This window comes from Flavobacterium sharifuzzamanii, assembly GCF_003254585.1.
GTDB lineage: Bacteria > Bacteroidota > Bacteroidia > Flavobacteriales > Flavobacteriaceae > Flavobacterium > Flavobacterium sharifuzzamanii.
The window spans coordinates 403,699-461,369 of the sequence record NZ_QJGZ01000041.1; the positions used below are offsets into that span (position 1 = coordinate 403,699).

General features: G+C 34.1%; 46 protein-coding genes (2 of these 46 only partly in view). 20 read left to right on the forward strand and 26 right to left on the reverse strand.

What is annotated here, in order from left to right; genetic code table 11:
- From DMA14_RS19010 to DMA14_RS19020, 3 genes are all read left to right on the forward strand, one after another.
- Positions 1 to 403 carry the 3' portion of a class I SAM-dependent methyltransferase gene (locus tag DMA14_RS19010; RefSeq protein ID WP_111426116.1) on the forward strand. Its footprint begins 251 nt before the window's first position, so 403 of the gene's 654 nt are visible here — the last part of the coding sequence; its start codon lies off the left edge, out of view; its stop codon occupies positions 401 to 403.
- A 193-nt stretch (positions 404 to 596) separates the two neighbouring features.
- Positions 597 to 1,820, forward strand: a complete 1,224-nt coding sequence (locus tag DMA14_RS19015; RefSeq protein WP_111426117.1) for a dicarboxylate/amino acid:cation symporter — start codon at positions 597 to 599, stop codon at positions 1,818 to 1,820.
- Between the two features lie 86 nt (positions 1,821 to 1,906).
- Positions 1,907 to 3,307, forward strand: a complete 1,401-nt coding sequence (locus DMA14_RS19020) for a pyridoxal phosphate-dependent decarboxylase family protein (RefSeq protein ID WP_111426118.1) — start codon at positions 1,907 to 1,909, stop codon at positions 3,305 to 3,307.
- A 91-nt stretch (positions 3,308 to 3,398) separates the two neighbouring features.
- Here DMA14_RS19020 and DMA14_RS19025 read toward each other — a convergent pair whose 3' ends face one another.
- Together DMA14_RS19025 and gldA are read right to left on the reverse strand one after the other, a co-directional pair.
- Entirely contained in the window at positions 3,399 to 5,519 is a 2,121-nt protein-coding gene (locus tag DMA14_RS19025; RefSeq protein ID WP_111426119.1) for an outer membrane beta-barrel family protein, read from the reverse strand.
- A 376-nt stretch (positions 5,520 to 5,895) separates the two neighbouring features.
- A complete protein-coding gene (gene gldA, locus DMA14_RS19030; protein ID WP_111426120.1) occupies positions 5,896 to 6,792 on the reverse strand; it encodes a gliding motility-associated ABC transporter ATP-binding subunit GldA in 897 nt (298 codons plus the stop codon).
- 148 nt (positions 6,793 to 6,940) lie between these two features.
- Between gldA and DMA14_RS19035 the strand changes: the two genes are divergently transcribed.
- Complete coding sequence (locus DMA14_RS19035) at positions 6,941 to 7,519, forward strand: outer membrane beta-barrel protein (RefSeq protein ID WP_111367829.1); 579 nt, start codon at positions 6,941 to 6,943, stop codon at positions 7,517 to 7,519.
- A 100-nt stretch (positions 7,520 to 7,619) separates the two neighbouring features.
- On the opposite strand, the gene DMA14_RS19040 is transcribed toward DMA14_RS19035, so the two are convergent.
- Together DMA14_RS19040 and metE are read right to left on the reverse strand one after the other, a co-directional pair.
- The gene (locus DMA14_RS19040) at positions 7,620 to 8,594 is read right to left on the reverse strand and encodes a polyprenyl synthetase family protein (protein ID WP_111426121.1); all 975 of its coding nucleotides are present in this window, start codon (positions 8,592 to 8,594) and stop codon (positions 7,620 to 7,622) included.
- Between the two features lie 233 nt (positions 8,595 to 8,827).
- A complete protein-coding gene (gene metE, locus DMA14_RS19045) occupies positions 8,828 to 11,149 on the reverse strand; it encodes a 5-methyltetrahydropteroyltriglutamate--homocysteine S-methyltransferase (RefSeq protein WP_111426122.1) in 2,322 nt (773 codons plus the stop codon).
- A 157-nt stretch (positions 11,150 to 11,306) separates the two neighbouring features.
- On the opposite strand from metE, the gene DMA14_RS19050 reads away from it, so the two are divergent.
- Both DMA14_RS19050 and DMA14_RS19055 read left to right on the forward strand, forming a co-directional pair.
- Positions 11,307 to 11,768 (forward strand): Lrp/AsnC family transcriptional regulator, encoded by a 462-nt coding sequence (locus DMA14_RS19050; protein WP_012023598.1) that lies wholly within the window; start codon positions 11,307 to 11,309, stop codon positions 11,766 to 11,768.
- A 98-nt stretch (positions 11,769 to 11,866) separates the two neighbouring features.
- Positions 11,867 to 13,213: a deoxyguanosinetriphosphate triphosphohydrolase gene (locus tag DMA14_RS19055; RefSeq protein WP_111426248.1), complete on the forward strand. Its 1,347-nt coding sequence runs from the start codon at positions 11,867 to 11,869 to the stop codon at positions 13,211 to 13,213.
- 69 nt (positions 13,214 to 13,282) lie between these two features.
- Here the strand turns inward: DMA14_RS19055 and DMA14_RS19060 are convergent, their stop codons facing one another.
- Genes DMA14_RS19060 through DMA14_RS19075 form a run of 4 tightly spaced genes read right to left on the reverse strand, consistent with a single transcriptional unit; the run spans position 13,283 to position 17,597 of the window.
- The gene (locus DMA14_RS19060; RefSeq protein ID WP_111426123.1) at positions 13,283 to 14,284 is read right to left on the reverse strand and encodes a DUF3078 domain-containing protein; all 1,002 of its coding nucleotides are present in this window, start codon (positions 14,282 to 14,284) and stop codon (positions 13,283 to 13,285) included.
- A 32-nt stretch (positions 14,285 to 14,316) separates the two neighbouring features.
- Positions 14,317 to 16,104, reverse strand: a complete 1,788-nt coding sequence (locus DMA14_RS19065; RefSeq protein WP_111426124.1) for a 1-deoxy-D-xylulose-5-phosphate synthase — start codon at positions 16,102 to 16,104, stop codon at positions 14,317 to 14,319.
- 51 nt (positions 16,105 to 16,155) lie between these two features.
- Entirely contained in the window at positions 16,156 to 16,785 is a 630-nt protein-coding gene (locus DMA14_RS19070) for a hypothetical protein (RefSeq protein WP_111426125.1), read from the reverse strand.
- A complete protein-coding gene (locus DMA14_RS19075) occupies positions 16,785 to 17,597 on the reverse strand; it encodes an energy transducer TonB (protein WP_111426126.1) in 813 nt (270 codons plus the stop codon). The genes DMA14_RS19070 and DMA14_RS19075 overlap by 1 nt, the downstream gene beginning before the upstream one ends.
- 60 nt (positions 17,598 to 17,657) lie before the next feature.
- Here DMA14_RS19075 and DMA14_RS19080 point away from each other — a divergent pair, with 60 nt between their 5' ends.
- Genes DMA14_RS19080 through DMA14_RS23025 form a run of 3 tightly spaced genes read left to right on the forward strand, consistent with a single transcriptional unit; the run spans position 17,658 to position 18,744 of the window.
- Positions 17,658 to 18,101, forward strand: coding sequence for a nucleoside deaminase (locus tag DMA14_RS19080; RefSeq protein ID WP_111426127.1), 444 nt, complete (start codon positions 17,658 to 17,660; stop codon positions 18,099 to 18,101).
- A gap of 11 nt (positions 18,102 to 18,112) precedes the next feature.
- Complete coding sequence (locus DMA14_RS23020; protein WP_238990005.1) at positions 18,113 to 18,352, forward strand: hypothetical protein; 240 nt, start codon at positions 18,113 to 18,115, stop codon at positions 18,350 to 18,352.
- Positions 18,353 to 18,411: 59 nt separating this feature from the next.
- A complete protein-coding gene (locus tag DMA14_RS23025; RefSeq protein WP_238990006.1) occupies positions 18,412 to 18,744 on the forward strand; it encodes a hypothetical protein in 333 nt (110 codons plus the stop codon).
- Positions 18,745 to 18,775: 31 nt separating this feature from the next.
- Here the strand turns inward: DMA14_RS23025 and DMA14_RS19090 are convergent, their stop codons facing one another.
- Positions 18,776 to 19,309, reverse strand: a complete 534-nt coding sequence (locus DMA14_RS19090; protein ID WP_111426128.1) for a hypothetical protein — start codon at positions 19,307 to 19,309, stop codon at positions 18,776 to 18,778.
- A 286-nt stretch (positions 19,310 to 19,595) separates the two neighbouring features.
- Here DMA14_RS19090 and DMA14_RS19095 point away from each other — a divergent pair, with 286 nt between their 5' ends.
- Positions 19,596 to 25,283 (forward strand): alpha-2-macroglobulin family protein, encoded by a 5,688-nt coding sequence (locus tag DMA14_RS19095; protein ID WP_111426129.1) that lies wholly within the window; start codon positions 19,596 to 19,598, stop codon positions 25,281 to 25,283.
- A gap of 225 nt (positions 25,284 to 25,508) precedes the next feature.
- Positions 25,509 to 27,884 carry a penicillin-binding protein 1C gene (gene pbpC, locus DMA14_RS19100; RefSeq protein WP_111426130.1) on the forward strand — a complete coding sequence of 792 codons (2,376 nt, stop codon included), beginning with the start codon at positions 25,509 to 25,511 and terminating at the stop codon, positions 27,882 to 27,884.
- 1 nt (position 27,885) lies between these two features.
- Here pbpC and DMA14_RS19105 read toward each other — a convergent pair whose 3' ends face one another.
- From DMA14_RS19105 to DMA14_RS19115, 3 genes are all read right to left on the reverse strand, one after another.
- Positions 27,886 to 28,395 (reverse strand): hypothetical protein, encoded by a 510-nt coding sequence (locus tag DMA14_RS19105; RefSeq protein ID WP_238990007.1) that lies wholly within the window; start codon positions 28,393 to 28,395, stop codon positions 27,886 to 27,888.
- A gap of 157 nt (positions 28,396 to 28,552) precedes the next feature.
- The gene (locus DMA14_RS19110) at positions 28,553 to 30,097 is read right to left on the reverse strand and encodes an Rne/Rng family ribonuclease (RefSeq protein ID WP_111426131.1); all 1,545 of its coding nucleotides are present in this window, start codon (positions 30,095 to 30,097) and stop codon (positions 28,553 to 28,555) included.
- A 381-nt stretch (positions 30,098 to 30,478) separates the two neighbouring features.
- Positions 30,479 to 30,769 (reverse strand): HU family DNA-binding protein, encoded by a 291-nt coding sequence (locus tag DMA14_RS19115; RefSeq protein ID WP_007805026.1) that lies wholly within the window; start codon positions 30,767 to 30,769, stop codon positions 30,479 to 30,481.
- 140 nt (positions 30,770 to 30,909) lie between these two features.
- Between DMA14_RS19115 and mutY the strand changes: the two genes are divergently transcribed.
- From mutY to gldD, 4 genes are read left to right on the forward strand one after another with little or no spacing between them, the layout of a single operon-like run.
- Positions 30,910 to 31,956, forward strand: coding sequence for an A/G-specific adenine glycosylase (mutY, locus tag DMA14_RS19120; RefSeq protein WP_111426132.1), 1,047 nt, complete (start codon positions 30,910 to 30,912; stop codon positions 31,954 to 31,956).
- Positions 31,957 to 31,992: 36 nt separating this feature from the next.
- A complete protein-coding gene (locus DMA14_RS19125) occupies positions 31,993 to 32,430 on the forward strand; it encodes a single-stranded DNA-binding protein (protein WP_095928033.1) in 438 nt (145 codons plus the stop codon).
- Positions 32,431 to 32,456: 26 nt separating this feature from the next.
- Positions 32,457 to 33,761 carry a gliding motility-associated protein GldE gene (locus DMA14_RS19130; RefSeq protein WP_111426133.1) on the forward strand — a complete coding sequence of 435 codons (1,305 nt, stop codon included), beginning with the start codon at positions 32,457 to 32,459 and terminating at the stop codon, positions 33,759 to 33,761.
- Positions 33,754 to 34,314, forward strand: a complete 561-nt coding sequence (gldD, locus tag DMA14_RS19135) for a gliding motility lipoprotein GldD (RefSeq protein ID WP_111426134.1) — start codon at positions 33,754 to 33,756, stop codon at positions 34,312 to 34,314. Before DMA14_RS19130 ends, gldD begins: the two co-directional genes overlap by 8 nt.
- A gap of 56 nt (positions 34,315 to 34,370) precedes the next feature.
- On the opposite strand, the gene DMA14_RS19140 is transcribed toward gldD, so the two are convergent.
- Both DMA14_RS19140 and DMA14_RS19150 read right to left on the reverse strand, forming a co-directional pair.
- Entirely contained in the window at positions 34,371 to 34,808 is a 438-nt protein-coding gene (locus tag DMA14_RS19140; protein ID WP_111426135.1) for an RDD family protein, read from the reverse strand.
- A 704-nt stretch (positions 34,809 to 35,512) separates the two neighbouring features.
- On the reverse strand, positions 35,513 to 35,890 hold the full coding sequence (locus DMA14_RS19150) for a heavy-metal-associated domain-containing protein (protein WP_111426137.1): 378 nt from the start codon (positions 35,888 to 35,890) through the stop codon (positions 35,513 to 35,515).
- 102 nt (positions 35,891 to 35,992) lie between these two features.
- Between DMA14_RS19150 and DMA14_RS19155 the strand changes: the two genes are divergently transcribed.
- Positions 35,993 to 36,859, forward strand: a complete 867-nt coding sequence (locus tag DMA14_RS19155) for a DMT family transporter (RefSeq protein ID WP_111426138.1) — start codon at positions 35,993 to 35,995, stop codon at positions 36,857 to 36,859.
- A 186-nt stretch (positions 36,860 to 37,045) separates the two neighbouring features.
- On the opposite strand, the gene DMA14_RS19160 is transcribed toward DMA14_RS19155, so the two are convergent.
- Positions 37,046 to 39,094: a M16 family metallopeptidase gene (locus DMA14_RS19160; protein ID WP_203418338.1), complete on the reverse strand. Its 2,049-nt coding sequence runs from the start codon at positions 39,092 to 39,094 to the stop codon at positions 37,046 to 37,048.
- 12 nt (positions 39,095 to 39,106) lie between these two features.
- Complete coding sequence (locus DMA14_RS19165; protein WP_111426140.1) at positions 39,107 to 40,429, reverse strand: M16 family metallopeptidase; 1,323 nt, start codon at positions 40,427 to 40,429, stop codon at positions 39,107 to 39,109.
- A gap of 273 nt (positions 40,430 to 40,702) precedes the next feature.
- On the opposite strand from DMA14_RS19165, the gene rplU reads away from it, so the two are divergent.
- The 3 genes from rplU (at position 40,703) to DMA14_RS19180 (ending at position 42,866) form a co-directional block, all read left to right on the forward strand.
- A complete protein-coding gene (rplU, locus tag DMA14_RS19170) occupies positions 40,703 to 41,146 on the forward strand; it encodes a 50S ribosomal protein L21 (RefSeq protein ID WP_008466656.1) in 444 nt (147 codons plus the stop codon).
- 24 nt (positions 41,147 to 41,170) lie between these two features.
- Positions 41,171 to 41,431 carry a 50S ribosomal protein L27 gene (gene rpmA / locus DMA14_RS19175; protein WP_012023622.1) on the forward strand — a complete coding sequence of 87 codons (261 nt, stop codon included), beginning with the start codon at positions 41,171 to 41,173 and terminating at the stop codon, positions 41,429 to 41,431.
- Positions 41,432 to 41,570: 139 nt separating this feature from the next.
- A complete protein-coding gene (locus tag DMA14_RS19180; protein WP_238990008.1) occupies positions 41,571 to 42,866 on the forward strand; it encodes a hypothetical protein in 1,296 nt (431 codons plus the stop codon).
- 108 nt (positions 42,867 to 42,974) lie between these two features.
- On the opposite strand, the gene DMA14_RS19185 is transcribed toward DMA14_RS19180, so the two are convergent.
- Entirely contained in the window at positions 42,975 to 45,737 is a 2,763-nt protein-coding gene (locus DMA14_RS19185; RefSeq protein WP_111426142.1) for an AsmA-like C-terminal region-containing protein, read from the reverse strand.
- A gap of 51 nt (positions 45,738 to 45,788) precedes the next feature.
- Positions 45,789 to 46,370, reverse strand: coding sequence for a tRNA-(ms[2]io[6]A)-hydroxylase (gene miaE / locus DMA14_RS19190; RefSeq protein WP_111379367.1), 582 nt, complete (start codon positions 46,368 to 46,370; stop codon positions 45,789 to 45,791).
- Positions 46,371 to 46,483: 113 nt separating this feature from the next.
- Here miaE and DMA14_RS19195 point away from each other — a divergent pair, with 113 nt between their 5' ends.
- Positions 46,484 to 47,725 carry a glycosyltransferase family 4 protein gene (locus DMA14_RS19195; protein WP_111426143.1) on the forward strand — a complete coding sequence of 414 codons (1,242 nt, stop codon included), beginning with the start codon at positions 46,484 to 46,486 and terminating at the stop codon, positions 47,723 to 47,725.
- A gap of 83 nt (positions 47,726 to 47,808) precedes the next feature.
- Here the strand turns inward: DMA14_RS19195 and DMA14_RS19200 are convergent, their stop codons facing one another.
- The 8 genes from DMA14_RS19200 to porU form a co-directional block, all read right to left on the reverse strand.
- Complete coding sequence (locus DMA14_RS19200) at positions 47,809 to 48,687, reverse strand: helix-turn-helix domain-containing protein (protein WP_111426144.1); 879 nt, start codon at positions 48,685 to 48,687, stop codon at positions 47,809 to 47,811.
- A 95-nt stretch (positions 48,688 to 48,782) separates the two neighbouring features.
- The gene (locus DMA14_RS19205) at positions 48,783 to 49,313 is read right to left on the reverse strand and encodes a carboxymuconolactone decarboxylase family protein (RefSeq protein WP_111426145.1); all 531 of its coding nucleotides are present in this window, start codon (positions 49,311 to 49,313) and stop codon (positions 48,783 to 48,785) included.
- Positions 49,314 to 49,722: 409 nt separating this feature from the next.
- Complete coding sequence (locus DMA14_RS19210) at positions 49,723 to 51,570, reverse strand: hydrolase/aminopeptidase (RefSeq protein WP_111426146.1); 1,848 nt, start codon at positions 51,568 to 51,570, stop codon at positions 49,723 to 49,725.
- Between the two features lie 91 nt (positions 51,571 to 51,661).
- The gene (locus DMA14_RS19215; protein WP_111426147.1) at positions 51,662 to 53,299 is read right to left on the reverse strand and encodes a pyruvate dehydrogenase complex dihydrolipoamide acetyltransferase; all 1,638 of its coding nucleotides are present in this window, start codon (positions 53,297 to 53,299) and stop codon (positions 51,662 to 51,664) included.
- Positions 53,300 to 53,303: 4 nt separating this feature from the next.
- Complete coding sequence (gene pdhA, locus DMA14_RS19220) at positions 53,304 to 54,302, reverse strand: pyruvate dehydrogenase (acetyl-transferring) E1 component subunit alpha (RefSeq protein ID WP_111426148.1); 999 nt, start codon at positions 54,300 to 54,302, stop codon at positions 53,304 to 53,306.
- 159 nt (positions 54,303 to 54,461) lie between these two features.
- Positions 54,462 to 54,944, reverse strand: coding sequence for a cytidine deaminase (cdd, locus tag DMA14_RS19225; protein ID WP_111426149.1), 483 nt, complete (start codon positions 54,942 to 54,944; stop codon positions 54,462 to 54,464).
- Between the two features lie 79 nt (positions 54,945 to 55,023).
- The gene (gene porV, locus DMA14_RS19230) at positions 55,024 to 56,229 is read right to left on the reverse strand and encodes a type IX secretion system outer membrane channel protein PorV (RefSeq protein ID WP_111426150.1); all 1,206 of its coding nucleotides are present in this window, start codon (positions 56,227 to 56,229) and stop codon (positions 55,024 to 55,026) included.
- A 40-nt stretch (positions 56,230 to 56,269) separates the two neighbouring features.
- Positions 56,270 to 57,671 carry the final stretch of a type IX secretion system sortase PorU gene (gene porU / locus DMA14_RS19235; RefSeq protein ID WP_111426151.1) on the reverse strand. The gene runs 2,435 nt beyond the window's last position, so only the last 1,402 of its 3,837 coding nucleotides appear in the window; its start codon lies off the right edge, out of view; it ends in the stop codon at positions 56,270 to 56,272.

A 57,671-nucleotide genomic window follows, 5' to 3' on the forward strand; every position in this document is an offset into this window, starting at 1 on the left:
TCAGGAAGCGCGCCAGATCAATCGAAATTTTGTTTCTCAAAAACAGGCTTTCTTCTCTCTTTATGACGGAAATATCATTCCGTTTGAGGATGGATTATTCGATAAAATTTTCACTGTAAATACGATTTATTTCTGGCAGAAGCCTGAAGAATTGCTTTCAGAAATCTACAGAGTTTTAAAACCAAGCGGTAATTTCTGTTTGACATTTGCCGAAGAAGATTTCATGAAAACACTGCCTTTCACACAATTCGAATTTAAATTGTACAGCACTGAAAAAGCGCAGGAATTAATCAAAAAATCAGATTTTAAAATCGTTTACACGGAAACACAGACGGAAAAAGTAAAAAGCAAAACTGGCGAATTGGTTGACAGAGCTTTTACTACGATTGTTCTGGAGAAATAGTTGAGATTTTTAAACACATAGAAACATAGATTTTTTCTTAACTTTAGTTGAGAAGAATTAAAAAGGAAAATACATTTTTCACACATAGCTATGTTTGTTTAAATAAGTAAAACGCCTTTCTAGACAAAGAGAACTATGTTTCTATGTGTTTAGAAAATATAGAGATTGCTGAATTCTAAATCCTTTTATCATTATGGAAGTTAAGAAAATCAATTTTTTACAGAGTTACAGCAGCATTTTATGGCTTCTTGGCGGAATTATAATTGGAAGTATTTTTGGTTTGGTTTTCGGAGAAGATGTTTTGATAATAAAACCGCTTGGCGATATATTTCTGAATTTACTTTTCACAGCGATTATTCCTCTTATCTTTTTTACAATTGGTTCTTCGATAGCGAATCTGGAAAGAACAGAAAAATTAGGAAAACTATTCGTTATCATGATTTTGGTTTTTCTTGTAACAATTTTGATATCAGCAATTGTGATGATTTGTGCGGTTTATCTTTTTCCAATTCATGAAGATATTGCTATTGCCAAAGTTCCGTTTGAAGAAGTAGCATCAGGATCGGCAGGAGATCAGATTGCAAAACTGCTTACGGCCAATGATTTCTTCGAATTATTGTCTCGTAAAAGCATGCTGGCGTTGATTATTTTCTCTTTTTTAGTTGGTTTTGCCACACTGCAATCAGGAGAAAAAGGAAAAGCTTTCAAGAGTTTTCTGGATTCGGGAAACGAGGTAATGAAACAGCTTTTAAACATTATCATGAAATCTGCACCAATTGGTTTAGGAGCTTATTTTGCTTATCAAGTAGGAGTTTTTGGACCTCAATTGTTAGGAGTTTATGCAAAACCGATGGCGGTTTATTATGGTGCCTGTATTTTCTACTTTTTTGTATTTTTCAGTTTATATGCACTTGTCTCTGGAGGGAAAAGAGCTTTTAAAGTTTTTTGGGGTAACAATATAACTCCATCTTTAACCGCAGTAGGAACTTGCAGCAGTATTGCCACTATACCAGCCAATCTAGATGCGGCAGAGAAAATGGGTATCCCTAGTCACGTCCGGAATTTAGTAATTCCGCTTGGAGCACCTTTGCACAAAGACGGATCGAGTATGTCATCCATTTTAAAAATAACTTTTTTGTTTGCCATGTTTGGGAAAGATTTTTCAGATCCGATGACCATTCTTCTAGCACTCGGAATTACAGTTGTAGTTTCGATCGTAGAAGGCGGAATTCCGAACGGAGGTTATATTGGCGAAATCTTAGCCATAACAGTTTATGGTTTTCCTATGGAGCAAGCGCTTCCAGTTGCCATGATTTTGGGAACTTTGGTTGACCCAATTGCTACTTTATTAAATGCTAACGGAGATGTAATCTGCTCGATGATGGTTTCAAGATTCTCTGAAAAAACAAAGTGGTAGCTTCCTTTTAACACACACACACACAAATTTTTATTAATATTTTTTCATCTGTGCAATCTGCGCAACATAACTAATACAATAAACTTATGAATTCAATATTACAACATGATCTCAATAATTTTGAGAATATCTTAGAAAAAACAAAACAGCAAGGGATTGATTTTCTTAATAATATCGAAAACATTCCAACCTCTAATACTTATTCGATAGACCCTAAAACTGAGCTAAACGAATTAGGTTTAGGTTCTATTGATGCTTTAAAAGAGTTTAATGAAAGATTGGCGCCTTTGATGGTTTCTTCGCCAGGTCCGAGATATTGGGGATTTGTTACAGGCGGTTCAACACCAGCATCTATTGTGGGCGATTGGCTAGCGACCGTGTATGATCAGAATACTCAAGCAGTAAAGGCACAAGGAGGAGCATCGGCATTAATAGAGTTTGAAACCATCAATTTATTGTTGCAATTGCTAGAATTGCCTGATTCATTTTTAGGCGGATTCGTTACAGGTGCTACAATGTCAAACTTTACTTCTCTTGGCGTTGCCAGACAATGGTTTGGAAAACAGTTTGGAAAAGATTTTGCTAAAAACGGAATTTCAGAATCAATTAATATTCTAACAGCAACACCACATTCTTCTACTATAAAATGTCTTTCGCTTTTAGGAATTGGAAGCCAAAATTATACAGCAATAAAAGCTGCCGAGGGAAATCGTGAAGCTCTTGATATTGCTGATTTAGAAGAAAATATAAAGAAATTAGATGGAAAACCTTTTATATTAATCTCAAGTGCAGGAACTGTAAATACAGCTGATTTTGATGATTTTGAAGCGATTGCTGCATTGAAAGAGAAATACAATTTCTGGTGGCATATTGATGCCGCTTTTGGCGGATTTGCAGCAGTTTCAGAAAAATACAAACATTTAGTGCAAGGATGGGAAGGGGCAGACAGTATTACTATCGATTGCCATAAGTGGCTTAATGTACCTTATGAAAGCGCTTTTTATTTAGTTAAAAAAGAGCATATAAATCTGCAGATTGAAACGTTCCAAAACTCAAATGCACCGTATCTAGCTAATCCGCTGGAGAATTTTAATTATTTGAATGTTCTTCCTGAAAATTCACGCCGTTTGCGTGCGTTGCCAGCATGGTTTTCGCTTAAAGCTTATGGAAAAGAAGGTTTTAGAGATATTATTGAGAATAGTACAGCATTGGCTTTGCATTTTGGTAATGCCTTAATAGAAAATGATTTTGAACTTCTAGCGCCAATTCGTTTAAATAATGTCTGCTTTACACTGAAAGGAGAGCACAATCAAGAAAAAGTAAGTCAGTTTTTATCTGCTTTAAATGATACAGGAAAAGTATTTATGACACCAACGGTTTATCAAGGTAAAAAAGGAATTAGGGCTTCTTTTGTAAATTGGCGAACTACAGAAAATGATGTGAAGCTTGTAATTGAGGAAATGCGAGAAGTGCTTTCAGAATTATAAACTTGATAAAAGTAGAAGAGCCTGTTTGAAGGAACAGGCTCTTGACTAACACAAAAAAAAACAAAAAACAAGGTATTTAAAGAACGAAATTTTAAATTCGGTATGTAAATGCAATTGTCGCAATGCGATTGTCAAGTTCATATCTTTTATCGATACTAGTTTGTGCAACTGCAGATTTAATGTTGAAATTATTAGTATTGAAAACATCTGTAAAATTTAGTTTGATGTTTCCTTTTTTAGCTAAAACTTGTTTTGAAATTCCAATGCTGAAATCAAAGAAACCATCTCTCTGGTAAATTCCAAGATTTGATTTTGACTGATATTGGGCATTTCCTTCTGCTTTTAAAGTTTCAGTTATAGCAAAAGAATTTTGGACGCTTACATTCAAAGTCATAATAGGATCGATAGTATTGCCGTTTAAAATCTCTCCCATAAATTTATTTTGAAAAATATTGAATAATGTATTCACAGACCACCATTTATTTAATTCTGATGTATTGGTAATGTTAATTCCATAATTATAAGATTTGTCAACATTTATTTGAGTTGTAACCGTTGTATTAGTATCAGGATTATAATTGTACACTTCCGTGAAAACATCTTTGGTACTATTGAAATAAGCCGAAGCCATAAAATTACTTTTCCAGGCGTAACCAATTTCCATAGCATGCGTAATTTCTGGAATCAAGTTTGGATTTCCTTGTGAATAATTGAATGAATCATCATAAAAACGAAACGGATTCAAATCGAACTGACTTGGCCTGTTGATTCTCTTGCTGTAAGAAGCATGTGCAGAATGATTACTGGTAAATTCATATTTTAAAGAAAGGCTCGGAAACCATTTCAAATAATCATCTTTATGCTCTTCATTTAACGTTTTTTGGTCAATATTGATTGCTGAATATTCACTACGTAAACCAGCCTGAATGTTTAATTTTTCTAACTGATATTTGTAATTCGCGTAAGCGGCATAAATCTGTTCGTTATATTCAAAATGGTTAGTCGAATTAACATCAATCTGCCATTCATTATTTTCATAATATTCATAAACAGATGGATTGTCATTGTTTTTAATGCTAGTTTTAAAACCCCATTCAATAGATTGTTTTTCCTTGAACGGATTTACAAAGTCGATTTTTCCTGTAAAAACTTTTAACTGAGAAGGAATATATCCACGACGATCATTTACAACAGTTGAATTTGCCGTATTATCTGCACTTTGAAATTGATTGGATCTAAACTTCGAAGTTTCATATTCAAAATCAAAAGACATGTTTTTTCCTTCTGTATTAAATTTATGAACTCCAGAAAAAGCATACGTATAATCATTCCATTTTTCTTTGCTGTCATTATAAGTCAGAGCATCAAAAATGGGCTGATTTGAAGTATTAAAAACTGTATTTGTTCCATCAGCCATGTTTTCATAACGTCCGATTTTAGCATCTACATAAAACTCTAAATTTGTTTTAGGGGAAACTTCATATTGTGTTCCGATTTTGAAATTATTAGAAGTCAAAGGTTCATCTGTAATAGAAGTTTGGTGATTTGTGGAAGCAATTTCCTGACGTTTAAGATCTGTATATTGAATCTGATTGAACTTTTTATGTTCTTCTTCGCCTCGAAAAGTATAGCTGTAATTTCCGAAAACGCCCCATTTATCTTTGTTATAATTTAAATTGAAACCAGAATTGGTTCTGTTTTTTTTGCCTCTTCCGTAACTGGCAAAAGCGGTTCCTTTTAAGCCAGAAGCATTAGGCTTCTTTAAAATGATATTAATAATTCCAGCTTTTCCAGCTGCATCATATTTAGAAGAAGGGTTGGTAATTACTTCAATTTGCTTGATGTTTGATGAGGTTGTGGCTTTTAGATAATTTGCCAATTCTTTTTGTGATAGCTGTGTCAATTTACCATTTATCATTACAGCAACGCCCTGCTGTCCGCGAATAGACAAATCGCCATCTTGAGACACAACAACGCCTGGCGCACGTGATAATACGTCAAGCGCGGTTCCGCCTTCAGATACGATGCTGTTTTCTACATTAAAAACAAGACGATCAGATTTTTGAGTATATAGTACTTTTTTTCTAGCAATCACGATTTCATCTAGAGCATTTATAGTGGTTTCAACAATACTGTCTGTTTCTTTTTCTGTTTGAGAATATCCATCATATACCGAAAAAGCAAGCATAATGGAGGTAATAATTTTTTTCATGCTGTTTAAATTTGGCTAATTCTAAATCTGAGATTTAGAACATAATCTTTGTTTTTTTGTCAGATCTATTGAAGAACAATTTGTTCTAATTTTTCTGAAAACCTTTTTTGAAGATGTATTGCTTGATTTGAAACAGCAGAAATATGTTTTTTAAGGGTGTCGAGTATACGTAACATACTGTGGCATTTAAAATTTGATATGCCAAATATATAACTATTTATAACAAGTCTAAATAAAAATAATGATTATTTTTTACAGAAAAGCCTTAATTTGTTGATTTGTAGGGAAAAAAATAAAATGGGGAATAAAAAAAGCGGTCTGTTTTTTATAAAACAAACCGCTTTTCTAACTGAAAACCGTGACTGCGACTAAAAACTTACTTCGTAATTTCTCTAAAAACAGCTTCCAAGTTTTTATTTTTCTGATTCAATTGTAATGTTTTTAATCCATTTTCGTTGGCAAAGTCAAAAATAGTAGGACGCATGTCTTTATCTGTAACAAAAGTCAGCTCCCATGTCATGTCATGAGTATTTACGTACGAAGAAATGTTTTCTAGTTTAGCCAAAAGCTGTTCTTCAACTTTGTAATCAAACTCTACTTCAATAACTTGCTCTTTATTAGCCGTAACTAAATGGTCTAATTTATTGTCTGCAACAATTTGTCCTTTGTCAATAATTATGACACGATCACAAATTGCTTCAACTTCTTGCATAATGTGTGTCGATAAAAAAACTGTTTTATTTTTTCCTGCATTTTTGATCACATTACGAATTTCCATTAACTGATTCGGATCCAGTCCAGTAGTTGGTTCATCCAAAATTAAAACTTCTGGATCATGAAGTAAGGCATTTGCCAAACCAACGCGTTGGCGGTATCCTTTAGAAAGTTGGCCAATCTTTTTATGGCTTTCTGGTGTCAGTCCTGTCAGTTGAATTACTTCTTCAATTCTTGCTTTTGGCATGTTGTAAACATCGGCATTAAATGCCAAATATTCACGAACATACAAATCCAAATACAAAGGATTGTGCTCTGGCAAATACCCGATCGAACGTTGTACTTCTTTTTCGTTTGTCATGACATCGTGACCATTTACAAGGGCTGAGCCACTATCGGCAAGTAAATAAGTGGTCAAAATTTTCATCAAAGTAGATTTTCCAGCTCCATTTGGACCAAGAAATCCTACGATTTCTCCTTTCTCAATTTTAAAAGAAATTTCATTTAAAGCTTTTTGCTCTCCGTAACTTTTTGATATACTGTTTACTTCTATCGACATGACTTTTTATTTGTTACAAAAGTAACTAGAAATAGTTTCGATTGCTAAAAATTTATCTCTTAAAGTAATTATAAAAAAAATGAGTAGCCCAGTATTCACGGCATTGTTATTGTTAAGAGAATGCTAAAATTAAAATAAAACCCAAATCATGAAAAAAATTCTAGTGATGGCTGCTTTAGCTATCTGCAGTTTTGCAAACGCACAAAAAGGTACAGTATTAGTAGGTGGTAACATCTCTTATTCTTCTGAAACAAGAGATTTCGGTAATGCTGAAAGAAAATCAAACGAATTTGCTTTTTCTCCAAAAGTAGGTTACCAATTTCACGAAAACTGGACAGTTGGAGGTGAGTTTACAGTTGCTTCTTCAAAAGATGATCAAGGTGTAAATGAATACAAAACAAACAGTTCTAAATTTGGTGCATTTGTACGTTACACAATGCCATTAAGCCAAACTTTCTCAGTATTCGCAGATTTAGGAGCTGGTTTCCAAAATCAAACTGAAAAAGATTACGTTGGATCAAACTACACAAAATACAAAGCAGATGGAATGTATATTGGTGTAGTTCCAGCTCTTTTCATTAACATGAAAAATGGTTTTGGTCTTAACTTTAGCATTGGTGGTTTAGGATACGAAACTTTAAATTATGATAACAACGGTCCAGATGTTAGCAGATTTAATTTCAACTTTGGTAAAACAGCTAGCATTGGAATCTCTAAAAACTTCTAATCTTTAGTTTTTATATTCAATTTCAGAAAGCGCTCCAAACGGAGCGCTTTTTTTGTACCAAATTCTTCTGCTGAAAAAATAGACTTGAAGGTAAAAACAATTAAACCTGTCTTCCTATTAGACTTTCTGCAAAATCTCTTAATAATTTTTTATTATTCTCTTCTATATTGATTTTGTCTAAAATTTTTGAAGCTTTAAAGGTATATTTTTTGATGGATTCTTGTGTCGCTTTGGGCACTCCAGATTTTAGAAATAATTCGGTTATGGCTTTAATTTTATTTGTATTGTCTTTAAGACGAACAGCGTATAAATTTTTTAATAGTTCTTTTTCGGTCTCGGTTACAATTTCAAGAGCTTTAAAATATAAGTAGGTTTTTTTATTTGAAATAATGTCGCCACCTAAACGTCTACCAAAAGTGGGGGTATCACCAAAAAGATCCAAGTAATCATCTTGTAACTGAAAGGCTAGACCTATATTAATCCCAAATTCATAAATTAAATCGCAATTTTCTTGTGATGTTTGTGCTATTATGGCTCCCATTTTCATTGAAGTTCCTATAAGTGCACCAGTTTTATATTTGATCATTTTTAGATATTCTGACACCGTAACATCTTGGCGTGTTTCAAAATCAACATCCAGGATTTGCCCCTCACATACTTTTATTCCCATTTTGTTAACTGCTTTGATTAAGTCCTTGAAAAGATTTGGTTCATAATTTTGCAGATGCTCATAGGTTAGAATAATCATTGCATCTCCGGCAAGAATAGCGGTGTTAGTATTCCATTTTTTGTGTACAGTTGGTTTTCCTCTTCTAATAGGATCTTCGTCTATAATATCGTCATGAATTAATGAAGAATTATGAAAAACTTCAATTGCCAAAGCAGCTGGCAATGCTAATTTATAGTCTGCTCCAAAAAAATCAGTAGTTAGTAGAGTAAGCGTTGGCCGTAATCGTTTTCCCCCCATAGCCATTATATATTCTATGGGATCATATAGATTTTTAGGTTCTTTATCTATAATTTGGGTTTCTAAATAACTAATAAAAAAATCTGTGTATTGAGCTGTTGAATACATAAAATTGTAATTATTAATTTGTAAATAGCTAAAATACAGAATTTTAAATATTGTTTTGTAAAAAGAAGAAAAGTTTTACGAATTAACACGAGGCTGAGTGAAAGAGAAAAAAACTAGCTTTGAAAGGTTTGTTTATTCAATAAAAATAAATACCAACAAAATGAAGCCGAACCGAATCATAACTAATATTCGGCCTCATTTGCTGGCATAAAAAACAAAAACTATTTAAGGTATTAAGTCACGGGATTTTCGACTGATGCTCGCATTTCTTGAGCTGCTGCAACCATTTCGATCAATGCTTTTTTAGTTTCGTCCCAATGGCGGGTTTTTAAACCGCAATCTGGATTTACCCATAATTGATCAACTGGAATTACGGCCGAAGCTTTTTCTAATAAACGAACCATTTCTGCGCTTGATGGAACACGTGGAGAATGGATGTCATAAACTCCAGGGCCAATTTCGTTTGGATATTTAAAGTCTGCAAAAGCATCTAGAAGTTCCATTTGAGAGCGCGAACATTCAATAGTAATAACATCGGCGTCCATGTCAGCAATGTTTTGAATGATGTCATTGAATTCGCTATAACACATGTGTGTATGAATTTGCGTATCATCGTTTACACCACTTGCAGAAATTCTGAATGCACGAACTGCCCAATCTAAATATTTCGCCCATTCTTCTTTTCTTAGCGGAAGGCCTTCGCGAATAGCTGGCTCATCAATCTGAATGATTTTAATTCCAGCTTTTTCTAAATCAACAACTTCATCGCGAATTGCCAAAGCGATTTGTGTACAGGTTTCAGAACGAGGCTGATCGTTTCGAACAAATGACCATTGCAAAATCGTTACAGGTCCAGTAAGCATTCCTTTTACCCATTTTGAAGTTAGAGATTGTGCGTATTGTGACCATTTTACAGTCATTGGATTTGGACGAGAAACATCTCCATAAATAACTGGCGGTTTCACACAACGGCTTCCGTAACTCTGTACCCAGCCGTTTTTGGTAAAGGTGAATCCGTCTAATTGCTCGCCGAAATATTCTACCATATCGTTGCGTTCAAACTCGCCATGAACTAAAACATCGATTCCTGTTTCTTCTTGAAAACGAATTGTAGCTTCGGTTTCCTTTTCGATTAAATCATTGTATTCCTGAGCTGTTAATTCTCCTTTTTTGTATCTCGCTCTCCAGCTTCTCACTTCAGCTGTTTGAGGGAAAGATCCAATTGTTGTGGTTGGAAATAAAGGCAGTTTTAAAGCTTCAATCTGGCTTTTTCTTCTTACTGCAAAAGCACTTTTGCGTTTATCGTCTGAAACTGTAATTCCTGCCACATGCGCTTTAACTTCATTATTGTGAATTAATTTTGAAGTTTTACGGTTTTCGTTTGCCAAAACATTTTCTTTGTAATCAGCTGAATTTTCAGGATTCACTTCGTTTGAAGCAAATTGTTTTAAAAGAACAATTTCGCTGATTTTCTGTTTAGCAAAAGCCAGCCATTGTTTGATTTCGGGAGTTAAAATCTGATCGTTTGTTTCTAAATCCAAATCGCATGGACTGTGAATTAGTGAACAAGAAGGAGCAATTAAAATTCGATCGGTTCCTAAAGCATCAGTAGCTTTTTTGATTAATTCTAAAGATTTTTTGAAGTCATTTTTCCAGATATTTCTTCCGTCAACAACTCCAAGAGAAAGATTTACATTTGGAGCTAATTTTCCAGATTCTAAAATATCGTTTAATTGAAGTGGACAGCGTACTAAATCTAAATGGAAAGTATCGACAGGCAAAGCCAAAGCAGTTTCTAGATTTTCTCCAAAACAGTCGAAATAGTTGGCTAAAACAACTTTTAGTTTTGGAAAACGTTTGTTGATTTCATTGTATACTTTCGTGAAAACACTTCTGTCTTTATCAGTTAAATTTAAAGCCAAGAAAGGCTCGTCGAACTGAATATATTCAGCATTTTCTGCTTCTAGTTTTTCTAAAATCTCGAAATAAACAGGCAATAAAGCATCAATTAGATCAATTCTATTAAAACCTTCTTCTTTTTCTTTTCCTAATAAAAGATAAGAAACGGGTCCAATTAAAACTGGTTTTGTTTTGATTCCTACTGAATTTGCTTCTTTAAATTCATTGATTATTTTTTCAGAAAACAATTCAAACTTTTGGTTCTTTGTGAATTCAGGAACAATGTAATGATAGTTGGTGTCGAACCATTTTGTCATTTCCATTGCCACAACATCCTGTCCGTCTTTTTGAGAACCTCTTGCCATTGCAAAATACAAATCTAGAGATGAATTGCTTTTTGCTAATTCATGATAACGTGCCGGAATTGCTCCAAGGGTTAGAGTCAAATCTAAAACTTGATCATAAAAAGAAAAATCATTAGACGGAATTAAATCAACACCTGCTTCGGCTTGTAATTTCCAGTTTTTAAGACGGATTTCTTTTCCTGCATCTATAAGTTCTTCTGCTGAAATTTTTCCCGCCCAATACAATTCGCTGGCTTTTTTCAGTTCTCTGTTGCTGCCAATTCTTGGGTAACCTAAGTTGTTTGTTTTCATTTGTGATTCAGTATTTTTTACTGAACAAATGTACGTTCTTGGTTTTTATAACTTATATTTGACTTTTATTTTAGTAAAATGTGTTTTAAAAGTGTGTTTTAAAAGATTTAATTACTTTTAAAATCTGTAAAATGAACTTGTAGCAGTAAAAAAAACTATGGAAAACCTAGATAAAACCGATTTGTTGATCCTGAAATACCTTCAAGAAGACTGTAATATCAATACAAAAGACCTCGCAAGTAAATTATTCTTGACAGTTACTCCCGTTTACGAAAGAATAAAAAGACTGGAAAGAGACGGTTATATTACCAAATATGTAGCGCTCTTAGATAAGAAGAAAATGAATCGCGGAATGACAGTGTTTTGTAATGTACGTTTAAAAGAACACGCCAAAAACGTAGGAAGCAATTTTGTAAAAGATATCGTGGCGCTTCCAGAAATTATCGAATGTTATAATATAGCAGGTGATTACGATTTTATGCTGAAGATTTTAGTGCAAGACATGGCTAGTTATCAGGATTTTGTAATGAATAAATTATCGACTATTGAAAACATCGGGAATACGAACAGTATTTTTGTAATGGGAGAAATCAAACATAGCACCGCTTTAGAGTTTTAAAGCAGAAGAAATTCCTAAAATAAAACGTATTTTTGAAATCTAAAATCATCAATTTAGATCAAAAATCTAAAATCGTTAATCTACAATCTAAAATTAAAATGAACTGGGAACAACTTTTATCATTAAAACGTCAGGGCGATACAAGCAAAAGATTACGTGTAGAACAAGATGATACTCGTTTAGGATTTGAGGTTGATTATGACCGAATTATATTTTCTTCCGCTTTTAGAAGTTTACAAGATAAAACACAGGTTATTCCGCTTTCTAAGACAGATTTCGTACACACGCGCTTAACGCACAGTTTGGAAGTTTCTGTTGTCGGGCGTTCGCTTGGGCGTTTGGTTGGAAAAAAAATCATTGAAAAATATCCTTATCTGAAAGAAGTTCACGGTTATCATATGAACGATTTTGGAGCTATTGTTGCTGCAGCTTCATTGGCGCACGATATTGGGAATCCGCCTTTTGGACATTCTGGCGAAAAAGCAATTGGCGAATATTTTTCTATCGGAAATGGTCAGAAACACAGAAATCAGCTTACTGATAAACAATGGCAGGATTTGATTGATTTTGAAGGAAATGCCAACGGATTTTCAGTTCTTACAGCAAGTCGTCCAGGAATTGAAGGCGGACTTCGTATTTCGTATGCAACTTTAGGAGCTTTCATGAAATATCCAAAAGAAAGTCTTCCTAAAAAGCCAACAAATAATATTTCCGATAAAAAATACGGATTCTTTCAATCTGATAAATTATTCTTTGAAGAAGTAGCCAAAGATATGGGAATGATTGCCAATAAATCTGGTGAAGATATTGGTTTCGAAAGACATCCATTGGCTTATTTAGTCGAAGCAGCAGATGATATCTGTTACACAATTATTGACTTTGAAGACGGAATCAATTTAGGTTTGGTTTCTGAAGATTTTGCTTTAGAATATTTGATTAATCTGGTAAAAGACAATATCGGGGTTTCTAAATACAAATCATTAACTACAAAAGAAGATCGTATTAGTTATTTACGAGCTTTGGCTATCGGAACTTTAATTAATGATGCGGTAAATGTTTTTGTTGAAAATGAAGAAGCGATTCTTGCAGGAAACTTTCCTTATGCTTTAACAGACAAAAGTAAATACAAAGCACAGATGAACGATATTATCAAACTAAGCGTTGATAAAATCTACCAAAGCCGCGAAGTGATTGAGAAAGAAATTGTGGGTTATCAAATCATTCAGACATTATTGGATAAATTCATTACAGCATTCAATAATAAATATGAAGGAACGGCTTCAAATTACGATAAATTAATTTTGAAAATGCTGCCAGAGAAACATCATTTGGAGAAAACGAATCTATACGAACGTTTACTGCATATCTGTCATTACGTTTCGCTTCTTACAGATGGAAATGCTCTTGAATTGTATGAAACAATTCAAGGACAGAAAAAGCGTTAAATCGATTCGTTTGCAATAAAAAATGCCTCTTTCATTAATTTTGAAAGAGGCATTTTTTATAATTTTTATTTATTTGAAAGCGTAAACCAAACCAACTCCCAGAACTTGTCTTAACTGCATTCTAGGTCCGTCATTTACTTGAGTTGTTGCTCCTGTAGTTGGATCAACAACGTCTTTTTTCGTTTTAATATCGTCGTCATAAATTAAGTGGACTCCTATGTTTGCTTTTACATAAGCATTAACAACAAGATCAAGACGAGTGTCATAATCAATATCGACATTTCCGAATTTGTTCAAATAGTCGGTATATAAGCTTAATCTGTTTTCGTAAAAAACGTTTTTATAGATTTCGTTTTTCATATAAGCTGTAAAAAGTATACCAAATTCGGCTTTTACCTTTTGCCCATTTTCAATCAATATTTGCTGAGTAGGATCTAGCGGATCTGGTGCATAAACCGCTTTCTTAACCCCGAAAGAACCTTGGTCTGCAAGATATTGATCAAGTACTAAAGTGGTTTTTAATGTAATAGGAGAGAAGTAAAATACTCTGTTTTTTTCTTTGTTTGAATTCTCTGCTCCAGCTCCCAGAAAGATATAAGCCGGTGCAAAAGGTTTAGAAATGGCAACATCACGGTTTGGGTAATTATAACCATCTGTAAATTGTGTGTTGAAATTTAATTTAGAAGAGTAATACCAGTCTGATGCAGTATCTTTTCTGAAACCATAAGTTGAGTTGAACTGAAAGGCGTCATCTGTTTTTCTTAATTCGATTCCGTCTTGTTTATTTAAACCATATTTTACAATAAGCTCGTTTACCCATTTATGATTTTTCTTTGTGTAAGTTCTTCCAAATTCACCTTTAAATAAACCTGAAATAGAACTTGTTCCCCCCGCGCTCCAGTTTACAAAAGCAATTTCGGAAATGTCAAAACCAACCTGATTCTTTCTGCTCCAGTTGGACGGTGGTTTAGGTGCTTGATTCGGACTTAAAGTGGTTTGTATAATCTGGGCAAAGTTATTAGAAGTACACAAAAGCAATAATAGCAAAAGGGTAGAACGCAATAATTTCATTTAGGTAATTTTTTTTTGGTGTCGCAAAATAATTATTTTGAACCATTAGAAAAAAGATTTATTAAACTTTTAACGTCAATTTTACACAATTGTTGCAGTTGATTTACCGTTCCATGCTCGATAAATTCGTCTGGAACACCTAAAATTTCAATAGAATTTTTGAAATCATTTGATGCTGCAAACTCTAAAATTGCGCTTCCAAAACCACCATTTTTAACCCCTTCTTCGATGGTAATAATACGTTCGAAAGTTGAAAAAATGGTTTTTAAAGCATTGATGTCTAGTGGTTTAATAAAGCTAAAGTTGTAGTGGGCGATTTCGTTAGAATTGGTAGATTCTTTTAAAGCCTCTATAACATTATTTCCCATTGTTCCGGCCGATAGCACAGCAACTTTCGTACCATCTTTCAAGCATTTTGCCTTGTTCCAATTTATTTTTTCGTAATGTCCGAAATTTTCTACTTCCCAATTTGGAAGGACTCCGCGGCCTCTTGGATATCGAATCGCAATAGGATGATCTATTCCCAATTGAACCGTATATAAAATATTCTGAAGTTCAATTTCGTTCAGCGGAGCATAGATTACCATATTCGGAATCGAACGCAGATATGCGATGTCAAAAACACCATGATGCGTTGCGCCATCTTCGCCTACTAAGCCCGCGCGGTCTAGACAAAAAATTACAGATAAATTTTGCAGCGCGACATCATGAATTACCTGATCGTAGGCACGCTGTAAAAATGTAGAGTAAATATTGCAATATACAATCATGCCCTGAGTTGCCATTCCAGCCGCAAGCGTTACAGCATGCTGTTCGGCAATACCCACATCAAAAGCACGTTCTGGAAATTCGTCCATCATAAATTTTAATGAACTTCCAGATGGCATTGCAGGTGTGATACCGATTATTTTTTCATTCTTTTTGGCTAAATCTAGAATAGTTAAACCAAAAACATCTTGATATTTTGGAGGAAGATTTTCTTCGGGTTTTAAATGAATTTCTCCAGTCGAAGCATCAAATTTTCCAGGAGCATGATATTTCACCTGATTCTCTTCAGCCTGCTGTAAACCTTTTCCTTTTGTAGTTACAATATGAAGGAATTTTGGTCCTTTTATCTTTTTAAGACGATTTAATTCTTTGATTAATTTAGGAAGATCATGACCGTCTATTGGTCCTGAATAATCAAAATTCAATGACTTAATGATATTATTTTGTCGCGGATTTTTTCCATTTTTAACCGAAGTAAGATATTTTTTCAGAGCACCAACGCTAGGATCAATTCCGATGGCATTATCGTTTAGAATAACCAAAATATTGGCATCGGTAACTCCAGCGTGATTTAAACCTTCAAACGCCATTCCGCTCGCAATTGAAGCATCGCCGATTACGGCAATATGTTCTTTTTCAAAATCGCCTTTTAATTTTGAAGCAATCGCCATTCCGAGTGCTGCAGAAATCGAAGTAGAGGAATGTCCAACGCCAAAAGTATCGTAAACACTTTCGCTTCTTTTCGGAAAACCCGAAACTCCTCCAATTTGCCTATTAGTGTGAAAAATTTCTCTTCTTTCGGTCAAGATTTTATGCCCGTAAGCTTGGTGTCCAACATCCCAAACCAATAAATCATTAGGAGTATTAAAAACATAATGCAAAGCAAGTGTAAGTTCTACAACGCCCAAACTTGCTCCCAAATGCCCTTCTTTTACAGAAACAATGTCAATAATAAACTGACGAAGTTCTTGAGCAACTTGAGCAAGCTGTTCTTCTTTTAAAAGACGCAAATCGGCAGGATTGTATATTTTGGAAAGTAAATCGCTTTTCATTGTAAGGTAAAAAGCAAATTTACGGTTTTAAATTTAATTTTCCCCAGAGTCTTATTTCAATAAAATAGGAACGGAATATTGCATTCTAACTTTTTTTCCATTCGATTCTCCAGGCTGCCATTTCGGACATAAACTTAAGACTCGGATAATTTCTTTTTGAAGTGGTTCTTCAACGGCTGGCGAACACTCAAGAAAAGAGACCGAACCGTTTTTTTCTACAGCAAATGCGAGAGTGAAATTGAGTTTCCAATAACTTACATCTTCTGGTTTTTTATATTCTTTCATAAAAAAGTTATGAAATTGTTCTATTCCGCCTGGAAATTCTGCATTTGTATTTGAAATAGGTTTTAGAGTTGAGGCAGAATCATCTTTTTTTACTTTGTCAGATTTTGAAGATTTGTTTTCATCAACTTCTTTAGTTGCTATTGGTGTGGTTTGTTTTAATTCAGTTTGCTCTGCTTTTGATAAATCTGGTGTTTGATTTAATTTTTTAGTGTTAATTGCAGTTGTATCCAAAACATCTGGTTTTGCTGTCAAAGTGTCTTTTACAGTTCCAATATTCTTAACTTCCTGTTGTTTATCTTCTTTTTTTTGGCAACCGAAAAAAGTAATAACCACAGACAGCATTGACAAAAGCAATTTGTAGTTTGTCTGAGCAGTTATTTTATGTTTTATTTTCATTATTTAAATGTAATTGGCAAAATGAAAGTTGATCGAACACTTTGATTATTTGTTTTTCCAGCAATCCATTTTGGACCAGATTCTAAAACTTTAATAACTTCTGCTTCATTTTCTGATGAAGTGTTTTTAGTTACTTTGAAATTAGTCAAAGTACCATCTCTTTCTACTACAAATAAAACCGACATTTCTCCTTTTTTTGAAGCAGTGTAATTGTTTGCAAAATAAGAATAGAATTTTTTCATTCCACCTTTTGGAGCAGGTAAAATGTCCAAATCAACAGTATTATATATGATGCTATATTTAAAACTATAATATTCAATAGGTTTAGCAGGAACTACCATTCCCATTGTAACTCTTTCTCTCTCTATTTTTGTTTTTTTCTTTTTAGATTCAATTTGATGCCCATAACATGAAGAAACATCTTCATCTGGACTTTGTGTGTTATTGTCAACAATTTCAATTTGGTCAATTTTCTTCTTATTTCCTTCTTTATCTGCACAGCTAAATAAAGTTGTTCCCATTGCAATAAACAAAGCCAGAAGAAACATTTTATGGTAACTTGTTTGATTGTATAAGGTTCTGCTTGGAATTTGAATTATAATTGATTCTAATTGTGAATTTCTAAATCTTCCGCAAATTTTATTGTTTTGATTTTGAATGAAATAATACTGAATTTCCTCAGGAAGCATAGAAGTAAAATCCATAACCGTTTTAGAGCAGCTAAGACAAAAACGTCCATTTTCAACTGGCGTCATTTTGTCCCAGTCTTCATGACATGGTTCTGGTATTGTTATTTTATGATTTCTTTCCATATTTCAATTTCAAAATTTAAATGTAGTAAAAATAATGAGTAAAGTTTTACTTTTGCATTTATGGAAAATCCTTTTACTGACGAATATTTCATGAAAAAAGCTTTACAGGAAGCAGAAGAAGCCTACTCAAAAGGCGAAATTCCTGTTGGAGCTGTAATTGTTGTGGCTGATAAAGTTATTGCTAGAAGCCATAACTTGACAGAATTATTAAATGATGTAACAGCTCATGCCGAAATGCAGTCTATTACCGCAGCAGCAAACTTTCTTGGCGGAAAGTATTTGAAAGACTGTACGCTTTATGTAACGCTTGAACCTTGCCAAATGTGCGCAGGTGCTTTATACTGGAGTCAGATTTCTAAAATCGTTTTTGGCGCACGCGACGAACAACGCGGATTTATGAATATGGGAACCAAATTGCACCCAAAAACGACTGTTGTTTCTGGCGTAATGGCGAATGAAGCTGCAGATTTAATGAAACGTTTTTTTCTGGAAAGAAGAAAATAAAACTAATTGGCATGATGGATTTCTCAACAATAAAAAAGCTTTTTGGTATTACTGAACCTAATGGTTTTGCCGAAAATGAAATTAAAATTGTAAAAGATATTTTTGAAGATCTTCCGAAAGTTTTTATTGATTATTATACTGAATTAGGGAAAATCCAAAACTTAAATCATACACAGGATTTATTAATTATACCAGAGCGTTTTCAATATTATAAAAATGATGATTATCTAATATTTTATTCTGAAAGTTAAAAAGCTTGTGTTTGGGGAATTCATGAAGAGGATTTGTCAAAATCTAATCCGCCGTTTACATGAGTTATGATGAAAAGGAATGGAATCTGGAAACAGAAACCTTAACCGATTTCTTTACTGCAATGGCATTTCTTCAGGCTAGTTTTGCTTTAGAATATACTGCTGAATGTTTTTATGAAATTGATGATAAAGCCTTAAAATTTATTACTGAGAGTTATAGTAATAAAGGAGTTTCTTTTAAACAATGGACAGAAGGAATAGAATTTTATGGAAATCATGAAGATGAAGTGATTCTAATAATGGGTAATAATCAACTTTTTTATTCCTCTAATACAGAAGAACACTTTCTTGAAATGGATAAAATTTTGTCAAAATTGGGAACAGAGTTTTAAACGTTTGTAAGGATGGAGAGATTTTCTTTGTTTAAAACAAACTCATCAAATAAATTGTTACAAATAGTAGAAAGCCGTTAAAGCAGATAATATTGTAAAATGAATTTTCGGAGATTGCTTTTTTTGAGTGTAATATTTTTAAACTGACAGCTATAGATAAAAGAATTATAAAACAGCAATAAAGTTCAATACCGTTTGGATTTAAACCGTTAACAAGATATTTTGAATAATCTGCATCTTTTGATTTAACCTTTGTAACGCTTTTTAATAGTAGAGTATATTCGATTTCTATATCATCTTCCTCTACCAGAAAGTTTTTGGTTGAAAAAGCATTTTGTTCTTTTGTGTAATAATTATAGGAAACTGTATTTTTTGAGCGCCCATTTCTATTTTTTCCAACATTTTCAATGTAGTAGTCAATATTGTCGTTTGTACTTGTTTTTGGTAGTAAATAATAATCTATAAAAACAATAGAAATCAGAAAAGTAATTAAATACAAAATACTGATAACTTTCTTTTTATTGTTGGTTACAAATTTCTTTTCTATAAAACTTCTTTCTGGCATTGCTTTAATTTTGATTGTGTGCGAATATACTGTTTTATGTATAATGTAAATAAATTGGTCTCATGAAAATTGGTCTCTAGCCCAGATAGAAGCGGCATCCTTTTCCTGCTTCTTTAGCAGGGAAAAGATATAGCGGATAGCTGGAATTTGCTCCTAATCAATATTACAATGCGCTGTAAGGTTGAACAAAAGTTAAATAATCATTATTAGAGAATTTTCCTCTTAAAGATTCGGAAAATATTTTACTTTTATACTAGTTTATTAACCGACTAACTCTAGATAAAAAGTGAAAGTAAAAGGATTATTTCTCGTATTTTTTGTGTTTTTTATTTTTCAATCTTGCGGACGTAAATCAGCTGCAGATTTCAATTCCGATTTTTCATTATTCAAAGATTACATTACGAGTTTTACAGGCGGTATTGTCTCTTCAGATTCTGATATTCGTGTAGTTTTGGCTTTCGATAAAAACGATTGGAAACCTAATCAGGAATTAGATGACGATTTGTTTGATATTTCGCCAAGTGTTCACGGAAAAGTCATAGCGCTTTCAACAAATACTTTAGCTTTTATTCCAGAGAAAAAACTCAAAATGGGAACAGAATATCAGGTTACATTAAACTTAGATAAACTGACTGCTATTCCAAAAGAGAAAGAAAAGGAGCTGTCTAAATTCAACTTTACGGTTAAAACAGTAAAACAGGATTTTACGATAAATACTGGAGATATTCAATCTTACAATAAAGAATATCAATATTTAAACTGCGTTTTGAAAACAGCAGATAATATTGATTTGGAAACAGCTCAAAAACTAGTTGAGGCCAAACATAATGGAAATAATCTTAAAATTAAGTTTGAGAAAACAAATGGACCTGCAAAAGAGTTTCGTTTTATAATTGATAGTATTCAGCGTCAGTCAGAAGCTTCAAATCTAGAAATTATTTATGATGGAAATGATTTTGATATTGATCAGAAAGGACAAATCGATTTCCCGATTACGAGTATCAACGAATTTAAAGTTATAAAAGTTGAAATTCCAGATGGAAACAATCAGCAGGTTTTAATTAATTTCTCCGAACCTTTAGAAAAAGGTCAGGATTTTGCTGGATTGGTTTCGATTCAGAATACCAATAATTTGAAATTTTCTACACAAGGAAATTTATTAAAAGTATATTTTACGAATCAAAATGCACCTAAAAAAGAAAAGACTGTAACAGTAGTTGCAGAAGAACCAGTTGCTGTTGCTGTAGATTCCGCAGCAGTTGTAGTCGATTCTGCTGCAGTAGCAGTTGATTCTGCCGCCGCAGTTGTAGAAGATGCTGTTGAATATGTGCCAGACGAAGAACCAGAACAAGTTGTTACGGGCGAATTATTATTGGAAGTTTTTCAAGGAATAGAAAGCCAATATGGCAAAAAACTAGAAAACAATTACAGCGAAAAAATCTCTTTCGACCAGATAAAACCAAACGTTCGTTTTATTAAAAATGGAACGATTCTGCCAAGTTCAAATAATTTAAAATTGAATTTTGAGGCCGTAAACCTGAGTGCAGTTGATGTAAAAGTGTATAAGATTTACAAAAATAATATTCTGCAGTTTCTTCAATACAATGAACTAAATGGCGGACAGAATCTCAAAAAAGTAGCGCAGCCAATTGCCAAAACTACTTTGAATTTAAGGGAAAGCACGCTCGTAAATCTCTCTAAATGGAATACGTATGCTTTAGATTTATCTAAAATCATTAAGCCAGAACCGGGAGCAATTTATAGAGTTGAGTTTGTTTATAAAAAGAAATATTCGCTTTATAAATGCGAAACATCAGAAGGAAACGATGATGAAGCCGAGGAAGAAGAAGTTGATGAAAACGACGTAAATTACAGCGGAAACTCTTACGACGATTATTACTATTATGACGATTATGACTGGAGAGAAAGCCAAGATCCTTGTACAGGTTCTTACTTTTACAATGCCAGAATTGCAACCAATATTTTAGCATCAGATTTAGGGGTCATTGCCAAAAGAGGCGAAAATAAATCGTACTTATTTGCTGTAAACAATATCGTTACAACTGAGCCAGTTTCAAACGCAAGAGTAGATTTATACAACTTCCAACAGCAAAAAATTGCAACAGAAGCAACAAGCAGCGAAGGTATTGCATCTTTCCAATTGGATAAATTCGCCTATTTTGCAATTGTTACTTTAGGAGATCAGTCAACTTACGTGAAGTTGGACGACGGACTTTCATTGTCTGTTAGTAATTTTGATGTTGCCGGAGAGACTTTGCAAAAAGGTTTAAAAGGATTTATTTATGGAGAAAGAGGTGTTTGGCGCCCTGGAGATAATTTGTATTTGTCATTTATTTTAAATGATGCCGCGAATAAACTTCCGAAATCACATCCAATTAAATTCAGATTAAATGATCCGAATGGAAAGACGGTTTATCAAACCGTTCAGAAAACGAATGATTTAAACCATTATGCTTTTATAGTGCCAACAAACCAAGATGCGCCAACAGGAAACTGGGAAGCAATGGTAAGTGTTGGTGGAGCTAAATTTTATAAGAGCATCAAGATTGAAACCATCAAACCAAATCGATTAAAAATCAAGAATACCTTTAGCAGAAAAACACTTTCGGCTTCGTATCCAAATACAGACAATCTTGAGGTTACTTGGCTTCATGGAGCAATTGCCAAGAATTTGAATGTAGAAATGCAGGCGAAATTCTCGCAACAAGCGACCACTTTTAAAGGTTATGAAAAATATACTTTTGATGATTTGGCACGTCAATTCAGTACAGAAGAAATCAACATTTTCTCTGGAAAATTGAATGAAAACGGAAAAGCATCGGTAAACATTCAGCCAAGATTACAAGGTCAGGCACCTGGAATGTTGCGTGCATCATTCATTACAAAAGTGTATGAAGAAGGAGGAGATTTTAGTACAGATGTAATGTCAACAACTTATTCTCCGTACAAAACATACGTTGGAGTTAAAACGCCAGAGCTGAACAAATATAGCATGCTTGAAACGAGAACAAACAATCGTTTTGATGTTGTAACGGTTGATGAAAACGGAAGGCCAAAATCAGTTCGTAATCTCGAAGTAAGGGTTTATAAAGTAGATTGGAGATGGTGGTGGGATTCTTCGAGTGATAATTTATCAAATTATAACTCGTCGAACGCAACGACTTCATATAAAACCTTTGTCATCAATACTGATTCAAGCGGAAAAGGAAGTTTCCAATTTGCTTTGACAGACGAAGAATGGGGACGTTATTTAATTCGTGTTGAAGATGGCGAGAGCGGACATGCATCTTCTTTAACCGTAAATATCGACTGGCCAATCTGGTCTGGAAAAACTCGTAATAGAGATGCTTCAACGGCCAATATGTTAGTATTTTCTACCGATAAAAAGAATTATGCAGTTGGAGAAAAAGCGCAAATATCTTTTCCTTCAAGTGAAGGCGGACGTGCATTGATTTCTATCGAAAACGGATCAAGAGTCGTGCAGACTATTTGGGCTGAAACTAAAAACGGAGAAACAAAAGTTGAAGTTCCGATTACAGGAGCAATGGCGCCAAACGTATATTTCAATATCACGTTGTTGCAACCTCATGCTTCGACCAAAAACGATTCGCCAATTCGTATGTACGGAATTGTTCCAATTGAAGTGGTTGATAAAAATACTATTTTGGCACCAACTCTGAATATGCCAGATGTTTTAAGACCAGAACAACCATTTACAGTAAAAGTAGGCGAGAAGTCTGGTAAAGAAATGACGTATACAATTGCGGTTGTAGATGAAGGTCTTTTGGATTTAACTCGTTTTAAAACGCCAAATGCATGGGATAGTTTCTATGTTCGTGAAGCTTTAGGTGTAAAAACATGGGACGTTTACGATGATGTAATTGGCGCTTATGGTGGAAAAATAAATCAGATTTTCAGTATTGGTGGTGATCAGGATTTAGGAGGCGGAAAAGCGAAAAAAGCAAACCGTTTTAAACCTGTTGTATTGTATTATGGACCATTTAAATTAGGAAAAGGAGAAACAAAATCGCATCAGTTAAAGTTGCCGAAATATATCGGTTCAGTTCGAACAATGGTTGTGGCTGGAGACGCAAATACAAGCGCTTACGGAAGTGTTGAAAAAGCAACTCAGGTTAAAAGTCCGTTAATGGTACTGGCTTCATTGCCTAGAAAGATTTCGCCGTCAGAAAAAGTGACATTACCAGTAACGGTTTTTGCAACTGAAAATAAAATCAAAAATGTTTCAATTCAGGTTAAAACCAGCAACGGATTGAAAGTTATGGGAAGTGCGGTTCAAAAACTAAATTTTGCACAGCCTGATGAAAAAATGGCGTACTTCAATTTGGTTGTAGGATCCGCAACTGGAATTGCAAAAGTTCAAGTAATTGCGACATCGGGAAGTGAGAAATCAACTTATGATGTTGAGATTGATATGACGAATCCAAATCCCGTTACGAGCACTTTTACAGATGTTGTTTTAACGCCAAACAGTACAAAAACTATTTCTTGGAAAACATTTGGAATCGCTGGAAGCAATAAAGCAAGATTGGAAGTTTCGTCAATGCCGTCAATGAATTTGAATGGAAGATTACAATTCTTAATTCAATATCCGCATGGTTGCGTGGAACAGACAACTTCGTCAGTATTCCCGCAATTATATTTAGGCGATGTTGCTGACATTGATACGAAACGTAAAGATTTAATTCAAAAAAATATTGCAGCCGGAATTCAGAGATTAGGTAATTTCCAATTATCAAATGGTGGAATGCCTTATTGGCAAGGAAATGCAATTGCAGACGATTGGGGAACTTCTTACGCGGGACATTTCTTAATTGAAGCAGAGAAAAAAGGATATGCGCTGCCAATAAACTTCAAATCAAAATGGTTATCATATCAACAAAAAGAGGCAAAACAATGGCGTTTTGAACCTAAATATGGAAATGATCTGGCTCAGGCTTATAGATTGTACACTTTAGCTTTAGCTGGAAATGCCGATTTATCATCAATGAACAGATTGAGAGAAACAAAAGGCATTTCAAATGAAAGTATGCTTCGTTTAGCAGCAGCTTATGTTTTAGCAGGTCAGAAATCAGCTGGACAAAGTTTATTCCTGAAAACTAGTATTGATGGAAGTTCAGACGGATATAGTTATTACTATTATGGTTCAAGCGAAAGAAACAGAGCAATGGCTCTTGAAACGATGCTTCTTTTAGATCAGAAACAAAAAGCATTTGTGACAGCTTCTAAATTAGCGAAAGAAATGTCTGCCAATCAATGGATGAGTACACAGACAACGGCTTATTGTTTATACGCAATGTCGAAATTTGCTGTAAGCAATGGTCCAAAAGGAATTAATATTCAGTTTAGTAAAAACGGAAAAGGAGAGACCATAAACACAGGTAAATCGGTTGCAGATCGCAGTTTGTCTGTTGCTTCGGGGGCAAACAGTATTACGTTGAAAAACAATAAAGCTAATACGGTTTATGTTCGTGTATTAAACACAGGAATTCTGCCAATCGGACAAGAAAATGCTGTTCAGAGTGATGTTACGGCTTCTATTGTCTTTAAAAACAGAAAAGGAAGCGTAATTAATGTTTCAAGAATCAATCAAGGAACTGAATTTGTTGCTGAGGTTACAATTAAAAACCAAAGAGGAGAAAGCATTCAAAACGTAGCATTATCGCAGATTCTGCCTTCAGGATTCGAAATTGTAAATACTCGTTTTACAGATTATGGAGACGCGGTAAACAACATTGCTGATTATATTGATATTCGCGATGACAGAACTAATTTCTATTTCGGAATGAAAGCTAGAGAAACCAAAGTTTTCAGAATTCTGCTAAACGCATCGTATTTAGGAAACTATTATTTACCTGGATTACAATGCGAAGCAATGTATGATAATACATTCTTGGCAAGAACAAAAGGTTTTTGGGTTGAGGTAGTGAAATAAAGTTTTTTAGCCACAGATTGTGTGGATTAAAAGGATTTTTAAAAATCTGCGAGAATCATTTTAATCTGTGGCAAAAAAAATCTTTGTGATAAAAGGCCTCCCGCAGATTTTGCAGATCAAGCAGATAAAATAAAATCTGCCAAATCTGCGAGAGAAAAACTGTGTGTCCCGATAGTTATCGGGATTGCGAATAACTTAGCGTCTTTGCGGTTAAAAAAATAAGCATTGAAAAATAAATTAAAAGCGTTTTTCCAACGCATTCTAAACTGGATAAAAAGAAACAAAATAAAATCAGCAATTGCATTTCTGCTTTTGCTGATTTACTATTTTTCAATACCTCGCACTTTATTCAAAGAACCTTATTCAACAGTTATAGAAAGTAAAGAAGGAGAACTTCTTGGTGCTAAAATCGCACGCGACGGACAGTGGCGCTTTCCTGCGCAAGATAGCGTTCCGGATAAATTCAAGAAATGTATAGTTTATTTTGAAGATGAATATTTCTACAAACATCCTGGTTTTAATCCAGGGGCGATGATAAATGCTTTTAAGCAAAATAGAAAAGCTGGTAAGGTTGTTCGAGGCGGAAGTACATTAACACAACAAGTTATTCGATTATCGAGAAAAGGAAAAAACAGAACCTATTTCGAAAAAATCATTGAAATTATTCTCGCAACAAGATTAGAACTTGGATATTCTAAAAATGAAATTCTCGAAATGTACGCCGCACACGCGCCATTTGGAGGTAATGTTGTGGGATTAGAAATGGCTTCTTGGCGTTATTTCGGAGTGCAATCGAATCAATTATCATGGGCAGAAAATGCAGTTTTAGCTGTTTTACCCAATGCGCCTAGGTTGATTTATCCGGGAAAAAACCAAATTAAATTATTAAATAAAAGAAATCGACTTTTATTAAAACTGCATCAGGAAGGCATTATCGACAAGCAGACGTACGAACTTTCGATAGAAGAACCTTTGCCTCAAAAGCCATATGATCTTCCTCAAATTGCACCTCATTTGTTACAGAGAGTCGCTAAAAACGAAGAAGGAACAAGAGTAAAAACTACTATTGATTATGCTTTGCAAAATCGTGTCAATCAAATTGCTAGGTATTATTACAATCAATACAAGCAGAATGAAGTACATAATTTAGCAATTTTGGTAATCGATGTTCAGAATAGAAATGTAATAAGTTATGTGGGAAATTCTCCAGCAGATGCAGATCATCAAAAAGATGTTGATATTATTGATGCGCCAAGAAGTACAGGAAGTATCTTAAAACCACTTTTGTATGGCGCAATGCTTGATGACGGCGAATTATTACCGAATACTTTAGTAGCTGATATTCCAACGCAGATTTCTGGATATACGCCTCAAAATTTTAATTTAACTTTTGATGGCGCTGTACCTGCGCATCGCGCATTATCTCGTTCGTTGAATATTCCTTCAGTTTTAATGCTTCAGGAATTTACAGTAAACAAGTTTTACGAAGAGCTTCAAAAATTCAAACTAAAGAATATTAATAAAACACCCGATCATTACGGTTTGTCGCTTATTTTAGGAGGAGCAGAAAGTAATTTGTGGGATTTATGCCGAACGTACGCGAATCTTTCATCTACGGTCAATTATTACAATAAAAATAAAGGGCAATATAGAACCAACGAGTTTACAGAACTCAATTACAAAAACGATTTTAAGCCTGATTTTGGCTCTGAAACCGATCAAAAGAATATCTTGGGCGCAGGATCAATTTGGTTAACCTACAACGCAATGGAAGAGGTTAATAGGCCCGAAGGTGACGAAGCTTGGAAATTTTATGACAGTTCGCTTAAAATTGCTTGGAAAACAGGAACAAGTTTCGGAAATCGAGATGCATGGGCAATTGGAACAAATTCAAGATATGTAGTTGGAATTTGGGTTGGAAATGCAAATGGAGAAGGAAGGCCAACTTTGACAGGAGTAACCAGTGCTGCACCAATTTTATTTGATGTTTTTAATTTACTGCCGAGACAAAGATGGTTTGACACGCCTTATAGCGATTTGGCTGAAGTTGAGGTTTGTCGTTTAAGCGGTTATTTGGCAAAAGACAACTGCCCAAAAATCAAACAATGGGTTACTAAAAAAGGTAAATCGACCAAAGTTTGTCCGTATCACAGAACAATTCATTTAGATAAAACAGAACAGTTTCAGGTAAACAGCAGTTGTGAAAGTATCGATAATATTGTCACTAAAAATTGGTTTGTATTGCCACCAGTTATGGCGTGGTATTACAAAAGCCAGCATATTGAATATTTGCCACTACCTCCATTTAAAGAAGGTTGCGAGGGAACACAAACGACAACAATGGATTTTATTTATCCGAAAGCCAATAGTAAAATCTACTTAACAAAGGATTTTAATAGCAATGTACAGCCCGTAATTTTAAAAGTAGCTTATTCTGAAAGAGATAAAGAGTTGTTTTGGTATGTGGATGATGTTTATAAAGCAACAACAAAAACATTTCATGAACTGCCAATTACGCCAGCAACAGGAACGCATTATATCACGGTTGTAGACGCTTCTGGAAATGAAATCAGAAGAAAAATTGAAATTGTGAGGGAATAGGTTATTGTATGATATTAAGTTTGGTGTACACACCTTTATTTTTGGTAAATCGAAATGAGATTGAAGCGGTAAATCCCTCATAAGTTGGAATCTTTTCTTTGTTGTATGGAAATGAATATCCTAAGCCTAAATCTATCATATTAAATACAGTTAAACCGCCTATTGCATAAGCATTTTTAGAAGAACTGCCTGTTTTTACAAATAGAAGATATTCTGTATTGTATGATAAATGTACATCAGGAAGACCATAATAGTTGCCGTTATAGCTATTTGTAATTCCGTATCCAGCACCTAAAAAGAGCTTGTTTTTATCTTTGCAATCTAGGCAAAATTCAAGACCGCCTGTAAAAAGACTTTTATCAGCAATCGAGTAATTTACATATAAAATTGGCCATTGAGGAATTGTCGATTCAGATTTTGTGTTTTGAGCATTTGCTCTAAAAGAAAATAGTAGAAGTGCTAAGCAGTAAATAATTAACTTCCCTGATAATTTGTTAGGGGTAAAAGCCATATCAAAGTTTTAAATGTTCATTTATATATTTTAAATATATATAATTAACGGCTTATCTGAAATATATTTTTCATCCTTATAATCAATGACTAAAATTAACGGTAAAAAAAAGGCACAAAAAAACCGCCAGTCTTTCGAAAGGCGGTTTTTTGTTTTTTTATTCTGTAATAACATTTCCCTTTTTATCGTAGAAATGGTATTCTAAATACGTGTAAGCGTCACGAGGTATGATTTTCACCCATTTCTTATGTTCAAAAAACCATTTTGAACGTAATGATGGAAAACCTTTACTGAGGTATGCAGCCACAAACGGATGTGTGTTAAGCACAACCTTGTTGTGGGTTTTTAAAAGTCTTTCTAAATCAGCGGTGATCTTATCAATGATTAAAATTGGAGCTTCAATTTCACCATTATGTCTGTTAGGATCTTCCTCTCTGGTTTTGATATTTACTTCTGGTCTTACTCGCTGTCTTGTAATCTGGACTAAACCAAATTTACTTGGCGGTAATATTTTATGTTTTGCTTTATCGTCGCTCATTTCTTCTCGCAAGAAGTCGAACAAAACTTTCCTATTTTCTGGATTAGACATATCAATAAAATCAACTACGATTATTCCGCCCATATCACGCAAGCGCAATTGTCTTGCGATTTCTGCTGCGGCAATCATATTCACTTCCATGGCTGTGTCTTCTTGGTTGGTCGCTTTATTAGAACGGTTTCCGCTGTTTACGTCTATAACGTGAAGAGCTTCAGTGTGTTCTATGATAAGATAAGCACCTTTACTCATGGAAACAGTTCGGCCAAATGAAGTTTTGATTTGTCTCTCTATATTGTATTTCTCAAAAATCGGAGTGTCATTTGATTGATAAAACTTAACAATCGATTGTTTTGAAGGTGCAATTTCTTGCAGATATTCCTTCGTTTGATGGTACAACTCTTCATCATCTATTTGAATACCACTAAAGGTATCATTAAATACATCTCTTAATATCGAAGAAGCTCTGTTAAGCTCTCCTAATACTTTTGATGGATGATGAGCAGTTGGTAATTTTTTACACATTGCAGACCATCTGCCTAGCAGGTTCTGCAAATCTTTTTCTAATTCGGCTACGTTTTTGCCTTCGGCTACTGTACGAACAATAACACCAAATCCTTTAGGTTTGATCGATAGAACAAGTTTTTTTAGACGATCCTTTTCTTTTTTGTCTTCTATTTTTTGAGAAATAGAAACGCGATCAGAAAAAGGAACTAGAACGATAAATCTTCCGGCAAGAGAAAGCTCAGCACTTATTCTTGGGCCTTTGGTTGATATAGGTTCTTTAACTACTTGAACTAAGACAGATTGATTGGCACTTAAAATATCAGTAATGATGCCATCTTTGTCAATCTCTTTTTCAAACTGAAAGGTTTTTAGGGAGAAATCTTTTAATTTACCTGCGCTTACAAGTTTTATGAATTTCAGCTGAGAAGCTAGATTTGGACCCAAATCGTGATAATGTAAAAAGGCATCTTTTTCGAAACCTACATTCACAAAAGCAGCATTAAGTCCGGCAACTGGTTTTCTGATTTTGGCAATAAAAATATCACCAACCTGAAAGTTGCTTTTTTCTTCTTCTTTGTGTAATTCAATTAGTTTTCCATCTTTTAATAAGGCAAAATCTACTGCATCAGAACTAGATCTAATGATTAATTCTTTATTCACACTGTAAATTTTTATCCAGACTTTTAGTTTCAGGTTTTAGGTTTCAAGTTTCAAGTTTTACAACTCATAACTCATAACTCATAACTCATAACTGAATTGTAAGGATGGATTAAACAATATTTTTAACAGGTATTAACCCGGCGAAAACTAGCAGGCAGTTTGCAGTTCTAAGTAATCAGTGGACTGAAGACTAAAAACTGATGACTGAAGACTAATTTTCAATTTCAATGAACGTTTAAAAAGAAAAAAGTAGTTTAAAACTACTTTTTCTTTTTGTGGCGGTTAGCTCTCGCTCTTTTCTTACGTTTGTGAGTCGCTACCTTATGTCTCTTTCTTTTTTTACCACTTGGCATATTGTGTCAGATTTTATGTTAATTAATATTATTTTGCTTCGTTGTTTGTTTTAACCCCTTCTACAAAAACTTTTGCAGGTTTAAACGCAGGAATGTTGTGTGCTGGAATTTTAATAGTAGTGTTTTTAGAAATGTTTCTTCCAGTTTTTTCAGCTCTAGTTTTAACGATAAAACTACCAAAACCTCTAAGGTATACATTGTCTCCAGTTTCTAAAGAAGTCTTAACTTCTTCCATAAAAGTTTCTACTGTTGCTTGAACGTCTCCTTTTTCAAGACCTAGTTTCTCTGAAATCTTCGCTACGATATCTGCTTTCGTCATTTTCTTTCCTATTTTATTTTATAAATGGTGTACTATTTTTTTGAGTTTGCAAATATAGGAATTAAAAAAATAATTAATCAAGCTAATTCGTTAAATTTTAATTACATAAACATTTACTTTTGCAATCTAAGTATTTTGCAATGGATTTTCATAACATATTGATAAAATGGTATTTACAGAATAAACGTGATTTACCGTGGCGAAAAACGGTCGATCCGTACCAAATTTGGCTCTCAGAAATTATGCTTCAGCAGACCAGAGTTGTGCAAGGAATGCCTTACTTTTTCTCATTTACCAAGGAATTTCCTACTGTAAAACATTTGGCCGATGCTCCCGAAGAGAAGGTTTTGAAACTTTGGCAAGGTTTAGGGTATTATTCTCGTGCTCGAAATCTTCATAAAACGGCTCAATATATAAGTAATGATTTAAATGGAGTTTTTCCAGATTCTTATAAAGAGCTTCTAAAACTTAAAGGAGTAGGTGAGTACACGGCAGCAGCAATAGCTTCTTTTTCGTATAACGAACCGGTTCCTGTTGTTGATGGAAATGTCTTTCGCGTATTATCTCGTTATCTTGATGTAGAATCGGATATTGCGCTTCCTGCAACAAAAAAAGAATTTACGGCTTTGGCACAGGAATTAATGCCGAAAGATAATCCGGCTCTTTTTAATCAAGCTATAATGGAGTTTGGAGCGTTGCAGTGCGTTCCTAAAAGTCCCGATTGTTCTGTTTGTGTTTTTAACGAAAGTTGCGCTGCATTGCAAAAAGGAAAGGTAAATATGCTTCCGGTAAAATCTAAAAAACTTAAAGTAACCAATCGTTACTTTAATTATTTGATCTTGGAAGATGTTTTGGGAAATACATTAATTCAGAAAAGAACTCAAAAAGGAATCTGGCATAATTTATATGAGTTTCCGTTGTTGGAAATGGAATCAATTGTTGGTTTTAATGAAGTTTCCGAAAAAGCAAAAGAAGAAATTTTTTCAGAATATACTATTATAAGTATAGAAGATTGCAGTGAATCGACTATTGTACATAAGCTTTCGCATCAGCATCTGCACATTCAATTCTGGAAAATTAAAGTACAGGAGAAAATCGAAAACGGAATAGATTCACAAAAAATAAAAACTTTTCCTTTTCCTATTGTGATATATAATTTTATAGAAAAGCAAGAAATAAATTGCTAAAAAAATGTATCTTTGGGAGAAATACTACCAAAAACTATGAACGGAACATTAAATAAAGTGATGCTTATTGGCCATTTGGGCGATGATGTAAAGATGCATTATTTTGATGGAGGAAACTGCATCGGACGTTTTCAATTGGCTACCAATGAGGTGTATATCAATAAAACAACCAATGAAAAGATTACCTCTACAGAATGGCATAATTTGGTTGTGCGTAATAAAGCCGCAGAGATTTGCGAAAAATATCTTTCTAAAGGAGATAAAATTTATGTCGAGGGAAGAATAAAATCTCGTCAGTGGCAGACAGAAGATGGAACTACAAAATATACAACCGAAATTCAGGTTACAGAGTTTACTTTTCTGACTACCAAAAAAGAAACTGCCTATACAAAACAAAACCAGGATACAGAGTCGGCAAAAAACACTAACTTTGATGCTCCTGAAGGGCTTCCTATTAATGATCTGCCCTTCTAAGTGATGTTTAACTAATTTTATGCAATTTGGACCCAGAGCCCAGTTTACTTTTTTCTAACAATCTTGACGCCAATCTAATTATTGGTTTCGTCGGAATATTTATTTTGTTATTTCTTTCAGCAATCGTTTCTGGTGCTGAAGTTGCTCTTTTTTCTTTATCACAGCAAGATATAGACAATTCTTTAAACGATAATCCTGCAAAAGGAAAAATTATTTCAAATTTATTAGAAAAGCCTAAAAAGCTTCTCGCAACTTTATTAGTCGCCAATAATTTCTTTAATATTGGTGTAGTAATCCTCTTTGCTTATCTAGGACAGAATATTTTTGCTAATGTAGGTTCTCCAGCTTTTAAATTTACGCTCGAAGTAATTCTGGTTACTTTCCTGATTTTATTATTTGGCGAAGTGCTCCCTAAAGTTTATGCAAGTAGAAATAGTGTTCGATTTGCTAAACGTGTCGCTTATCCGCTGGCATTTTTAGATAAAGTGCTTTCTCCGATCAGTTTGCCAATGCGTGCTGTTACGATATATTTTCAAAATAAATTAGGAAAGCAAAAAAGTAACTTTTCTGTCAATCAACTTTCTCAGGCATTGGAACTTACAGATTCGGAAGGAACTTCGACAGAAGAGCAAAAAATTTTGGAAGGAATTGTTTCTTTCGGAAATACCGATACAAAGCAGGTAATGAGCCCGAGAATTGATATTTTTGCATTGGAAATATCAGAAACATTCGCAGAAATTTATCCTAAAATAATAGAAACAGGTTTTTCTAGAATTCCAGTTTATAGAGATAATATTGATCAGATAGAAGGCGTGCTTTTCGTAAAAGATCTATTGCCTCATATTGACAAAGAAGAATTTGATTGGACGTCTTTGATTAGAGAAGCGTTTTTTGTTCCTGAGAATAAAAAGCTGGATAATTTATTGAAGGATTTTCAGAGCTTAAAAAGCCACCTTGCAATCGTAGTTGATGAATATGGTGGAACCTCTGGATTGGTTTCTTTAGAAGATGTTATCGAGGAAATTGTCGGAGATATTAGTGATGAATTTGATGATGAAAATCTGAATTTCTCGCAAATAGATGAAAATAATTTTCTTTTTGAAGGAAAAATAAATCTGAAAGATTTCTACAGAATTGTAGACGTTGACGAAGATGTTTTTGAAGCCCACAAAGGAGAAGCCGAAACATTAGCCGGATTTATTCTGGAGATTTTAGGCAATTTCCCTAAAAAAGATCAAAAAGTGCCTTTTGAAAACTGTATTTTCACTGTAGAAACAGTAGACAAAAAGCGTGTAAAACAAATAAAAGTAACCATAAATAAAAATGCTTAATAAAATACTTTCAATAACAGCAATTTTGCTTGCGCTAACGGTTATAAGCTGTAAAAATGATGTTCTGCCTAAACCAGCGAGTTTCCTGCGATTAGATTATCCAGAGGCAAAATATGTGAATTTTGAAAACACTTGTCCTTTCACTTTTCAAATGAATGAAGACGCTATTATAAAAGGAGAAAAAGAATGCGGTTTTGCCATCACGTATCCAAAGATGAAAGCGACCATTTATTTGACGTACAAGCCAGTAAACGGCAATATTGATAAATTACTACGTGACGCTCAAAAACTAACGTACGAGCACGTTATTAAAGCCGACGATATTCTAGAACAGCCGTATTTAAATCCAGAAAAAAAGGTTTACGGAATGTTTTATCAAGTAGATGGAAATGCAGCGACAAATTCTCAGTTCTACGTTACCGACAGTACAAAACACTTTTTAATTGGTTCGGTGTATTTTTACGCAAAACCAAATTTTGATTCGATTATGCCAGCTGCGAGTTATGTTAAGAATGATATGCAAAGGTTGATGGAGACGTTGAAATGGAAATAAATAACAAAAAAAGCGTTCAATTGAACGCCTTTTTTTGTTATAATAAGTACTTGAGCTTATTTGGGTAGTGGATGCAAACTCATTTTGTCTGTTTTTTCAATTATTATTCCTGAAATTAAATCTCCTAGTTTCTGATTCTTTTTTGTAAAAATGATAGAAAGGATATAAATGAATGGGCAAATCATTTCCAAAGGATCAAACAATCTCCTTAAAATTAATTTGAAATACTTTTTATATCCTTTGATTTGATTATCGTTCTCAAATTGTATTTCAAATTTAAATAGATATTTCCCTAATGTTTTATTGAATAGGATATCTTGAATGATAAGTATGGAGTAAAATAGCAGAATAAATACCCCTGTAGAAATATAATTCTTACCATCTGTAGACTTATATTCGAAAAACGGACCGATTATTTCTGTTATTAAAGCAAAAAAAAGCACATCAATTGTTGCAGCTAGCGGTCTTTTTATGAAATAATTTATTTTTGGCATTTATCTTATTTCGGTGTTTTTCTTATTAGTTTTTTCAATTGTTTTTTTTTTAACAAATATAAAATAAAAAAGGCGCTCAAATTTGAACGTCAATCGCTCAGATTTATCTCCGTAACGATAGCGCGGATTTGCAATCCGTATCCTCTTGCTGGCGCGAGCGTCTCGCTCGTGTATGCTCAAAGATTTGATAGTTGTTTCAGTTTATAAATTATCTGTAACTGTATTACAAAACTAACTAGAAAAATGAATTTCAAAAAGATCTTTCTCTCGATTATAGAAACTATTACGGTATTAAAGGTATTGAAAGATTGCTTTTTTGCTATTTCACGAATTAGCATTTTATTGAAAAAATAGAAAAATATTAGTATATAGCTAAAGAAGAATATACGATTAAATTGAGATCTCGTTATTTGGGGTGTAATAAACTCGAACTCATGTAATAAAATTATAACTACAAATATCGATGTTATGAAGAAGTGAAAAAGCGGTTTTAGTTCTAACACTTTATTTAAATACATATAAATATAAATATAAATGTTTAGTGACAAGAAAAAAAGCATGTAAATATAGTTGAGCATGTAGATTAAGAAGCCTTTAAGTTTTTTAATTTTTAACAAATATAAATTTAAAATCTAAAGGCTTTTAATGCCTGTAATAAAAAAAGGAATCCAATTGGATTCCTTTTTTTATGAAATAGTTCGGTATTAAGACTTAAAATTCGAAACTTTATATGTTTTTCCGTCTCCAGTTTCTTGAACCACTTTTGTCAAAGATTCTGAATTTTGGATTGTTTTATCAAAACTTACCGTTGCAGTTTTTTTGTCAAAATCAACTGTTGCTTTTTCAACTCCATCAAGGTTTGCTAATTCTTCTTCGATGGTTTTAGCGCAACCAACAGCACAAGTCATTCCTTCAATTGTAAAACTTGCAGTTTGAAGATTTTCAGCAGCGATTGGTTTGTGTTCTTTTGGAGCACTTTTTTCTGCATTTACCACTTCAAGACTTTTGTCTTCTGCTTTTTTGCAGCCAACGAACACTAAACCAGCGATTGCTGTAGCGATTAAGATTTTTGAAATTTTCATTATATATTAAATTTTAGATTGCTACTTACTTGTTTGCAAAATTAATAAAAAGAGAGAGGTCAGTTCGTAAAATAATTACAAATTTGCAGTAAAATGTAATTTATGGAAACAAAACAGTTAAAGTGGATTTACTTAACTATTCTTTCTCTCATCTGGGGAAGCTCTTTTATTCTGATAAAAAAAGGATTGGTTGGTTTAAGTGCTGTTCAGGTAGGATCGTTCCGAATTATTTTTGCTGCTTTGTTTTTGCTGATTGTAGGTTTTAATAGTCTGAAAAAGATTTCGCGACGCCAATGGAAATTTGTTGCCATAACTTCACTTTTCGGAACTTTTATGCCAGCATATCTTTTTGCAATTGCAGAAACTCAAGTAAATAGTTCTATTGTGGCGATTTTAAATTCGCTAACTCCTTTAAATACTTTAGTTTTAGGAATTATAGCATTTGGGATTCAGTTTCAAAAACGACAAGTTTTAGGAGTTTTTGTTGGACTTGTGGGCTGTCTGCTTTTGGTTTTAAGCGGAGATTCTGCAAGTGGAACGCAAAACTATTTATATGTTTTATTGGTGGTTATAGCAACGCTTAGTTATGCGATCAACGTAAATCTGATTAAAAAATATCTTCACGATTTAAATTCTGTAAGTATCACAACAGGAAATTTTGCGGTTTTACTTTTACCTGCATTAATCATTTTAAGTACAACCGATATTAGCCAGAAAATACATTTTGCAGAAACACAGCATTCTATACTTTTTGTTGCTATTTTAGGTATTCTAGGAACAGGAATTGCAAACATTCTGTTCTTTAAACTGATTCAAATGTCATCGCCTGTTTTTGCAACTTCAGTGACGTATTTAATTCCAATTGTGGCATTCTTCTGGGGATTATTAGATAACGAATTCCTGACGCCAATTCAGTCTGTTGGCGCTTTTATTATTTTGATTGGGGTTTATTTGTCGGCTAAGAAGTGATTTTTTTGAGTTATGAATTATGAGTTATAAGTTATGAATGGCCTTTGACTCAGCTCAATTTGACAAAGCCTAGTAAATAAAAAAGCTTTGTCAAAGTTTCAAACTTTGACAAAGCTCTTAAGAATTTTATTTTTAAAGACTCAGACAAAACCTTTGTTGCTTTGAGCCTTTGCAACTTTGAACCTTCTATAAAAAATCTTTCTCAGAAACTCCTTCGTTAATTTTGATGTCAGACATTTTGATATCCAATTCAAAACCAACATTCTGAACTAAGTTAAAAGGAACTTTAACGCCTTTTACTTCTTTGTAATCATTGAAATTAGTGATTTGTTCAACTGATTTTCCAGCTTGTTCGCGAACTTTAGATTCGGCAGTTTTTAAGCCCGATTTAACATCGTAATAATATTTTGTTTTACCGTCTTTAATTACGTAAGCATCGCTTCCATTGATTGGTTCGATTCCTTCTACTTTTAGATCGGTTCTTTTTACAAGCTGTAATTCTTCAAATGGGGCTGCATTAGCTTTCATTTCGGCTAAATCTTCACCTTCAAGGTTTTTTCTCTGGCCTTGTTGTTCAACGTAAGCGCCTTTTTCATTAACTACCTGTTTCATTAAATTCATTGTTCCCATAGAAAGCGAAACCATCATTTTTCCTTTTGAATCTAATTTAGAGGTAAAAGTCAATGGAGTAGGAGCTTGCGGAATCGTTGTTGAGCCATTCATATATAATGTTTTTACGGCTGTAACTGCTTGTTCTCCACCAATAGCTTTAATATAGTTTTCGAAAACTGTTTTTGCACTAATATCTTTTGGCGCTTCTTTTTTTGTTGAAGGTTTTTCAACTGGATTTCCGTATTTGTCAAAATATGAAATCGGAATCTGCAGTTTTTCTAAACCAGGAAGCACATCAGAACCTTTTCCGACAATAACAATTCGCATATTGTCCAATAAAAAGTATTTGTTGGCAACACGATAAATATCGTCAGCCGTAACATTATTGATGGTTTGAATATATTTTTCGTAGAAATCAGCAGGAAGTTTTTCTGTTTCAATGTTTAGAGCATAACGTGCAACGGCCTGAGGTTTTTCAACCTGCATTACAAATCTTCCAATATAACCTGCTTTTACATTTCTTAAAACTTCTGGATCAACTCTTTCAGTTCTAATTCGTTTAATTTCTTTTACAAATTGTACAACTGCACTGTCTGTAACGGTATTTCTAACAGCCGAAGAGGCTTTAAATTTAGTTACGTATTTTCCGCTTCCAATGCTTGAATTTGCACCGTAAGTCCACGCGTGCTGTTCACGAAGATTCATGTTTAAATAACTATTAAAATCGCCTCCCAAAATTTGATTAGCAATAACTGCTGGGAAAAAATCTGGATCGCTCATTTTTAAATTAATAGTATTTACTAATGAAATTTCAGATTGAACCGCATTTGGAACGTCAACAAAATCTATTTGTAAGTTTGAAACATTCGTTGGATTTGGATAAGTATTTTTTGGTGCTGTCTGTTTTTTCCATCCGCTGAATAATTTTTCAACAGCCGTTTTTACACCTTTAAATTTTACATCGCCAATTACTACTAAATAGGCATTTTCTGGGACAAAATAAGTGTTGTAATTGTTTTGAACGTCTACAAGTGTTACATTTTTTACAGTCTCTTCAGAAAGATATTCTCCGTTAGGATGATTTTTTCCAAAAGCTAAAACATCAACCACTCTGTTTGAAATCGCAGGAACGCTTTTTTCGTCTGCTTTAAGGCCTTCCAAAAGCTTTGCTTTTTCTTTGTCAAATTCTGTTTGAGTAAAATTTGGCTGTAAAGCACCTTCTGCCAAAAGTTCTAAAACACGTCCTGAATATTTGGATAATGTACTGGCATAAGCACCTTGAGAAGTGAAATTTATATTAGCTCCATAAAAATCAATTTCCTCGTTAAAAGCTTCTTTGGTTGTTTTTTTAGTTCCATTTCCAATTAAACTGCTGGTCAATTCGTCAACTCCTTTTTTGTTGCCTTCAGTAAATGGAGCATTATCCAAAGTAAGTGTGTAGCTCACTCTAGGTAATTTGTGGTTTTCAACAACTAAAACTTTCATACCGTTCGATAAAACAAAGGTCTGCGGTTTTTTGATGTTGACTACTGGGGCATTTCCTGGTTTGGGTTGTGGACGATCTTGTGCTTGCATAATTCCAGTTAGGAAAGTAAGGATTAAAAAAGTATATATTTTTTTCATGATTCGATATTCTTAGTTTTGAGATTTGGCTGTCGGAATATAATCTAAAATCAAACGCTGATTCGGGTTCAAATACTTCTTGGCAACCTCTCTAATTTCTTCTCTTGTGATAGAATGATAAATGTCGATTTCGGTATTGATCAAATTAACATCGCCATAAAGTAAATAATACGAAGCCAGATTTTCTGCAATTCCTTCTACACTTGCATTGGCATTTACGTAATTGTTATCGAATTTATTCTGTAATTTTTCATAATCTTTTTCAGAAATAAGATCAGTTTGAATTTTTACAATTTCCTCATCCATCTCCTTTAAAATATCATTAATTGTGTATGGTGCCATTGGGAGACCGTAAAGAATATACGTTCCGTAATCTTCTTGGCTAAATCCAACAGCGCCAATCTGTAATGCCATTTTTTTGTCGTCAACTATTTTTTTATAAAGTTTAGAGCTTTTTCCGTCACTTAAATAAGAAGAAATTAAGTCTAAAACTCTAGCATCTCTTGTTTTCATTGAAGGCGTTCTGTACGAAGCAACAATCATTGGAATCTGAATGTTCGGATCTTCGTAAGTTGCTTTAATTGGCTGTGTGATTGGGTCTTCAGTGTAAGTTTGTTTTTTAACTTCTTCACCTCTCGGAATCGGTCCAAAATATTTCTGAATCCATTCTTTTGTTTTTGTCTTTTCGAAATCTCCAGCAACAACCAAAACGGCATTGTTTGGCGTATAGAATTTTTTATTGAATGCCTGAAATTCCTCAAGAGTTGCAGCGTCCAAATCTTTCATAGAACCAATAGTTGTCCATCTGTAAGGGTGGTTTTTGAACATGTTTTTCTTAACCTCAGGAAGAATATTTCCGTATGGCTGATTATCGTAACGCATTCTTTTCTCTTCTTTTACGACTTCATTTTGAGTGTCAACTCCAATTTTATTGATGATAGGATGCATTAATCTCTCAGATTCCATCCATAAACCAAGCTCTAGGCTGTTAGAAGGAAAAACTTCGTAATAATATGTTCTGTCGTCGGATGTGTTGGCATTGTTCACTCCTCCGTTTGCCGTAACAATTTTCATCCATTCTCCGCGCTTAATATTTTGAGTTCCTTCAAATAATAAGTGCTCAAAGAAGTGCGCAAAACCTGTTCGGTCAGGACGTTCGTCTTTTGACCCAACATGATACATTACCGAAGTGATAACAACTGGAGCAGATGGATCATTGTGTAAAATGACATGTAGCCCATTGTCTAAGTCGTATTCTTCAAAAGCTACTTTTTGGGCATGAGCCACTCCGCCAAGCATTAATGCAGCACTTAACATCATTATTGATTTTTTCATAAAGATTAATAATTTTAAAATATCAACAATAGTAGGTAGACAAGAGTTGATTTTGGTTACATCAAAAATAGTTTTTTTTAGTTACGTATTACAGATTTGTTTTCAAATAAATGATATTTTAACAATCTTTTACTTTAAATTATTTTAATTTTCTTAGTAGAAGTGCTTGAAAAACAAGGTCTTTTCAGGTAAAAATATTTTTGCTTTTATTGGTTGCATAGTAAATTATTAGTTGTATATTTGCAACCTTAAAATTCAATAAATCAATTTGATATGTATGCAATCGTAGAGATAGCAGGGCAACAATTTAAAGTAAGCAAAGACTTAAAGGTTTATGTTCACCGTTTAGCTAACGAAGAAGGTTCAAAAGTTTCTTTTGACAAAGTTCTTTTATTAGATGACAATGGAAATGTAACTTTAGGCGCCCCAGCTATAGAAGGTGCTTCAGTAGAAGCTAAAGTGTTACAACACTTAAAAGGAGATAAAGTTATCGTTTTCAAAAAGAAAAGAAGAAAAGGATACAAAAAAAGAAATGGTCACAGACAATATCTTACTCAAATTGTAATTGAAGGTATTACTGCAGCAGGAGGAACAAAAAAAGCAGCAGCTAAAAAAGCAGTTGTAGCAGAAGATGCAGCAGCTACTGAAGAAGTAGAAGCAGCTCCAAAAGCAAAAAAAGCAGCTCCAAAAGCAAAAAAAGAGACTACTAAAGAATAATAACAATATTTAAACTCATACGTCATGGCTCACAAGAAAGGTGTCGGTAGTTCGAAGAATGGTAGAGAATCAGAATCAAAACGTCTAGGCGTTAAGATTTATGGTGGTCAAGCTGCTATTGCTGGAAACATCATCGTTAGACAAAGAGGTTCAAAACACAATCCAGGTGAAAACGTTTACATTAGTAAAGATCACACTCTTCACGCAAGAGTTGCTGGAGTTGTTAAGTTCCAAAAGAAAAGAGATAACAAATCTTATGTATCTATTATTCCATTCGAGGCATAATAATCATAGATTACTTTTTATAGAAAACCCGTTCTGAAAAGAGCGGGTTTTTTATTTTTAGCTAAAAGCGGTTTAGTGAAAAAATACATTTGCAAGGCTTAGGATAATTAGATATCTTCAATTCTTTAAATAGTATAAGTTGAAAAAAATAGTCTTATTTGCCCTTTTGTTCTGTATAAGTACTTATGGTAAAGTTGTATCAGATAGTGTTGCCATTCATTTGAGTGCGCTAAACAATAAGCAGAAAATTGTTTTATATGAATTTGAGGTTCTAAAAAATAATGGTTTCAATACAGATAAGTTTTGGAATGCGCATAAAAAAGAATTCCCTAGTTTAAGTAATAATCTGAGAGACGAATTGGCAAAAGAGGCTTTTCTAAATTCAGATATTGTTTACACTCCCAAAAAAGATTCTGCTGTGCAATTGTGGATGCAGACGCAATTGCTGACCAATTGGATGTTTTATCTTTCTGCCTTTATTGCTATTTGCGCTGTCGTTGCTTTGTTCAAAAGGTATTGGAGTTTGCTTATTCAGTTTTTAGTTCGTCATGTTGCTCCAGTATTAAAAATTTTGTTTTCACCAGTTCTATTAACTCTTGAATTACTTTTAATTGGTTCGGCATGCATCATTTGTGGCTGTATGGTTGAAGAATTTGTGCTTCGAACTGTAATTATACATTTAGGTTTGTTTTTATTATGGAGCCAATCTACCGCTTTATTTACAAAAGAATATTGGATTAAAAAATATGTTTATGAAATAGAAAATAACTTTTGGGGCAGAGATTCTTGGGAAACTATAAAAACAATATGTTTTCCAGCTTTTATAATTACAATTGCGCTTTTATATGTGCTGTATAAAGTTCCTGCCGATGTTTTTTATAATTATGAAGTAGTTTTGTCGGGAATCGCCTCGGTTTATGCTTTGCCTTTCTGGCGTTCTTTAGAAAAGTATATTTATCCTGCTTTATTTCCTTTTTATAAAGAAGATTATAGAGATAGAAGCATTAATTCTCTAGCGGCGTGCACTGTTGTTGCGGTTGTTGTCACAATAGTTTTTACGCTGCAAGAAAACCTTATTTTTTATAATATTATTTCGGCTTTAATAAGTTTATTGATTTTGTCATTTTTAGTTTTATCGTTAAAAATGAATCACAAACATAGTTCAAGAAACTATTATTTTATACAATTTGTTACATTCCTTTTTCTTAGCGCTGTTTTTATATATGGTTTTAATCTTCAATTAAACGAAGTAATCTGGTTTGCAATTATAGGATCAACTTTTTATGTAATAATAAAGTATATGGAGATTTTTTCTTTTTTTTCGGATTGGAAAAGAGGAAAAGGTTGGGCTTGGAAACTGCTTGGTTTAGCTTTGTTGTTATGGTTGATGGGTAAGGGAATTTTGTTTGTTTCAAAGCAAATATTTGCAATTTGATTATCTGAAAAAGAAAAAACCTTTGTCAAAGTTTTAAACTTTGACAAAGGTTAATATGTAGAGATCTAGTTTGGAATTTGGAATTTTGTTGATTGGAATTTAAAATTTTTATTCCTCAGAATCCTTAGTTTCTTCCAAATCTTCTGTTTTCTTGCCTACTTTAACTTTAGGGTTATCTTGTGTTCCAGTTACAGTCAATGGAATTCCGAAAATACCAAAAGGAGGAAGTCCCAAACGCATTTTTAAGTTCAGTTTTCCGTCTAAACTTGTTGTTCCTTCAATTCTTGGTCTAAAGCCTGCAAACTTAAATTTAAAGCGCTCTACAGTTATGATATTGTTCTTAACTGTCGTTTTGATATCAACTTTAGAAAGATCTGGGTTTTTCATTGACTCAGAATTGGTTTGCTTGCTTACAGCATTAAACATTTTCAAACCTCTCACTTTTACATCTTTTACAGAAAGAGTTCCGCCTCCAACAAGCGAAGGATAAACAGGATCCATATTTCCGTTTAAACGGCCTTTTAACTGATAATCTAAAGAAACAATTCCTTGTGCTTTCTCTGCCGCACTTGCCATTTTTCTGAAAACTTCGACTTCGTTATATGCTCTCTTGATGTCAAAATCTGTCGCTTTTATGGCATAATCAAAATTGGCTTTCTGTGGGCTCACAGCTTGGTAATTGGCATTCATTGAAACGTTGCATCCAATTAAATTAAAACCAGTATTTTGCATGGTTAATTTGCCGTTTTTCATCGATAAATTTCCAGTTGCGTTCTGAAGATTTAATTTGTCAAAATTTACTTTTTGTGCATTTGCAGTTAATTGTAAATTTAAATTGGTTGGAATAATAATAACGCCAGTCTGAGTGTTTTCAGATGGTTTTGTTTCGGTTTTAGGAGCAGAACTCTGTGTTACAGGAGTATTTGGGTCAACGCTAGACATGAATTCGTCAACATTGATATATCGCGAAGTAACTTTAAAAGAACCTTTTAAAACGCCCGTATTAGTCATTGCATAATTGAAAACGTTCTGTAAATAACCATTCATTTTAAAATCTGACTGTCCGTATGCAGCAAGGAAATTATTGAACGACATTTTATCCTGATTGATTTTGAAAATGCCTTCTTTGATAATGAATTTCTTCGGAAGGTATTCAGAAGCAATTCCGATATTTCTTAATTCGAGCGTTCCTTTGTTGTTTAATTTGCTGTAATTTCCTTTTTCAGCATCGCTTTGTTTTCCTTTTAAAGACACGTCAGCTTTTACAAAACCGTCAAGATCAAGGCCTTTTTGGGAGAAAACTCTATAAATTCTGCTAATATCCAATTCACCTTTAGCTTTTACATCATAACTCAAATCATCAAAATTGCTTAAATCGGCTTGAACAAAAACAGGTTTTCCTTCAAAAGTAAATTGCGTTGGCTGTAAGTTTACTTTCAGATCGGCAAATGTCCCTTTCTGGTTTTCGATTTTCGATTTAATCGTAATATCGGTAATTGGATTTGGATAGTATGGTGTTTTTAAATATCCGTTATCCAAATTAAGAACTCCGTTTGTAACAGGAAAACGCTTGTTCTTTTGGTCAAATACACCGTTTGCTTTTACATCACCAGCTAGAATTCCTTTTAATTCAATATCAGGGATTCCTAGTGCTTTCATTAATTTTTCAAGATCGATTTTGGCTTTAAAATCAGCATTAATATCTGGTGTATTTACACCTTTAACTAAGAATTTTGATTTTAAATAATCTTGATTGATGTTTAGTGATAAGTTTTTTGCATCAACAATTACCAAATCTGGATTTAGAGACGGAACAGTTGTTTTAACATCTAAATTTAAGTTTGAAACCGGAAATGCGCTTTTGTTATAATTAACAAAACCGTCAGTTACTTTTACATCTAAATCTAAATTAGGAGCGATATTTTCAGAAGCAATATATTTTCCTTTTAAAGTCAGTAGTAGATTTGTATTTCCTTTTAGTTCTGTTTTAGAAAGCCATGTAATATATTTTGGTGGTAAGGCTGTAAAAACATCATACAGTTTACTGTTGTCAGATTTAATGACAAAATCCATATGATAACCGTCCTTCAAAAAATCAAATTTTCCTTTAAAATCGACCAAAAGCTGATTGATTTTTAAGTTATTCTGTTGGAAAAAGAAAGAAAGTGAGTTTATGTTTACTTTTGTAATCAAATCGGCATCAACCTTTTTATTCATTAAATACGGTTCATCTTCGTAAACAATATTTAATTTTTCGATGTTTGCTTTAGAGTATAAATCAAAGACAGCTTTGTTTAAATCTCCTTTTCCTAAATAATTAAAACCGAATGCGTCAAAATGAACTTTAGTCGATTTGTCATCATAAACAATTTTACTGTTTAAAATTTCGATTCGTTCTAGTTTTAGTGCTGTGTCGCTGCTGTCTTTAGCTTTAGAAGTCTGTTCCTGCGATTTGTAAATGTTGTAATTCGCTTCTCCTTCTGGATTTACTTTTACGTTTATAAAAGAATCCGATAAATAAATCTGATCAATTTTTACCGATTTGCTGAAAATCAAACTCGCCACATTTATTCCGAAAGAAACCTCTTTTGCAGTAATGAATTTTTCGTTCGTATACGGAGCCGAACCATTCAGACTTAGGTTGTCTAAGGTTAAAGTAAGTGAAGGGAAATGGTGAAAAAACGACACCGAAACATCAGAATAATTCAACTCTGCACTTAGCCTTTCGTTGGCCGTTTTCTTTATTTGCTCTTTAATCTGATCCTCAAAGACGATAGGCGTTAAAAATAATAATCCTATGATAACTGCGAAAGTTATTCCGGTATACTTCGCAATTTTAAAAACGATTGATCTGGATTTACTTTTCTCCATAGCAAAATGTGATTTTTAAGTGTAAAAGATAGAGTTGAAAAAGAGCGTAATTTATCCGTGAACGGTTTCTTGTTTACCATAATTGGTAATGATAGAACCTTCATATTCAATCCATTCCTTCCAGCGTTTATCGATATCGATATTGTCTTGATATTTTCTGGCAAATCCTAAAAAAGTAGTGTAATGACCTGCTTCGGAAATCATTAAATCGCGGTAGAATTTAGCTAATTCCTCATCTTTTATATTTTCTGAAAGCACTTTAAAACGTTCGCAGCTTCTAGCTTCAATCATTGCAGAAAACAATAATCGGTCGCAAAGAGCATCTCTTCTGCTGCCATCTTTTTTCATGAATTTAAAAAGTTCATTTACATAATGATCTTTTCGTTCACGACCTAAAGTAAGTCCGCGTTGTTTGATAATGTTGTGAACCATCTGAAAATGTTCCAGTTCTTCTCTGGCAATTTCAAGCATTTCGGTTACCAATTCTTCAATTTCAGAGTTATAAGTGACGATACTAATCGCGTTTGAAGCCGCTTTTTGCTCGCACCAGGCATGATCCGTTAAAATTTCTTCGATATTTGACTCAACGATATTTACCCAGCGAGGGTCTGTAGCTAATTTTAATCCCAACATAATTTCCCAGCATTTAGATTTTGCAAAATTAGTGTTTTTTTGCGACCGAATTTCAGGAAATTGGGTGCAAATCCGCGGAAAAAAGCATTATTTTGTAATGTGAAACAAAGTTTATGAAACAAATCAAAAAACTTTTAATAATTGGGTTTGTCTGGCCCGAGCCAAAGTCTTCTGCTGCAGGCGGAAGAATGATGCAATTGATTTCTATTTTCAAGGAAAATGGATTTGAAATTACATTTGCAAGCGCGGCTCAGGACAGCGATTTTATGGTTGATTTGTCTGAATTTGGAGTAATAAAAAAAAGTATCGAACTTAATTCTTCAAGTTTTGATGATTTTGTAGCCGAATTAAATCCAGATGTTGTCTTGTTTGATCGATTCATGATCGAAGAGCAGTTTGGTTGGCGAGTAATTGAAAAATGTCCGAAGGCGATTCGAATTTTAGATACCGAAGATCTACATTGCTTAAGAACAGCAAGGCAAAAAGCTTTCAAAGAAAACCGCATTTTTGAGTTAGAAGATTTATTGTCAGAAGAAGTGGCAAAACGCGAAATTGCTAGTATTTTACGTTGCGATTTATCTTTGATTATTTCTGAATTTGAAATGAATATTCTGAAAGATGTTTTCAAAATTAATCAAGATTTACTTTTTTATCTTCCTTTTTTGATTGATGAAATGAAAGAAGAAGATTTGCTAGAATTGCCTTCTTTTGAAAACCGAAATGATTTTGTTTTTATTGGGAATTTTCTTCATGAACCCAATTGGAATACCGTTCAATACCTGAAAGAAGCTATTTGGCCTTCTATAAAAAAAGATTTTCCAGAAGCAGTTTTGAAGGTTTATGGTGCTTATCCTTCACAGAAAGTATTGCAGTTGCACCAGCCTAAAAACGGTTTTTATATTATGGGTAGAGCAGAAGATGCCAATGAAATAGTGAAAAATGCAAAAATAGTTTTAGCACCAATACGCTTTGGAGCAGGTTTGAAAGGGAAATTACTGGAAGCCATGCAGTGTGGAACGCCAAGCATAACTACTTCTGTTGGTTCTGAAGCTATGTATGCAAATTTGCCTTGGAATGGTTTTATTGAAGATGATTCAGCAGAATTTGCTAAAAAAGCAATTGCGCTTTATCAAGATGAAGATCTTTGGAAAGAAGCTCAAAAAAGCGGAATTGAAATCATAAATAAATGCTATCAAAAAAAGGATTATTCGGAGAAATTAATTTCATTGACAAGCTCCCTTTTGATTGATTCGAAAAGCCATCGTCTTCATAATTTTATGGGGAATTTGCTACAACATCACGCTTTTAAAAGCACAATGTATATGTCTAAATGGATTGAAGCTAAGAATAAGTAAATTAGCTTTTAGTCGCAGTTTTCAGTCACAGTTTTCAGTAATTATAAATCTGAAAACTGTGACTGAAAACTGAAAACTCTAAACTAGGCTTCCATTTTGCCAAAACCAACAGTTTCACGATACATTTGAGGCGAAACATCAGCATGGGTTTTAAAGAAACGACTGAAATAATGTTCGTCATCATAACCTAATTCGTAGGCAATCTCTTTTACCGTTTTGTTGGTTAAATAAAGTTCTCTTTTGGCTTCAATAATGATTCTTTCCGAAATTAAATCGGTCAAAGTTTTATTGAAATAATTCTTAGACAATTTTGCCAAAGCTTTCGGAGAAATATTCAGCAATTCTGCATAATTGCCAGCTGAATGTTTGGTTTTAAAATTCAATTCAATTGCATCTTTCAAGCTTTGAAGAATTAAAGGTTCTTTTGAATCTGGAACCGATTTCATTTCTTCTAATTGTTCTGTTTTTAATCTTGAAGCCGTAATTAAAAAAATCTTCAAATAAGAAATCAGTAGTTCATATTGTGCCAATTCAGCATTTTGAATTTCGGTTTTCATTTGATCAATAACCATATTAAAAGTCTGCGAAGCGTGTTCTGTAACCTGAACATAAGGAGGCTGGTAGATGTTATTGAACAACACGCCGTTGCAAGAAACTTCTTTTTGGTGCATGTGAATGCAGTAAAAATCGGGATGAAAGTGAATTGCAATTCCCTCAATCGGTTCGTTTACGCAAAGCATAAAAGGCTGATAAGGCGAAAAGGCGAGGAGCGAGTTTTCTTTAAAATGATGTTCTGCAAAATCAGCTTTTACTTTGCCTTTTCCTTTAGTTACCCAAATTAATGAGTAGTAATTGTTGCGCTGTAAATGATCAAAATGGCTGTTGTCGTCAAAAGAAAGAATTTTAAAAGCCAAATTACCGTTTTGCGGATTGATTAAAGTAAAAACATTTTGAGAACTCATGATTTTTGTTTTTAAAAGTATAAAGATAGCTATGAAATAAATCCACAGCTATTTTTATAAATCGTTTTTTGTTATAGTGAATATGTAGATTTTGATTAAACTGCAGGAAAGTCAATTTCAGTATTTGCTGCATTATTAAAGTAGTTTGTTAAAACGTTTAACGCTACATGGCCAATAGTCTCTGCGATTTCAGCATCTGAAACTCCTGCGTTTTTGGCTTTATTTACATCTTCGTCATTTACTAAACCGCCTTTGCTGATTAATGTTTTAGCCAATTGTAAAATTGCTTCTGTTTTCGTATCATCAGAGTTTCCAGATCTTGCTGCTTTTAAAACTGCTGGGTCTGCTTTTACCAATTTTTCTCCAATAAAAGTGTGGGCCGCTAAACAGTAATCGCAAGAGTTGCTTTCTGAAACTGCTAAAGCGATTAATTCACCTGTTTTTGCACTTAGTTTTCCGTGGCTTAATGCACCGCTTAAATTCAAATATCCTTCAAGAACCGCAGGAGAATTTCCCATTGTTCTCATCATGTTTGGTACAACGCCTAATTTTGCCTGAACTGCATTGAATAAATCTTTAGTTTTTCCTGTTACTTCTTCTGGGTTTAAAGCTGTTAATCGTGTCATTTTATTTAATTTTTAAAGTTGTTATTTGTTGTTGTCTTTTGACATTACAAAGTTGCAACGATTACAATTTTTAAAACATGGAGAAAGTACGCTATGTGATGGATAATTTTCCCTGATCGATTTTTAGGAGCTAATCCCGCTATCCGTTGCAATCTTTTGTGCCGAACCCCGGCACAAAAGGATTTCCACTTCTATCGGTGCTAGAACCCTCGTTTTCATAAGATTGTTTTCGTTTAGTTTGTCATCGTGATGAAGGAAGGATTGCACACGAAACTCGACAAAGATTAAGGAATTGCTTTGCGGAATTTCTAGTGTGATTCCTCGTTCCTCGGAATGACAAATATTGCGAATAAAAAAAGAGGCTGTTCTTTAAGGACAGCCTCTTTTTAAAATTATATTCTTGAAAAAACTATTTCAAAACACTTGCAGCATCCTGAATAGTTGTTGCGTGATAACCAGATTTAGCTTTATCAAAAACTCTTTTAGCCCAAACTTTTCCTTCTGGAGTTTTAACCATTTCTTTATAAAGCATCATGATAGAACCGGTTCTGCTGCTTCCAATTAGAAATTGTTCAATTGCAGGATTTGCAGCTTTATATTGATGGCGAATTGCTTGAACAAACCATTGACGCTTAATAATGAAATTACCGCCCTTGGTAAAGTTGAATTCTTTATCAATCGCTTCCATTTCTTTTACGGTAATATCAGCTGGAAGATGATCTATAAAATGCTGTTTTTCGGCAGTTGTAGTGATTTTTTTGCTTAAACCTGCAACGCCAGTTTCTCTCCAGCTTTTTTGGATAGCATCAATAGCATCAAAATCTGCTGAGCTAACAGGAACAATGTTTGACGGAATTCCCGGTTTGTAAATCCAGTTGTCTAATTGGATTTTATCTGCTAAAGCTTTGTCTCCTTTGATAAGATTTTCGTTTAAATACTTTACAAAATCTTCTGTTGTGATAGATTGGAAAGCATGAGAATCGAAATAATTCTTTATAAACGGATCAAATTTATCGCGACCAACAGCATTTTCAATAACTCTTAAAAAAGAATATCCTTTTACATAAGGAATCATGCTGATTCCGTCGTCAGGATTTCTTCCTGTCAAACTAACTTTTAATCTTGTATCAGGACTTGTGTCTCCATATTCCGCAACATTATCAACCAATTCTTTGTTGGTAATAACATTTTGCATGTCAAATTCTTTTTTACCGAAAATAGCTTCTCCAATTCTGTGCTCAACATAAGTAGTAAAACCTTCGTTTAACCAAATATCATCCCAAGTTGCATTTGTAACTAAGTTTCCGCTCCAGCTGTGTCCTAATTCGTGTGCTAGTAAACTTGTAAGTGAACGATCTCCGGCAAGTACTCCTGGAGTCAAGAAAGTTAAATTTGGATTTTCCATTCCACCATAAGGGAAACTTGGCGGTAAAACTAAAACATCATAACGTCCCCATCTGTATGGTCCGTATAGTTTTTCTGCTGCATTTACCATTTTACCAAGTTCGGCAAATTCGTACGCCGCGCTTTTTAGAACAGATGGTTCTGCATAAACTCCAGTTCTGTTATCGATTGCTTGAAATTCAATATCTCCAACCGCAATTGCCATTAAATAAGAAGGAATTGCTTTGTCTTGTTTGAAAGTATAAACTCCAGTGTCGTTTTTCTTCTGCGGATTTACAGCACTCATAACGGCTAATAAATCTTTAGGAACTGTAACTTTTGCATTATAAGTAAAACGAATGCCTGGCGAATCCTGACATGGAATCCAAGTTCTAGACCAAACACTTTCGCCTTGAGAGAAAACAAAAGGTTTCTTTTTGTCTGCAGTTTGTTCTGGTTTTAGCCATTGCAAAGCAACTCCGTCTTTAGTGGTGTTGTAGTAAATGTTTACTTTGGTTGTGTTTGGCTCAATTGTAATATGAAGTGGTTTTCCGTGAAATTCTGTGTCTTTTCCGAGCTCGAATTTGGTTTCTTTCTCGTCGTCACCTAAAGTTACTTTTGTAATGTTTAAAGTGTTTTCGTCGAAAATAATTTCGTTTCCTTTACTGATGTTGTCAATTGTCCAAGATGCTTTTCCAGAAATAGTTTGTGTGTCAAAATCAACTTTGATGTCAAGATCAAGATGCTTTGCAACAGCAAGTTCTGGTTTAGAGTAACTGTGTTCGTCTGTAACAGCAGCTGTTTTTTCTGTTTGCTCTTTTTTCTGGCAGGCAATTGCTGTCAGAAATAAAGCGACAAGAATTAGTTTCTTCATTTTGTGAGGTTTTGAATTTGAGCATGAAAATTAAACAAAAAATCCCGTTTTGAATAAACAAAACGGGATTTAATTATAAAATTAACAACGATTATGCCAACATTGTAACTGGGCTTTCGATGTATTGTTTTAATGTTTGTAAGAACTGAGCTCCAGTTGCACCGTCAATTGTTCTGTGGTCACATGCTAATGATAACATCATTGTGTTTCCAACTACGATTTGACCGTTTTTAACTACTGGTTTTTCAACAATTGCACCTACAGAAAGGATTGCAGAGTTTGGCTGGTTGATAATTGAATTGAATTCAGTAATACCAAACATACCAAGGTTAGATACTGTAAAAGTACTTCCTTCCATTTCTTGTGGTCCGAGTTTTTTGTTTTTAGCTCTTCCAGCAAGATCTCTTACTGAACCACCAATTTGAGATAAACTCATAGCGTCAGTAAATTTCAATACAGGAACTACTAATCCGTCTTCAACAGCTACAGCAACACCGATGTTTACGTGGTGGTTGATGATGATAGCATCTTCTTTCCAAGTAGAGTTGATTTTCGGATGTTTTTTCAATGCTAAAGCACAAGCTTTGATTACCATATCGTTGAAAGATACTTTTGTATCTGGAACGCTATTGATAGCGGCTCTAGCTTGCATTGCTTCGTCCATACTTACTTCGATCACTAAGTTGTAGTGAGGCGCAGTGAATAAAGATTCAGAAAGACGTTTTGCAATGATTTTACGCATTTGAGAATTTTTGATCTCTTCTGTGTAAACTTCTCCAGCAGGAACAAATACTTTTGGAGCAGCAGGAGCAGATGCTTCTTGTTTAGAAGCAGGTGCTGAAGCAGTAGCTTGAGCCTGAGCAGATGGAGTAAAGTTTTCGATATCGCTTTTTACGATTCTTCCGTTTTCTCCAGATCCTTTAACTTGAGATAATTGAATTCCTTTGTCAGAAGCAATTTTCTTAGCTAAAGGTGAAGCTAAAATTCTTCCTCCGTTTGAAGTTTCAGCAACAGCCTCTGTAGCTTGTGCAGCAGGAGCAGCTTTTGTTTCTTCAGCAGCAGGAGCACTTGCAGTTGCAGCGCCACCAGCAGTAAAGTTATCGGCAACTCCAGAAATGTCAGTTCCTGCAGGTCCGATGATAGCTAATAAGCTGTCAACAGGAGCAGTGCTTCCTTCTTGAATTCCGATGTATAATAATGTCCCAGCGTTGAAAGACTCAAACTCCATAGTAGCTTTGTCTGTTTCAATTTCTGCTAAGATATCTCCTTCAGCTACTGTATCGCCAACTTTTTTCAACCAAGTTGCTACAGTACCTTCAGTCATTGTATCACTTAAACGTGGCATAGTTACAACTATAACACCTTTTGGTAATTCAGCCGCAGCTTTTGCAGGAGCAGCAGTTTCAGTTTTTGCTTCAGCAGGAGCATCCGCTTTTGGAGCTTCGGCAGCAGGAGCATCACCACCGGCTAAAAGAGCAGAAATGTCTTCTCCTTCTTTACCAATGATAGCTAATAATGAATCAACAGGAGCAGTTTCTCCAGCTTGAATTCCGATATGTAAAAGAGTTCCTTCGTTAAAAGATTCGAACTCCATTGTTGCTTTGTCTGTTTCGATTTCAGCTAAGATATCACCTTCGCTTACTTTGTCGCCTACTTTTTTAAGCCAAGTTGCTACCGTTCCTTCAGTCATAGTATCGCTCAAACGAGGCATTGTTACTTTAATTGCCATGATATTATAATTTATGAGGTGTAAATGGATAGTCTTCTTGTGCGTATACTACATCGTATAATTGTTGTAAGTCTGGATATGGAGATTCTTCAGCGAATTTCGCACACTCTTCAACTAAGTCTTTAACTTTTTGGTCAATTACTTCAATTTCTTCTTCAGTAGCAAATTTTTGATCCATAATTACGTCAAGAACTTGCGTAATTGGGTCGATTTTTTTGTACTCTTCAACCTCTTCTTTAGAACGGTATAATTGTGCATCAGACATAGAGTGTCCTCTGTAACGGTACGTTTTCATTTCAAGAAAAGTTGGTCCATCTCCGCGACGAGCTCTTTCGATAGCTTCGTGCATAGCTTCAGCAACTTTTACAGGATTCATTCCGTCAACAGGTCCGCAAGGCATTTCGTAACCTAAACCTAATTTCCAGATGTCAGTATGATTTGCAGTTCTTTCTACAGAAGTTCCCATTGCGTAACCATTGTTTTCAACGATAAATACAACTGGAAGTTTCCATAACATAGCCATGTTAAAAGCTTCGTGAAGAGAACCTTGTCTAGCAGCTCCGTCACCAAAATAAGTTAAGGTAACACCACCAGTATTAAAATATTTGTCTGCAAAAGCAATACCTGCCCCAACTGGGATTTGAGCACCTACGATTCCGTGTCCACCGTAAAAACCGTGTTCTTTAGAGAAAATGTGCATAGAACCTCCCATACCTTTAGAAGTTCCTGTTGCTTTTCCTAAAAGTTCTGCCATTACGTTTCTAGGATCAACTCCCATACCGATTGGTTGAACGTGATTTCTGTAAGCAGTAATCATTTTATCTTTGGTCAAATCCATAGCGTGCAAAGCACCTGCTAGTACAGCTTCTTGACCATTATATAAGTGTAGAAAACCTCTAACTTTTTGTTGGATGTATAACGCTGCAAGTTTGTCTTCAAACTTTCTCCAAAGTAGCATGTCTTCATACCACTTTAAATATACCTCTTTTGTAACTTCTTTCATCTGAATTCTTTCTTTTGCTAAAGTTGTTTGTGTTATCGATTATTGTGCCTGTAACGCAAAATAGTTTCCTCCCACAAATTTGCGCCCGAAAGGTCGGGATGCAAAAATAAGACATTACATTTAAGAACTAAAATTAAAACGCTACTTTTTGGCTTTTTTTTACAAGAACTTTTTGTCGAACATCAATGGGAGCAAATTTTTTAGGGATGATGATTTATAAATTTCACCAATTTCTCCCATAAAATAGATTTCAATAGGGGTATCTTGTTTTATCTCGTATTCGGCGATTGATTGTCGGCACGATCCGCATGGCGGAATAGGGGCAGTAGTCTGATTGAGGTCTGAAGCTGCTGTAATTGCCATTTTTAAGATTTTGGCTTCCGGGTATGCACTTCCTGCATAAAAAATGGCTGTGCGTTCTGCGCAAAGTCCAGACGGATAAGCTGCATTTTCTTGATTAGAACCTAAGATAACTTTTCCATTATCTAAAAGTAAAGCCGCACCAACTTTAAACTGTGAATAAGGGGCATAAGCTTTTTTTCTGATTTCGACAGCTTGGTTCATTAGATCTTGAATTTCGGCTGGAAGTTCATTTATATTATCAAATAGTGTAAATGAAGTGGTTAAATTAATTTCTTTCATCTGTTTATAAGGGAAAAAAAATCCAAATTCCTAAAATGCCGGAATTTGGATTGAATTATTTTTATGTTAATCGCCTTTCTTAATAAGTTTCGTATTTGTCTCCAAAGTTAAACGTTAAAGAGAAACGAAGCGTGTTTTCTAACGGGTTTTTTATTTTAGATGCCGAGAATAAGTACGAAACATCAATTTTCATAATGTTGTATTTGAAACCTGCTCCTAGAGAGAAAAATTGTTTAGCTCCTTTTTCTGGACTTTCGTGATAATATCCTAAACGGAATGCAAAAGCATCTTGATACATATATTCACCAGCGATACTATAGGTTACTTCTTTCATTTCTTCTTTAAATCCGCCCGGCGCATCTCCAAAAGATTTAAACATTCCTTCAAACCAGCCAATATCATTATAATTTCTATAACCTATATCAGTTGCTTCTTGTTGAGAAATATCTTCAGGATCGTCATAATCTCCATCGCCATTTACATCTACTGGTGTTCCTATTCCAGGAGGAGTCGGAACTAAAAGTTTAGTAAGCTCAGCGCTTAAAGTAAGTTTGTTGTAATCGTCAAAAATAAAGTCAAATCCTCCTCCTAATCTTAAATTAGCTGGCAGGAAGTTTGAGCTTATATTGTCATTATCATAACTGATTTTTGGCCCCATATTCTGAAGGTTGATACCAGCTCTCCATCTACCGTTGAAATCTTGATAAGCAATTTCTTCCGATTGGTAAAAAGCAGCTACGTCTACAGCAAATGAACTTGCAGATGTAGCATCAACTTCTTCTGAAGCGACTTTTAAATTCGAGTTAATAAAACGAGCAGCAACTGCCATAGAGAACTCTTCACTTAATTTAAGTGAGTATGATCCGTCTAAAGCAAATTCGTTTGGATTTACTTCTCGCACCGCTTCATTTGGGTCTCCAGTGTATCTCAACTCGATTCCTCCAAAACCAAAATAGCGAAAACTTCCTGCAAATGCGCTTCGCTCGTTGATTTTGTTGTAATACGTAACCTGACCAAGCGAAATATCATTGGCAAGATCTGTCAAATAAGGGGTGTAACTGATGGAAAGACCTTGCGCATCTTCAGAAAATGCATACTTTGCAGGGTTCCATTGTTGTGAGAAAACGTCGGCAGAAGTGGCTACTCCTTGATCTGCCAAACCAGCTGCTCTAGCATCAGCAGCGACTAATAAAAAAGGTACCCCAGTAACGATAGGCCTTGATTCCTGGGCCTTTGAGGTGTAAATGCTAAAAATACAAATTAGTAAAAGTGATAGTTTTTTCATTTATGGGATTAGTGTTTTGGTAGTGCAAATATATATAATATTATAGGATGACAAGCTTTTCGTATTTTTCTGCTTTTTTATTTGTTAAATTCGATTTTACAGTCAGTTTGTAAATATATACTCCTTTTCCGATTCTGTCACCAAAATCGTCTCTTCCGTCCCATGTTATTTCTCTTGATAAAAAGCCTTCTGTTGTAACAGTTTGGTTTTTTGTCCAGACTACTTTTCCTGTAATTGTCATCACCTGAACTTGTACGTCTAATGGTTCATAAGGTCTATTATGGGAAAACCAAAATTGTGTATAAGTTGAAAATGGATTTGGGTAATTAAGAACGTGTGATAATGTCAAGGAATCATCTCCTACAACTGTAAATTGAATCTCACTCGTAACGGGATTATTGTAAACATCCCAAGCGGTAAAACTTATGGTATGCAGTCCAGGAGCTAAATTTCGGAATGGAAAACGTAGATTTCCGTTGGTGTAATCATCTAATTTTGTCTGATAATAGTCATTCAAAATGTAAGGATTGCTTACGTCTCCATCTAAAATAGCGACAATATCATGTCCGATTCCGCTTGCTGTATTAATTCCGTTCTCATCTTCTAAAAAAGCCAAAAGAAATGGCGATTCATTTGTAATTCCACCAGATACAAAAGTTTCATCGTTCATATATAACTTCACTTTTGGACTTATATTGTCCTGAGGTGCATTTTCGTTAATTCCTCCAATTTTTATGGTGTTATTATAGCCAGTTTGGTTTTCTAATGATTCATTTTTTTTTGAATAAAAACTGATTCTGCCATTGTCAACAGGGATTCTAATGTCTCTAGGAACAACAAAGCTAAATTCGAATTGTCCGTTGGTAACTGATGCATTTCCTCTAAAAATGGTTTCGCCAAGAGTTTTAAATTGCATTGGAGGACTAAAACCGTCATTATTTAAAGTGGTATTCGTAATTAGTTTGTCAAAAATAGCAGTCGCCAATTCTCCATTATAATTGCTTAAAATTGTGTTGTTTTCGTCTGTGATTTCTCCTGAAATTTTAATTTTTGACAATGACTTCAAATCAGGAATCGCTTGCGAAATCACAATATCATTTACTTTTGTTAAATTAATTCGCGGTTTTGGAATAGCAAGCATTAAAGCAGGATCGCCTATGTAAAAGACGACATTGCTAGAAGAGCTCGGATTTTCATTTTTGGATATTCTTAAGGATTCTGCAATGGTATTGTATTGATTTGAGCCATAAGAAAGAAGGTTTTTGTTAATTGTTCTGTTGAATTCTTCCGCGTTTGTCTGTCCGATTTCGCGAACTGTAGTAAGCATTGAAATTGCACCTCCTTTTGGATTCCAATACACATATTCTCCAGCTGTAGGTCTTGTTGGATCGTCAAAACGAGAAAATTCACATGTGATGGTAATAAATAGTGGGTATTTATAT

Coding starts and splice junctions, on each gene's coding strand:
- DMA14_RS19015 (WP_111426117.1), top strand. CDS start 597: ATGGAAGTTAAGAAAATCAATTTTTTACAGAGTTACAGCAGCATTTTA.
- DMA14_RS19020 (WP_111426118.1), top strand. CDS start 1,907: ATGAATTCAATATTACAACATGATCTCAATAATTTTGAGAATATCTTA.
- DMA14_RS19025 (WP_111426119.1), bottom strand. CDS start 5,519: ATGAAAAAAATTATTACCTCCATTATGCTTGCTTTTTCGGTATATGAT.
- gldA (WP_111426120.1), bottom strand. CDS start 6,792: ATGTCGATAGAAGTAAACAGTATATCAAAAAGTTACGGAGAGCAAAAA.
- DMA14_RS19035 (WP_111367829.1), top strand. CDS start 6,941: ATGAAAAAAATTCTAGTGATGGCTGCTTTAGCTATCTGCAGTTTTGCA.
- DMA14_RS19040 (WP_111426121.1), bottom strand. CDS start 8,594: ATGTATTCAACAGCTCAATACACAGATTTTTTTATTAGTTATTTAGAA.
- metE (WP_111426122.1), bottom strand. CDS start 11,149: ATGAAAACAAACAACTTAGGTTACCCAAGAATTGGCAGCAACAGAGAA.
- DMA14_RS19050 (WP_012023598.1), top strand. CDS start 11,307: ATGGAAAACCTAGATAAAACCGATTTGTTGATCCTGAAATACCTTCAA.
- DMA14_RS19055 (WP_111426248.1), top strand. CDS start 11,867: ATGAACTGGGAACAACTTTTATCATTAAAACGTCAGGGCGATACAAGC.
- DMA14_RS19060 (WP_111426123.1), bottom strand. CDS start 14,284: ATGAAATTATTGCGTTCTACCCTTTTGCTATTATTGCTTTTGTGTACT.
- DMA14_RS19065 (WP_111426124.1), bottom strand. CDS start 16,104: ATGAAAAGCGATTTACTTTCCAAAATATACAATCCTGCCGATTTGCGT.
- DMA14_RS19070 (WP_111426125.1), bottom strand. CDS start 16,785: ATGAAAATAAAACATAAAATAACTGCTCAGACAAACTACAAATTGCTT.
- DMA14_RS19075 (WP_111426126.1), bottom strand. CDS start 17,597: ATGGAAAGAAATCATAAAATAACAATACCAGAACCATGTCATGAAGAC.
- DMA14_RS19080 (WP_111426127.1), top strand. CDS start 17,658: ATGGAAAATCCTTTTACTGACGAATATTTCATGAAAAAAGCTTTACAG.
- DMA14_RS23020 (WP_238990005.1), top strand. CDS start 18,113: ATGATGGATTTCTCAACAATAAAAAAGCTTTTTGGTATTACTGAACCT.
- DMA14_RS23025 (WP_238990006.1), top strand. CDS start 18,412: ATGAGTTATGATGAAAAGGAATGGAATCTGGAAACAGAAACCTTAACC.
- DMA14_RS19090 (WP_111426128.1), bottom strand. CDS start 19,309: ATGCCAGAAAGAAGTTTTATAGAAAAGAAATTTGTAACCAACAATAAA.
- DMA14_RS19105 (WP_238990007.1), bottom strand. CDS start 28,395: ATGGCTTTTACCCCTAACAAATTATCAGGGAAGTTAATTATTTACTGC.
- DMA14_RS19115 (WP_007805026.1), bottom strand. CDS start 30,769: ATGACGAAAGCAGATATCGTAGCGAAGATTTCAGAGAAACTAGGTCTT.
- mutY (WP_111426132.1), top strand. CDS start 30,910: ATGGATTTTCATAACATATTGATAAAATGGTATTTACAGAATAAACGT.
- DMA14_RS19125 (WP_095928033.1), top strand. CDS start 31,993: ATGAACGGAACATTAAATAAAGTGATGCTTATTGGCCATTTGGGCGAT.
- gldD (WP_111426134.1), top strand. CDS start 33,754: ATGCTTAATAAAATACTTTCAATAACAGCAATTTTGCTTGCGCTAACG.
- DMA14_RS19140 (WP_111426135.1), bottom strand. CDS start 34,808: ATGCCAAAAATAAATTATTTCATAAAAAGACCGCTAGCTGCAACAATT.
- DMA14_RS19150 (WP_111426137.1), bottom strand. CDS start 35,890: ATGAAAATTTCAAAAATCTTAATCGCTACAGCAATCGCTGGTTTAGTG.
- DMA14_RS19155 (WP_111426138.1), top strand. CDS start 35,993: ATGGAAACAAAACAGTTAAAGTGGATTTACTTAACTATTCTTTCTCTC.
- DMA14_RS19160 (WP_203418338.1), bottom strand. CDS start 39,094: ATGAAAAAAATATATACTTTTTTAATCCTTACTTTCCTAACTGGAATT.
- DMA14_RS19165 (WP_111426140.1), bottom strand. CDS start 40,429: ATGAAAAAATCAATAATGATGTTAAGTGCTGCATTAATGCTTGGCGGA.
- rplU (WP_008466656.1), top strand. CDS start 40,703: ATGTATGCAATCGTAGAGATAGCAGGGCAACAATTTAAAGTAAGCAAA.
- rpmA (WP_012023622.1), top strand. CDS start 41,171: ATGGCTCACAAGAAAGGTGTCGGTAGTTCGAAGAATGGTAGAGAATCA.
- DMA14_RS19185 (WP_111426142.1), bottom strand. CDS start 45,737: ATGGAGAAAAGTAAATCCAGATCAATCGTTTTTAAAATTGCGAAGTAT.
- miaE (WP_111379367.1), bottom strand. CDS start 46,370: ATGTTGGGATTAAAATTAGCTACAGACCCTCGCTGGGTAAATATCGTT.
- DMA14_RS19195 (WP_111426143.1), top strand. CDS start 46,484: ATGAAACAAATCAAAAAACTTTTAATAATTGGGTTTGTCTGGCCCGAG.
- DMA14_RS19200 (WP_111426144.1), bottom strand. CDS start 48,687: ATGAGTTCTCAAAATGTTTTTACTTTAATCAATCCGCAAAACGGTAAT.
- DMA14_RS19205 (WP_111426145.1), bottom strand. CDS start 49,313: ATGACACGATTAACAGCTTTAAACCCAGAAGAAGTAACAGGAAAAACT.
- DMA14_RS19210 (WP_111426146.1), bottom strand. CDS start 51,570: ATGAAGAAACTAATTCTTGTCGCTTTATTTCTGACAGCAATTGCCTGC.
- DMA14_RS19215 (WP_111426147.1), bottom strand. CDS start 53,299: ATGGCAATTAAAGTAACAATGCCTCGTTTGAGCGATACTATGACTGAA.
- pdhA (WP_111426148.1), bottom strand. CDS start 54,302: ATGAAAGAAGTTACAAAAGAGGTATATTTAAAGTGGTATGAAGACATG.
- cdd (WP_111426149.1), bottom strand. CDS start 54,944: ATGAAAGAAATTAATTTAACCACTTCATTTACACTATTTGATAATATA.
- porV (WP_111426150.1), bottom strand. CDS start 56,229: ATGAAAAAACTATCACTTTTACTAATTTGTATTTTTAGCATTTACACC.